Here is a 44779-nt window from a genome sequence, read left to right on the forward strand (position 1 = left end):
ATCTTCCAATATGTCGTGAGAAGGACTGTAAGCACTGGTATCGGACATATCATCCAACTGTACAATATTATCTTTAACAAGATCAGCAGTCACACTGTTGTCGCTCTCATATGTTGTAAAAAGAGACATTTCTGTAGATCTTTTAAGACAAATCTCATAGAAAACAGTTCCTCGTCGTGATTGATTGTCTTCAACAATATATTTCCACATTAACCTTTTAAATTGTAACTCGTCCAAGTGTTCCTCACTTAATAGTTCTGGTATAATTCGTACAGCTTTATCAAGATAATAAGGAGTTCTCAAAAGATGCTTAATCTTAGAATTTTCCATCAATGGCAGTAAGTCAGGAATTTTTTCAACGATTAATTCAACCTCAGCATCATTAAATTCACCTACTTGAAAATAAGCAATATTTTCTGGCAGCTCATAATAGTAATCGATTTTAAACTTCTGTAATAAGTAGTCTCTTATTGTTAAAACTATAGTTATATTTTTATTTTTTTCCAGTATCTGAAGTAGTTCATTAAATGCTCCCGAGCTACCTGACTCTATTAGTTTTTCAAAGCTTTCTATCCAAATTAAAAAATACTTATTTGATAAAGGACTTGCCAATATTTGTTCGATACTAACTTTACATCCGGCTTTTATCAAAGCTTCACTAATTGTTTCACAATACAGGTTTTCAGCGGTAAAAGTTAAAACACTACGATCTCCAGACATTTTCAAATCACTTACAGCTGATTTTGTCAAAGCCGATTTTCCAACTCCCGGGTTTCCATGAACCACTACAAGATTCTTTTCTTTAAGCAATTGCAGGAGGTCTATATTATCACGAGGAACATTAAAATCTCCGATTTTTTCTCTAGTTCTAGAATTAGTGGTTTGTTCATTTTTTTCCATTTCTTCATAACTTAAGAGAACATCTTTATCTGTCTCCGGTTTGATAGAATTGATCAGACTGAACTTAGGATATGGAATCAGCTTATTGTATGCTAAAACTTTGGTCGCCAAAAAAAATCCACCGTCCTCGTATGTATGAATAATACCTGTAAAATAAGTTTTTCCATACAAGATAGAATAAGCGCCACTTCCAGACAATCCTTCAACATTTTCCAAGGCCTGTTGATAATATGTATCGAGAGAATTTTCAGACTTTAGTGTAAATTTATATCGATTGCTCTTGATATCTTCGATAAATTTCATAGGAAAAGATCGATCTGCCTCTTGATCATTAAAATTAGCATACCCTCTAATTTGATAATCTTCCACCATTTCATCAGTATCAATTACCTGACAAAAAAATTGTTTACCTGTAAGTGGAAGAATATTCTTTTTAGAAAGAATCAACAATGCCATATCCTCATCATCATCTGACACAATAACAATATCTGTTTCGGTCAAATTGTATGAATGAAATTCTGATGTTTCCTGATTAAAAATCTCTTCAAGTTTAATATCCGTATTTACATATTCTTTATCGAACTTTTTACCTTCTAAACAATGTTTTGCAGTCAAGACATACACGTCATCAACATCAGGACTCGGGTAGAAAATTACTGCTGTAGCAATTTCGTGGTTACATCTGATTTTGATTGTAGAAAGCTGTGGTATATTTTCATTCATATTTTATGAGTTAAGGGCAGGTACGAAAGTTCTAAGCTGTCAGGTCCTATTTGTGAATAATCACATTCAAATGTATATCTTTCAAAAGCGTCGTCATCGACCTCAAAGATATTTCTCAATTCTTGAGTATCACAAGCAAAATGAATTTTGATAATTTCAGAATTTCTTCTCTCGTTCGTAATGATTCTAACTATAGTCTCTTTATCCGGATGTCTGTTATGGATACCGTTTCCAGTTATCACATAACAATTGGTCTGAACTATTTCCAGCAATTTAGGGCAGGTATTGGCTTTACTGCCATGATGTGATAATTGCATAAACTTCACGGGCAGTGGCCGATCTTTATTATACCCCAATGCATCTAAACTGTCAATTATATCAGAGGGATGACTGTCGGCTAATAAGAGTACTTTTACCTTATCAAACTCGGCAAGAACAGCAATAGAGCTTCCATTAACAGGATCTGTATCCGGTTTAAATTCATTCCCTGTAAGTTCTTCAATTATTTTTTTATGGTCGGATTGATTTTCTTTTCTACCAATTTTACCATTACTTTCTTCTTCTTTCCACAATTCTGTTGCAGCAGCTTCCTTTTCAGGTGTAGGTGAAAGAATGGTCATTTTAAAACCAAAACATTCAATTGGTAATGTTTCAGTATTTATTGGCACTGTGGTAAGAAGATTATTTGCAGTTAAAAAATCCCTAAGTAAAATCCCGTCACCGACTGAGATTTTCCCATTAGATTCCTTTATCATCTCAGGAGAATGATTAAATAAAAAATTCTTTACAGCGTCTTGTTTATTTTCAATTTTTTTGTCCACGACAAAACCTTTTACGGCACCGATATGGTCGCGATCTATATGGCTGATAATCCAATTTTCAATTTGTTCGCCAGAAGACAAAATTTCTTTTATTAATGGGGCAAAAGAATTTTTGTACTCTTTACCATATCCTCCATCAATAAGTATATTATGCCATTGGGAATCTGTTCCTAAAAATCTGATAAAAATAGCATCACCGCCGCCGATATCGAAAAAATGAAAACTAATCCGATGTGTTTTTTGAGTCATAAAATAATGGTTATTAATACTTTCTTATTTTTTCTAAAATAGGAAAAGTTAATTGGATAAGTAAGAGTTTATTTAAATAATTAAACGAAAGGTCAAATTAATCCTTTCTTTCATTTTTACTGTTGATTTAGCAATTCGATGTTCCCAGTTTTCCTGTAAATCCCCTTTCATAATGAGTAACGAACCGTGAGGCAATGGCAAACTGTATTTGCTCTGATGATGGTCTTTTTTTCTGAAATCAAAGTTTCTGGTTTGACCTAAACTGATTGATGCAATCACAGGTCGTTTTCCATAGCGGCTTTCTTTATCTCTGTGCCATGCCACGGAATCATTATTATCACGATACAGGTTTAATAAAACACCATTGAACTGATACCCAAATTCTTTTTCTATCCTTTCTTTTAAAGTATAAAGCTCGGGAGTCCAAGGATTAGTTCCTGAAACATTTCCGTCTGAATCGTAAGAGCTATCATTTCCTCCATACCAAGCAGTAAGGCGGGGTGTTACAACTGTTTTATCATACATCTTCTGAGTTCGCTGTTCCCAAGGTGTCGTTTTCAGCAGTATATCTTTCAATTCATCGGCTTCTTTGCTGCTCAGGAAATGTTCCTTGTATTCCAAAAGGTCTTTTGGAAATTTATAAAACTCTTCCGTATCAAATAAACTCAGCTGACTCATTGCAATTTTCTATTAAAATATTTATATTTGATCTGGCCCGTTTATACGGGATTTTTTTCATCATTTGTGTTTTTGCTTCCCTTAGGAGATTTTTTTTTATGAAGTAATGTTAGGAAACTTATTTTTGAGCTTTATTCAAATGAATTCAATTCTTATCTCCTATTTTTTCTTTAATCTGTTTGATATCGGTCTTGATCTCTGTCATAAAGTTTTGAATATTACGTTCTGCAAATTCATCAGCTCCATATTCTATCGTATTGATACTACAGGCAAATTCCCAGATCTCTTTAATTTCAGATAATGGAATTTTATATGGCTCATAAAATTGATTGTCAGCTTTTACCCATATACTGTCTGCTTCATGAAACTGGAATCTTTTGTAACTGATTCCATCATTAGTGGTGATGAAAATATAAGTCCGGTCCGTTTTCAGATCAGAAAGATTTTCTACATATTTTCCAACAATATAAGTTCCGTTCTTATAAGGCGGCATAGAATCTCCGTCCGCTGGAAACGCTCTAAACTTCCCACCTTTTAAAAAAGGTAAGGATATCGTTTCCAAACTTTCTATGTATTCCGGATCTCCATAACCGTTCAGATAACCCATAGAGGCTTTTTGTGGAATAATCTCAATCTGATCGTTTCCATCCTGATCAACCCTGATAGGCAGAACAATCCTATTGTCAGGGAGCTCCATAATCTCATCAATCGAATATTTGCTGACGTTGATGGTCAAAAGTAAATCGATGCTGATATTATAATATCTTGAAATTTTCACTAAAATATCAAGGGGTGGCGCTGCGGCATCATCTTCATACTTACTATATCGGCCTCGGGTAATTAAAAGATCATCGGCAACCTTTTGTTGAGACAGATTGAGCTTACCTCTTAAATACCGCATGTTTTCTGATAAAATTGACATTGCTATAAATTATAGCAACAAATATACAATTTTTTGCTACAAATCGTGATAATTTTGTCAAATGGAACGAGCGATTGCACATATGGATCTGGATACATTCTTTGTTTCCTGTGAACGGCTGAGAGACTCTGTATTGGAGAATCAGCCCGTGATCATAGGTGGCGGAGATCGTGGTGTAGTAGCATCTTGTTCCTATGAAGCCAGGAAATTTGGGGTTCGTTCTGCGATGCCTTTGCGAATGGCTTTACGCTTATGTCCCGAAGCGCAGGTTATCAAAGGTGATATGGAGTATTATTCCAAAATGTCACATTTGGTGACTGAAATCATTCAGGAAAAAGTTCCTGTTATGGAAAAAGCAAGTGTAGACGAGTTCTATCTTGATCTGTCGGGCATGGATAAGTTCTTCGGCTGCTATCAATGGACAACCGAAATTGCGGAAGCGGTAAAGAAAAATACAGGTCTACCTATTAGTTTTGCATTGTCTACCAATAAAACAGTTTCAAAGATTGGAACAGGTGAAGCAAAGCCAGCCGGTAAATTAGAATTAAAACCGCTCGCAATACAGCCTTTTTTAAATCCTTTATCCGTCAGAAAGATTCCTATGGTTGGTGATGTGACCTTTGAACTCCTTTCAAGATTAGGTGTAAGAAAGATTGAAACACTTGCTAAAATGCCAGTGGATGTGCTTCAGGAATTAATTGGAAAAAATGGAACTGAGTTATGGAAAAAAGCCAATGGCATTGATTTAAATCCTGTGATTCAATATTCAGAGCGTAAATCCATATCAACTGAAACAACTTTTTCCGAAGACACCATCGATATTCCGAATATCAGAAGTATTCTTTCCGGAATGGTTGAACAGTTATGCTACCAGTTAAGACAGGAAAAATGGCTGACCTCAACGGTATCAGTAAGAATAAGATATGCCAACTTTGATACAGAGACTAAACAATGTAAGGTGGCTTATACCTCAGCAGACCACACATTGCTGAAATATATTCTGGAACTCTTCAAGAAAGTTTATACCCGAAGAATGAGAATTCGTCTTGTAGGTGTCAAGTTTACAGGACTGGTTCACGGAAGCCATCAGATGAATCTTTTTGAAGATACCGAAGAGCTGATCTCATTATATCAGACCATGGATAAAATGAAAGACCGTTTTGGTGCTAAAAGCCTTGGAAGGGCTTCCGGTTTTTTGACTCAATAAATAAAATTATGTTCCTCAATTGTCATACCTATCATAGCCTTCGTTATGGGACTATTTCTGTTGAAGAATTAGTTGATCTGGCTATGGATTATAAGCTGAAAGTTCTTGCGCTAACTGATATCAATACCGTAACGGGAATCTATCAGTTTTATAAACTGTGTGAAGATAAAGGCATTAAACCTATTGTAGGCGTTGATGTCAGAGTTGAAAATGAGCAGTATTATATATGCTTAGCGAAGAACCCGAAAGGAATAGCTGAAGTCAACAGGCTTTTGACCGATTATAATTGTGAAAATATTGAAATTCCAAAATCTAATCCTCAATTAGAAAACTGCTTTGTGATTTATACTTTACAAAATAAACCTGATATATTATTGGAACACGAGTTTATCGGAATCAGACAAGATGAGTTAAACCTTTTAATCAATTCTGAATTCAAATCCCTCACTCATAAAATGGTTATCCTTCATCCGGTAACGTTTAAGACTGATGACGAATACGAACTTCATAAAATATTACGAGCCATAGATGGTAATATTCTTTTTACAAAACTGGCTGAAAAAGATTATTGTAGAAAAGATGAGTTGTTTATGAGTAAGAAAACTCTTCTCGATCAGTTTAAGCATTACCCAGAAATCGTTGAAAACACGAAATTTATCGTCAGTCAATGCAGTTTTGATTTTGAATTTAAAACCCCGAAGAATAAAAAATATTATACTGACAGCAAGGAAAATGACTTTAAATTGTTATCCCAGCTTGCTTATGAAGGTTTATCTCATAGATATCCTGATAATAACAGACAGGCTATTGAGAGAGCTGAAAAAGAATTAACAGTTATTCATCAACTTAATTTTTGCGGCTACTTTTTGATTACTTGGGATATTATTCAATACAGTAAGCGTATGGGTTTTATGCACGTCGGAAGAGGAAGTGGCGCTAACAGTATTATAGCTTATTGTTTAGGCATTTCCGACATATGTCCTCTAGAGCTAGATTTGTACTTTGAGCGTTTTCTAAACTTAAACCGTAAAAGTCCTCCCGACTTCGACATCGATTGGAGTTGGAAGAATCGTGACACTATTTTGGAATACATTTTTGATAAATATGGAAAAAATCACGTTGCTTTTTGTGGAACTAATGTGGAGTTCAAGAGAAAATCGAGATTCAGAGAACTGGGAAAAGTCTTTGGACTGCCGAAAGATGAACTAGATCAGCTTTCAAAAAAACCGAGAGAACTACACGATCAAAATTCAATTGTTCAAGAGATTTATAAGTATGAACAGTTGTTAGTTGGATTTCCCAATCAAAGAAGTATGCATTCTTGTGGGATTCTTATTTCCGAAGAACCTATTACAAATTATTCAGTTTTAGAATTTCCTCCAAAAGAATTTCCAATTGTTCAGTTTGATATGCATACAGCTGAGGATATTGGTCTGGAAAAGTTTGACATTCTTTCACAAAGAGGATTGGGAACGATTAAAGATACCGTTAATCTAATTAAAGAAAAAAAGGGAATCAATGTAGATATTGAAGATACCAGAATCTCTAAGGATGAAGTCAAGTGCAATGAATTTTTGAGCATTGGAAAGACCATTGGTTGTTTCTACATTGAATCTCCAGCTATGCGTGGACTTTTGAGAAGATTAAAATGTGATAATTACAAAGTATTGGTTGCTGCATCATCAATTATTCGTCCAGGAGTTGCACAGAGTGGAATGATGCGGGAGTACATTTTCCGACACAATCATCCCGGTCAATTTGAATACTTCCACGATGTATTTGAAAAAGAATTAGGCGAAACCTATGGCATTATGGTTTATCAAGAAGATGTCATTAAAATTGCGATGCACTTTGGTGGAGTTTCTGCAGCTAATGGAGATGTTCTTCGAAGAGCTATGAGTGGTAAAGGACGATCACTTTCAGCTTTACAAAAATTAAAAGATGATTTCTTTGAATCCTGCAAAAGGAAAGGACATCCTGAGCAGCTTTCTCAGGAAGTATATCGACAGATTGAATCTTTTGCCGGCTACTCCTTTTGTAAAGCACACTCTGCTTCTTATGCCGTGGAGAGCTATCAGAGTCTGTTTCTGAAAGCCTATTACCCTATCGAATTTATGGTATCTGCTATTAATAATGGCGGTGGTTTTTACCGAACAGAAGTTTATGTACACGAGGCGAAGATGTCAGGTGCTAAAATTCATAACCCCTGCATTAACCTAAGCGAATTTCATACAACATTATATGGAACAGATGTGTACTTAGGTCTAATGCATATTGAAAAACTTGAAGCTTCTATCAAAGTAAATATCCCGGAAGAAAGGAAAGAAAACGGCGATTACGGATCATTAGAAGATTTTATAAAAAGAGTCAACATTGGTATTGAAACTTTACAGATATTAATTTTTGTCGGGGCTTTCAGATTTACCGGAAAGCAGAAACACGAACTTTTAATTGAAGCAAGATTCCTACTTTCAAAGAATCAATATAAAAGCAAGATCATATCATTATTTGAGGAACCTCAAAAAGATTATAAGCTACCGACAATAGATAGAAACCCTTTTGAAGACGCTTTTGATGAAATTGAAATTTTAGGATTTCCAGTTTCCTATTCGATCTTTGATTTACTCAAGACTAAATACAGAGGTCACGTTTTGGTTAAAGATCTCTTGAAGTATCATAAAAAACAGGTTAAAATGCTGGCATATTTAATTTCCAGGAAACACGTTCCTATCAAGATGAGAAATCATCCTGGAAAGAAAGACGATATGTATTTCGGAACATGGATCGATGCTGAAGGTGAGTATTTTGACACGGCACATTTTCCCGACAGTTTAAAACAATTTCCCTTTAAGGAAGGAGGAGTCTACCTTTTATTAGGAACTGTTGAAGTAGATTATCATTTTCCTACTATTACCATTACTAAAATGGCAAAAATGCCTTTGATTGCCGATCCGCGATATTCGATGGATGATGAAAAATCTAAAGAAATGGAAAGAAGTCTACGGGAAGACGTTAGTATGACTCACCGAAATCCCTATCCACAGGAACATGAAATTGGATTACCAAGAAAAAAGATAAACTGATTCTTTAGTATTCTTGTTATTTATTTTCACAAAGTTCCAGACCTTTAGTGATAAAATCTCCGTATGAAATTTTTAATCCAGCCCATTTGGGATCATCCAACCATATTTCATCAACTTTACTGATAGCAGCATTATTATGTGAAACACCTTTAGCAGTTCCATTTAAAGCATATGTCTTTCCATTGCTGGCCTTGCAGTAAATTTCTTTATATCCAGAACAATAAACTTCAACTTCATCAACTGAAAATGGCCATTTTTCTCCATACTCCAGCTTTGAAAATTTTATTGTATTTCGCTGGACTGGGTTAGAACACGATAATATTAATACTAAAAGTAATAAACTGTAAATAGCTTTCATTTTTTAATTTTGTCAAAGATAGATTTGAAAACTAAATTGACATTACGGGAAACCGTATTACTAAGAACATAAATAGTATTTATGACAAATCTTCTTTATTCACAACAATACCAAGCTGGGTTATAAGAAATGTCTTTTGTTCAAAGATTTGGTTCATAATCATCCATACTTTATCCACTAGAGAAAATGTTTTTTGATGGTCCTTATTAATAATAGTTAGTAAACCTGTGTAGGTAATGCTTTTTATCTTTTGATAATTTCCATTAAAAAACAGTCTATGATCTGTAAAATCGTAAGATTTCAAAACCATTTCAAAAGGTTTTTGAGTGTGTAGATTTTTTTTAAAAACCATTACAGAATCATACAATCTTATTTTTGTGCCATCTTTATTTTCAATATAAACCAAATATTGCTGTGTTTCAGGAAGTATAATTTCATTATCGTCATTTGTTTTAACAACTATTCTTGTGACCTCTGGTCTGCTCACATTGATCTTGAAAAATAAATCTAAAATTCCAAATTCAACTTCCTTCTGTTCATTATCATTATTTTCAGATTCTCTCAGCTGCACTATCTTTATATTATGATGTTCTGCAAACATTTGTGCATCCCGAGTAAATCCATTCCTTGACACAATAATTCCTCTTTGTATATCGGTATCATTGATGATAGAAAGAAGCTTCATAACTGTATCTTTAGTTACTTTTTTTTTCCAGTATTTACATTCGATAGCCGTTTTGTAAGTTTGGCAACCATCAAACTCAGCGGTCAGCACATCAATTTGATGCATAACCCCTGAATTACCTTTTATTTTACAATTCTGCCCATAACCCTCCACTGGAATATGATATTCTTTTTTTAAAGTATCATAAATATATTTTGTCAGAGATTCATAAATCTTCCAATCAAGACTGTTTAATTCATCCATCGTATTTCACATCAAATTACAACATATAGGTCTTCATCTTGATCATATATAGCCTTCCCTGATTTTACCAAAGGATTCCAAACTTTATCAATTGCTTCTGGCGTATTCCACTCACAATAATTATCAGATTTTTTCAAATTACTACTGGAAATTATCCTCTTTCCAAAAATTTCTCTACACTTTAGAAGAAGGCTGATCGAAATTCCTTTCCCCAAATAGTACTTACTACTGTCAGGATATAAGTCAACTACTTTTAAATCAGTTTCATTTTCCATCTCTAATAAAATGAGACTAAAAGAATCATCACTTTCCTTTGACTCTTCATACACTTCAAATACATAAGTAAAACCGTTATATGTCTCATTAAACATATAAGTACATCTAGAAGTAAATTGATAAGTCACATTATTTTTAGTACTTATAAAAATAAACTTTCTGGATTCATTAATCTCTAATATCATAGTGTACATTTTATTAAAAAATAAGATTATCAAACTGTTAACTAAACAAAAAAAATTAGAATTTAAGTTCCTCCATTAGTTTTACTGTCAAAATAACTTGACGCTGTTTTGCAAATTTATCAAATGATGAAAAATTTAAATCATTGGGAAAATAGTACTTTTTCTTATTAATTTTATTTGTAGAAACCCAATCTGCAAGTTGCTTTGCACCTTTTGACTTGTTTTCATTACCATCTAACATTTGGAGATTAATAATGGAATTAAAATACTCCGGATCTGTAAAGTATTCTCTATTAGAATCAGTCAATTGGATATTATTTAATTTTAGCTTTTTTTCATTGAAATTTGATATCGGATGACAATGATCAAGATTAAAATCTCCATCCTTATATTTTAAGTTAGGATAAAGTAATGCGAGTATGGGAAAAGCGTATCTATTTTCTTTCTGAGTATATAAAAGATTTTCTACAAACTCTTTATCGACGTTTATACTTTTATTGGTTTTAGAAAGCCTCTTTGCAATAGCGGCAGCAGGGAAAACTGCCGGAGACTTAGCAATTTCTTTTTTCAAAGTATCTCTGATAGCTTTTAATACACCTTCAGCTTGCCCGCCAAATATTTGATGTAGCAAAACAACATGAAGCCATTTTTTAATAATTGCTCTATCATCTTTATATGCAACTTTCTTATGAAAATCTTTTACTTTATCAGTTTTGTATAAATAATATATAATCGGAAGAACAGCATTTAATGATGTCAGTGTTTTTGGAGCATATCCAAAGTCTACAATAAGTTGAAAGACTTCTTTAATTGCTTTCCTAATATTTTCCCATTTACTTTCAAAATCTTTAGCATTCTTAATACTGAAATTGGTTACTCTAAATTTAATATCATCGTTGTACAAAATCAGATAGGTACGCAAAATCAAATCTTTGTTTACGGCAAAGCCGTATTCCTTTACAATTTCATCAACTAATCCATTAATTTCTTTGCGGGCATCTAGAATCATCCAACCTGAAATAGTTGTTGACATTACTAAATCCGAATAACTTAAGTTAATACCGCCTGAATTTATTCGTATAAAAATATCTAATGCTCTGGTAAAATCAGAACCTTTTTCAAGATAGTAGTGAATAAGTTTCTCAAGATGAACAATATCGTGAAGCCGACTCAATATCTCCTGAGCATCCTGATCTTCTATTTCGTGTTTCTTACAATAAGAATTCAGCTGTGCCATTCCGCGAATACCCAAAATATCTCCGACTTTGAACCATTTATTTCCATCTTCATTTTTTGCTTCTGAAGGTTTTAAAAACAAGAATTCATATTTTCTATCATCGTCACTATCGTTTAAGTCCTTGCTAGAATCCTTTTTATATTTAAGATTTAAATAAAGATATCTTGTAGGAATAGAGTGTTCATTATCTTTCCAAGCCAGATTATATTCGTGATAAGCATAAGAACCTTTCAACCCCAGATAAAGTGCAGTAAGGCGCTGCTGCCCGTCTAAAACGACTTCGAAGCTAGGAAGTTTTTTTGTATCAACTTCTTCTGATCTATTGAGGAATCTTTCTCTATATTTTTTTAAGATCCCATAAAATCGTTGGTTTTGTGTGTTATTACCTTCAACTCTCCAAAGCAACATTGAACCAATTGGATATTGTTGCATAAGTGAGTCAAATAACATCTCTATTTTTCCAGATGACCAAACAAAATCTCGTTGAATTGCAGGAAGTAAATATTGATTGTAATCTATTTTATCGATTGCATCTGCAATTGAAAGCGGAGGAAAAAATGACATAATTTATTTTTTAATTTTAATGTTTTTAGCTTTAAGAACTTTATGTTGATCACTTATAAAGGTCGAGATAACAAAGAGAATATCAATTACTACTCTTTTTATCAAACAAATATTTGCCTTCTTGTATTTCGAGATAGTCGATTACAAAATGCACAACTTTTCTGGCATCCTTCAGGACTTCTGGTGCTAGTCCAGGCACTTTAAATTGATTAATCTCTGAATTATAATTAATCATTTCACTATCAAAATTTTCAATCCCTTTTGGTTTACGTAATCTACAGTAAGGATTTATAATACTTAGATTTAAGGTTTCATTCAAGTTCCAGGAATTCTCAATATTTTTATTATAGAAATCTTTGTGCTTGTAATATAAGTTAGTTAAAATCACTAAGTCTACATTATTGTAATCAGCAGGGTCGCAAAAAGAACCATTAGTAAACAGACCTTCGGGGCCGTTAAGATAACCTACCCAGCTCTGCATATCCTCTCTATCACCACAGCATATTAATAAAATATTGATCTCATTTTCTTTTGATAAATCATTAAATTTTTCGTGCGCGTTAATCAGAAAATCTTTAAGATTATTATCCATACTTTTTAACTCAGAATGTTCTTTCAGAGATTTACCTTGCTTTATTAAACCTTCATCTATCGCATTGGAAAGTATTGACATTATGTCTAGCCTATTGTCAAGTCGACCATAAGTTTGATATTTGAAAGATTCTGTATTTTGTACCTTCTCTCTATTAGTAAAAGCCGCACATTTTACTTCAATATTGTATGTGAAATTGTTAGACTGAAATTTAACGTCTACATCTTTTTGATTTTTAGGGTTTACTTTAGCTTCGACCCTGAAACCATTTTTCTCACAAAAATAATTTGCAACTGCCAGCTCACAGGCACTTTGAATATAAGCTTTTTCGTCAAATTTTGCTTTTTTTAGCTGTAACTTATTTCCCCAGAGATCCTTGAAATCTCTATTGGATATAAACTGTTTAATTTTTGAAACAGATTCAATAAATTCATCAAAATAAATATTTCCGGAATTTTTTGCAATTTTAAGGTAATGACCATCCGGTACATTTAATTCATTAAATTCTTCTCTCATGAAGTGGCAATTAGTTTTGGATTTTAAGAAAATAACTTTTAGAATCACTGGGAAAGTGACTCTTAGATTTAGAGTGAATGACTTAGTTTGCTAAAGTCTCGCAAAGAAATATGCAAGATCAAAGATTTCAATTTCTTGTTTTTGATTATTAATATCATCAATATATATTCTCAAATCACCAACTCTTGTTAAAACACCTTCCATTTCTTTCTTATCGTCATACCAAGAAGTTGAATAAACTACATATAATTCTTTACCAACAACAGTTTCAAAATCAGCTTTTTTTACACTAAAGGGATCAAGAATATATTTATTAAAAATAAATAGAAAGTCAAATTCAAAGTACATATTATCGTAGAACCAATCTTTTACTGAGAGTCTAAGTTTATTACCATGCAAAGAATGATCTATAATATGTTCGTACCCAAAACGATATTCTTTTGGCTTTGGAGCATTAATCCTTAAAAGAACGACTGACTTTTCTTGGAAAATGATTCTGAATGGGCTTTTCTCTACTTGCTTTATAGAATCATGTTTCTTGATAACTGAGCAAAAACAATTGAAATCCTGATCAATTTTTAAATTATTTCTTCTCAAGAATTCAATAATGGAATGTTGCATAACGTAAATTATTAGTTTTTTATAAATTTACAAAAAAAGCCTGAATAGATATTCAGACTTTAGAATGTTTTAAACAGAGTTATGTTTTAGGTGTAGAAGGCTTACTACTTCCTCCACTTGAAGTTTTAGCAGGATTGTTTCCCCTATTTCCTCCAGAAGGATTTCCTGTTTTACTTGGCCAGTTTTTGTTTGAATTACTCATTATTTTAATTTGTTTTAGTGCCTACTACTTTTAACGTCGATGTTGGGCTAGTTTTGACATGATCATGTAATCGAAATACGTGCCAAATGTTAAAAAAAGTTAAAATAAGAAATTATTTTAGGAGCTATCCATTATAATCAAAATCAGCCAATGGATGTTTTACTCTTTCAGCGGTCGGAATTAGAGAATTGAATCTTATTATAACTTTAATTACCTGCTCAATTAGAAGAAGTTGTTCTTTACCAGTAATATTATTAGGTTGGTTTTGAATCAATTCTAATTTAACTTTTGACTTATTTATTACGGAAGTGTTATCTTCAATTTCTAAACTATGATTCGGCTTAGTGTGAATTCCAAAATTGTGCATTGTATTTCGCAAATAGAAAAAATAGATAATCACATCTCTTTCATAAGCTGTAATACCTGCAAAAAAGGAAATCATACTTAATAACTTTTCAAAAGTCTCCTTTATAGAAGTTTTATTAATTGTATTAGCCCTTGCCTCAAAGTGCTTTGCTATAGCTCTAAAGTTGGTTTCAATGGAAATAAACAGAGCATTATAAAAGGCATCTTTAATGAATCCATTAAAATTATGATCTAGATCAACCAGATCATTTTCTACAAATCCTTCCCAAATATTTTCTTGAAGATATTTAATATCACTTAAGTGTGTCGATAATTTAAGAGCAATCAGGTAATTTTGAATGCTTGATGCAATAGCATCCATTGTTATGTTTCTAACATCTTCCAGATCACCGTGATTATTATTAGAAGATGCAAAATTTAGTAATTTCGATACTAGTTCAATCTTTTCGTCAAATTCCATAGATAGTTTTTTAATTTTTATATTTTATTTATTTCAATCCGCTTTACTTCAAATACGAAAGTTATCTGAGTTTTTTGTCTACTAAAGCAAGATATTTCATTCCTGATTGGTCAAAGACATTTTCCGTTTTTTCAATTTTCATCGCGGAATATACAGCATTTGCAAATCCTGGTAATCCCCAAAGCATAGATTTTAAATCTCCGGTGGCTACAATTCCTTGCGTGGCACCAATAATCCCACATACTGATCCGAAAATAATATTTCCTATTTGACTCTCTCCCATTTTTGCGGTTAGCTCACCTTTTCTAATCACCAATTCTCTGATCTTTTCGTTAAATAAATCTGTCCCCTCTATTACTGTGGGATCAAGCACAAGTAATTCAACTCTGCTTGTAAAAGCATCTAACAGATCACCATGCTTCTCCTTGAAGCGCAACATTTTATCTAACTTTATATTTTGTGGAAATGGGATCAAACTTTCTAAAATCGTCTGCCTTTTTTTTTGGTTTTTTAGATTTTTAATACTGTAAAACCTTGACCTTAAATTATCAGTCATAGGAATTCTGTTCGTCTTAGCTCCAATTATGGTAGCTACGAACTTCATTAATTGATCTGCCGTTTTTGTTTCCACTGCATACCAATTTCCCTCTGCTCTACTGGCAAGCCCTAAATTTTCAAGACTATAGAAGACATTATCATCAAACTTATCAGCGTGTATTCTGGCAGAAGAAAACTTCTGAGAATGCACTAAATTCCTTTGACTATTATAGAATCGATTTTGTGCTTTTTCAAGTGAATTTTTATTCTTCTCAATCTCGGTAACGAAAGGTTTTGTTACTTCCCAAGGTTCATCAAATATCTCAATAGGATTTATAGGAACTATCAGAGACATTCTAACAAGCTCCATCATAAACGGGTCATAATTCCGTTCTGGTTGCCAAAGATATTCCTGAGGTACAATCGCAGCAATATCCTTGTAATAAAGAAGAGTTCTTATAGTCCAGTCATTATCCGGTACATTGATATAAGGGTAATATAAAATATCACTCATAGTAATTAGTTTTTAGTTTTTAGTTTTTACAATAATTTGGTTATTCTTTATCTAAGTCATTTCTTTTTTTAACCTGTTCGTCATGATGGTCATTAATTATGGCAAATAAATCTTTCATATTCCAAAGGTTTGTAAACATAAAAGTGGAATTATTAAATCCAGAATTAAAGCGGTTATAGATTCCCTCCGCAATATCAGAAAGTTGCTTTATTTCAGCGAGGCTTTCAACTTCTATCTCACCAAGTTTATCAGGATCGAAGTGAGCATAATAAGAGTCTCGTCTTGCTTTAATTTTCTCAACCAAAAACTCCGCCTGATTAATCTCTTCTCTGGAAATAGCAATAGCATTTTTAATATCTGCTTTATGTTTAAACAGATAGTCATATTCACCTTCACTACCATTTTCAGAAAGCTTACGATTTTTAGTCAGCATCTCTTTGAGTTCTTCGTCAAAATCGCTGTTTTCTAACTTATTCATCAATTTTTTCAGGCTGCGTTTTTCATCCTGAACAAACAGTTTAGACAATGTTAGTGTTGCAAAGGAATAAGCTAGTGCTACATAATGCCCTAAAAAATAACTAAAAGGAGCAATTTTTTCTCTGCTTTCATTATTTTGCTCAATAATCTCGTCAATATTTGAAGTGCAGATAACTAGATCACGAATCATAATTTGGAAATACTGCATAAAGCTATTCAGCTCATCTTTTGTAAAAATATTTTTCATTAAACTAATATAAAAAATTGTTTTTAGTTGTTTCTCCAAACATTTACATCCGTGTAGACAAGCTTTTTCAGCTCATTAAATCGAGTATCATCCAGATCTTTTCCGCAAATGACTTCATGCAAGACCCCCGCGTAATCTTTAATTTCTTGGTTAACAATTTTTGCAACTGTTTCCAGTTGATCTTCTGTAAGATTTATATTTTTATTTTATTATTATCTAGGTTGATAATCTTTAAGGTTTAGTTATAGATTTGTTACAGTATTAAAGAATTTTTTTACAATTTTAGTCCAGCTGCAATACCTAATCCAAAGAATCTTTTTCCTTGATATGCCCAAGCATCTGCATTACTTCCTGTCATAAAATCATATCCATAACTAAAAATAATTCCTATATCATTTCTTGCAATCGTTAAACCTGCTGAAGGAGAAAGAACAAGATTACTTGGATTATAAGTAGTAACAACTTTTTTCTTCAGCGGTTCTTTTCCCAAGCTTGCTGATGAGAATCCGAATGAAGCTCCGGGAGTTACCGACCAGCTGGTACTTGACCTGTGTGAAAAAGTTGTCCAACCCCATGAATATCCAACAGAAAAACCCAAATTAATATTCCCAGTTACGACATTAGCAGAGTACTGATTATTATTATAGTCGACAACTGAAGGTCTAACTTTTACACCTATAGCGTTAATTCCGACAATAACGGTCTGGTAATGCAGAGTAATGCTTCTTGTAGGATCGCCCACTTTATCTCTACTCAATTTCACAAGTTTAAGTTTATTAGGAGTAGCTGCATTAATAATTCTTTCCTGACCGTAACAGGGATCTACTGCGCCTTTAGCATCAGAGCCTCCTTTATCATGCTCTATTTGCCAAGGGTCAATAAATAATTCTCCATCCTTATTGGTTACTAAACATTTAAAAGATTTATTTAAGGCAGGACAAAAACTGTAATTAGTCGTAGTACCGTCAGTAATCACATACCCTTGATCATTTAAATCTTTCAATTTTTCTTTAGAAATGTGATAACGAAATTTGAGTCTGTAGCTGCTAGTTTGTGAATGTAAAAAAGTGATCATGCTGAAAAGCATAAACAATCCCAGAATAATTGTTTTCATGTTTTATTAGTTTTTTGGTTATGAGGTAAATATACAAATATAAGTTCTCAAAATAGAGAAATTTTCATATCCAAATTACGAACTAACTTAATGTTATTAAAATTAAAATATTTCTACTTTTAAACTAATAAATTACAAATACAAAACAATTTTAAAACGAAATAAACATGAACAGACAAAGATTAATCCGAAAATTAAGAATTATTAATCATAAGTTGAATAAAAAATACATTCCAGTAGAGGATAAGCCGTTTGTGAAAATTGCCGAATTAACAGCTATATTGCCTGCACTTGGATTATTTTATTTGTGGCATTATTTTGATTTATTAGGAATTAGCTACTATCGATATTTCAATCTGTCGGACGCAATTGCTGTACTATATGAAAACCTAATGTTAATGATTTTAATTGGAGTGTTATTCTCACCAGGAATCGTCTGTTTGTTGCTGACTGACTTAAAGTCAAGAAGCAAAGGTTTATCAATAATTACATTAATTGTAATTATCGTATTATTAATTTGTGGTTTCGGTGTACTAATCAATATGTACAAATTTGCTACGCCAGTAAATATTGTTTTTATAACAATTATCACTATTTCCAGCTATGTTTACTTTTTTGAAAGTCGAAATCTTGGATTTTGGATGCATTTAGCATTCGCATTTATCTATATGTACGCAACCGCTGCACAGGAAGCAAAGTATATATTAAAAGAAAAACCAAAATTTACAATATACTTAAAGCAACACTCGGAGCAACCAATTCTTACGGAGGAAAGTAGTACAAGGTTCTATCTTTATAAGACTTCTAATTACTATTTTATAAAAGATGAAAAAGAAAATAAAATATTTGGATATTCAATATCAACTCAGGAAGAAACAGTTGTTGTACCACTAACCAGATAGTATTAATGTAATTGTCAGTCCTTCGGATTTTTTTGATCCACTTAAGACTTTGCTCCATGAAGTATTCTTAATATATTTGTGGTAAACAAAAAATAAAAAAAGTATAAGAATAAATAAATCTTAAATACATATAAAAACATTGCGTTAAGCAGTTATTTTCTAAACTCAAATACTGGTACTATAAGAATTCTAAGAAAATGTAACTGCAAGATTCGCCCTTCTGGGGCGTGTTTTGCTGCATTTCTTAGAGGGATTATACCAGTATCCTGAGTTTAGAGTGTCAGTTAATTCACGCTCTTTTTTTATGCCCAAAAACTACAACCAAAAACTAAAAATATAATGAAAATCCCTGAAGTAATATTGGACGGAATCACCGTAATACTACGGTATCAATTTAAAATGACATCCAGTAATATTGCAATAAAAAAACAAAACACAAATTATGCGAAACAGTACAATTTCTATTATACTGCTGTATTTTAGTACAGGATTATCCGCTCAGATTCCAAATCTGCCGACAGGACCAAGTGCATCGACTTCCCCAATTCAAAATTATTCTGAAATATCTTTCAGAAACAATTCTACGTCAAAAAATACGGTATCCATTCCCTCAGTTAATAATTCTTCAAGAAAGTCAGAAATTGAAAGAAGAAACTGGGAAATGCAGCAAAACGATTTTAAAATCGTAGAGAAAGAAAATCGAGAGAAAGAGCAAAAACAGTTTGAACAAAAAGTAAATAATCTAGAAATTTCCGGTTATAATCTGCCATCACTATCAGCTAATTCAGGAACTAACTTCTATTATGATGCCTTGTCTCAACTTAATAATTTAGATCAAAGCAATTATTCATTAGCTGAAGCGAATTTCATTGTTGAAAATGCTTATTCTGAAAGGAAGCTACACTATTCTAATTTCAAAGCCAACATTTCAAAAATAGCTTCTCAGGTTTTGCAAAAAATGAAATCCGGAAAGGTGACCCCAGTCGATAATACTCTGAAAAACATTGCTTTGTTTAAGCATTTCTCAAAGAATTACAAATATGATTTTGATGATTTTATGGGAAAGAAAGAATGGAACAAAATGTTTGTTTCCAAATTACTAAAAACAGGAAAAGGACAATGTCACTCAATGCCTCTACTTTATTTGATGGTAGCAGAATCAATCGGGGCAGATGCTTCATTGGCTATGGCTCCCAATCATACGTATATCCGTTTCAAAGACGATGATAATCAATGGCAGAATATAGAATTGACTAATGGAATCCTTAGTACAAATGCTATGATTTTAGAATCCGGTTACATTGGCTCCGAAGCCTTACTGAATGATGTCTATATGAATAGTTTAAGTAAAAAACAGCTTATGTCATTGTTATATGCAGACTTAGCCAATGGCTATATTCATAAGTACGGAATGGATGAATTTGTCGGAAAAGCATTGGATAAATCTCTTGAACTTTATCCCAATAATATGTATGCTAATTTACTTAAATCAATGTATCAGCAGGCGCGATTTGAATATGTAGCAGCAGAATTAGGAATTCAAAATGTAGAAAATCCTGCAGAACTTGAAAATATAAAATATTTCCCGAAAGGTCTGGAACTTTTAAAAGAAACAAAGATGCAGTTCAACAATATCGACCAGCTCGGATTCAAATTTATGCCAGATGGAGCTTATTCAGAATGGTTGAGCAATATGAACCGTGAAGCCAACAAACAAAGGAGCGAAGAGCTTGCCGAGAAAATTCGTCTTACCAATTTAGAAAAACAGAGAAAAAAGAAGGAAGAAGAACAAAAGAAATTGGAGGAAGAGCGTAGAAAAGCAAAAGAGAAAAAAAGAGAGGAGGAAAAAAATAAACCTAAACCTCTTCTAACATAAAAACATCAAGATGAAAAATCAATATTTTAGAAAATCAATGCAATTTGCTTTGCTTGTAATAGTCTCAATGGTTATTACTGTCAAAGCTCAGCGTAATCAATTTTACGAGGAGGCCTATGCACACATTGACAATATGCTAAGTGGCAAGGAAAAGTATAGTTTTAAGAAAGCTGTCTTAAGTGTTGAGCAGTCTTATTACCAGGGAAAGATTGACACGATAGCGATTAATAATGAACTCAAATTCCTGAAATCATTTGCAGAGCAAATAGTTAAAAGCAGAGAACTGACCTATCAGGGAAATGATAAAGATAAAGTCAGCAAATATGCGGCTCTTTACTCGATCATCTGCCAACCGATACCAGTGATTGTGAAAGACTCTACCATTCAATACAAACCTTTCTCTTACGATTTTACCGACGTCTTTGGTCACGATGATTTACCCAATCTCTTTGTTTCCAAATTACTTGCAACAAAAAAAGGAAATTGCAACTCGATGCCCTATTTGTACAAAATCCTTGCTGAAGAATTGGGAGTTGATGCCAATCTGGCTTTAGCCCCTAATCACGTCTACATCAAGCATAATGTAAAGTCTTTAGGATGGTTTAATACCGAATTGACGAGTGGAATTTTCCCTGAAGATGGTTGGTTAATGGCATCTGGATATATCCATCTGGACGCCATCAGAAACGGTATGTTTATGAAAGCTTTGGATAACAAAGAAAGTTTAGCATTATGCCTATTTGATCTAGCACAAGCTTACAACAGAAGCTTTCCTTCCAACGATGGCGAATTTCTCCTAAAAGTCCTCAATAAAGCTCTCGAAGTTTATCCAAATTTCGCAAAAGCACGCATTCTAAAAGCTGAAACGTATAAAGCCAGATTTCAAAAATTAATGGATAGACAAGATCTAAAGAGTGGGTCTTCAAATAATATCAAACTGGCTTTAGAAAATCCGAAAGCAAAAGAAATATATGATCTGATGGTTCAGGAATACAGTACGCTTTACAAGCTTGGTTACAGACCAATGCCTGAAGGAATGTATTTGGATTGGCTTGTATCTCTGAAAACAGAAAGAAATAAATATGAAAATAAAAAATTAAAAAACAACTTCAAATAACCACGAAAATGAAAAAACTATTTTATGTATTCTTTTTGATAATCGCAGTTTTTCTCAATGCTCAAGTAGAAAAGAATGTTTCAAACAATCCTGAAAAGATTTACGTAAATCCCGTAAAACTTACCAAAGAAGAAAGATTGCGTCCTTATATGGACGAAGTTCTAAAAACGAGGGATACTTTAACACCAGCCGAAGCAGAGCGGAGAAGACAAAACATTGAAGCAGGAAATCCTTTTAAGAAATATGGCTTCTATCCTAAAATTGCTACATTAAGCAAAGGTAAATATTTAGAAGCTCACGACTTAGACAGTATTGTAAGCATTGGATCAGTCCGTTACAATGCAAGAACCAATGAAATTGTTGAATTATTAGATATCAACATAGAAAATGCTGACTCACAACCATATCTTGATACTGCAGGTCGCTGGTTTTCTCCTGATCCACTAAGCGAAGAATACAGACGTTGGTCACCATATAACTACGCAATGAACAATCCATTGCGATTTATTGATCCGGATGGAAGGTCTACCGAAGATGCAGTTGAAGAATCAGAACAATGTTGTCTTTTTGGTATAAGTGGATTAGTGAGATTTATGCCAATCTTTGAAGGTGGCTCAAATGTGAGGCCTAATCCTGTTGTTGAAACAATGACAAAAACTAGTGAAGCAACTACAAAATCTCAGGAACATTTTAACAGAGGTAGGCAGATGGAACCAGAGCAAATAAACAGAATGAATGAAGAAGGACAAAATGTTACAAAGAATACTAAAAATTTTGAAGCAACAGATTCGAAAACAGGTAAAACAGGAGGAACGAGACCTGATGGATTCACCAAAGAAGGAAATCCTGTGGAAATAAAAAATGTAAAAAATCAATCTCTTACAAGACAATTAAGATTTCAGGACAATTTAGTTGATGGAAAAAGGCTAATTTTGAGGATAAACAAGGATGCAAATTTATCAAATCCTTTAAAAGATTCAGGGATTGAAATTCAACCTTATAACCTAACAGGACCAGCTCCTGCAAAAACAGATAACATTAGAGTAAATAACAACCCAGCTCCAAAAATTAAACCTGTCCCAGTAAAAAAAGATCCTTGTGCAGGAATACCAGGTTGTATTTAATTAAAATATTATGGAAGACAAATATATTACAGGCATAAAACAAGTTGTCAAAACTGCTCAAGCATTTTTAAATGAATTTAAAGAGTTTGCTCCATTTGGTTTAATATTTAAAAATAATGAATGGATTGATCTTGGCGCATATGACGAAAACCTTACATCGGATCAAATGAAAAATTTTTTAATTAGTACTATTATAGAAGATTTTAATGAGGGTAACACTGAGTTTGGAGCAGTTTGCGTAGATGCTAAAATTAAAGAAATCGGCGATGTTATTATTATTTACAATACATCAAATGGTAAGGATTGGTTTGAATTAGTTTATAAGTATTATCTCGAAGGAAAGTCGGTTAAAATTATCGAAGAAAATATCGAGTATTAATCCCAATGACATTATTGAAAATGTCTTATAATATTTTTGACTAAAAGATTGGAAATAAGCAGAACAGAAATAGAAGAGAAATTTTTACAACATTCAGTTCAACACGGAGTACTTTATGTAAACGGAGATTATAAAAAAGCAAATAAACTTCACAAAGAATTACATAACCTTTACAACCATGCAAAGGAGCAACGTGAAGAAGAGCTTTTTAGTGAAATGTTGGATAATCCTGACGAATATGTAAAATTGTGGGCGGCCATTTTTACTTTAAAATCAAAACCTGATATAGCTGAGAACATCCTAAAAAAATTATCTACAAATTCGAAAGTAAAAATGACAGCCTCTGCGACTCTTCATTTGTGGAAAGAAGGAAAATTAGAACTATTATTATGAGATTATGAAGAAAATAGTAGACATTGAAACTGCATTAAAAATGTTTGAGGAGGCTTCAATTATTCAAGTAGAATCTACAGAAAATGGTAATTTTAAAGTAGGAAATAAAAATTACGAGAAGGTAATGAATGCAGCTTCATTTCTTAAAAACCAAAATTCAATAGAAAGTTTATTTCAGTTTTTAAACCATCAGCATAAAGGTCCGCGATTATGGTCTGCCTGTTATATCTTACATCTTGATGAAAAGAAAGCGGTCAAAGTTTTAAAAGAAATAATAAAGCAATCGGGAATAATTGGTTCAACAGCTGAAATTACTTTAGACGAGTGGAAAAAAGGAAATCTAACATTTATATAAAATAATTATAGAATCTCAAAAAGAATGGATACTCAAGATTATTTACAAGACCAATTGAAAATTTGTGAAAAGAATTCTCAAATTTCTGATGTAGTAGAGTTAAATACCGTAATTGCATTGGGTCGAAATTTTAATCCCAACATTCAAATAAATGGACTTAGACATCCCCGAACAAAAGGTTTAACTGGTTGGTATATTTGGTCAGGTGAGTTTTCTTATGCAGATGATTTTTTTCAGCCTTCTCACGCCTATCATTTGTTGGAAGATGCTTCTTTTATAATTCAATATCTCGGGCTTCCGGCTGGTAATCGTTTTTTAATAGATAGTAACGGCTACGAGGATATTTGGTATGATGAAAGTTTGTTGGATGTATAATCTTATAACTTTTAATTAATTTCAATCATCAACAATAAAATAACTATGAAAACAAAACTTCTTTTCTTGCTACTAATACAAATTATATTTGTTAGCTGTCAAAAAAAGGTTACTGATTTTAAGCTCGTAAGCTATGATATAAAATCAAACAACGAACTGTCCATTAGTGCTTATACCACTTTGGACAAAGATGGAGTTCTAAATGTTTATCTTGATAGAGAAAGAGATAAAGTATATTATCAATATAAATTAAGCCAGAGTGAACTTGATGAAATCAATAGCTTATCAGATAAAAATTTGGATAAATATGTAATAAAAAAAGCGCTGGATGCAAATCAAGGTTATGCAGGCAGTAGAAATTACTTAAGTTTTAAGGTAAATGGAAAGGAAGACAAAATATGTTTTATTTTACCTTTTATGGATTCTGATTTTAAGAAGGTAATAGATTCGCTGGAAGACAAAATTTATTTGCAGGACGAATCTCAAAGAACTGAAGCATCTCCTATAGATTTCAAAAAAGTAGAAAAAGAAATCATTACACAGAACCAAATTGATAATTATCTTCCAAGCAAGTCATTACCACCTCCTCCGATGCGATAAATTTCATATATTTACAAAAAGCATAAATATGAAAGCAATAAAAATCTACAGTATTGTAGCAACATTGGTAATAGTTGGACTTTCAGTCTGGGTTTACTCAACTAAAAAAGAATTAAAAGAAACAGAAGAAGTTCTTGATCAATGCTCTGATCGGTATTATCAGGAAATTAATAAGTAAAAGAAATCCTAACAAATTAGTTAGGATTTTTTTATTCGTCAATCTTATATTTATTAATATCGAAATCAAAGTCAAAAAGTTCTTTTGGGGTAATACCAAAAGCTGATGACATTTTCAACATCGTTTCTATAGTTGGATTGCCCTTTCCATTTTCAAATTTATTGTAATTGCTTGAATCGAAATTTGAATTCTGCGCAACCTCATCCATTGAGTTATATTTTGTAGCTCGAATCTTTTTCAAATTTTCTGAAAACTCAAGCATAAATAATCTTAAGACTTCTTTGCTATCCATAAATAATGTATTTATGGGCAATTTTGGATTTTTGATTTGAAAATTCGTGGTAATATATTACCATACAATAAATAAAATTACTATATTTGTAAAATAAGTTACAGAATATGTAATTTTGCGATACTTCAAAGAATAATAGAAGCTATTGCTTAGAATCTCAATTCGAAAACTGGTAATTTTAGTATACGAGACGATAAGCAGGAAGCTCACGACCTAGGCGTGGGCTCTCTTATCTGTATACAAGGTATACCAGTACCCCGAATTGGATAATGTAGAGTTCCACGCCGTCTTTTTCCAATGCTGTTCGCTTTTCTACTTCTAAGCACCTTCCAAAAATAGTATCAGATTATATGATACAATGAGGTGTACAACTCATTGCGGCTTTTAAAGCTTTCTCGGGACACAATTTCATTCATATTAAATGGCTTTTAGGTGCCTTGCGGTTAACTAACGACTATCCCCTATCCAAAAGGCACTAAGAAAGTTTTGTTTTCAAATACCTGAATCCAGAAGTAATAATAACTAAAAAATGAAATAAAAAATAATCCTTATAAATAAGAAAGCCCTTCCCTATTCAGTTTGCAGACTTCAGGAAAGAGCTAGGTTTATCAAGGAGTTTAATCAAAAAACCCATACAAAACTATGAAAAAATCCTATTCTAAAATAGGAAGCATTGGTATTGTCTTTTTGTTAACTGCATTATGCAGTAATGCAAAAGCACAAACCAAGACAGTGACCGGAACAGTTACTGTCGGCGAGAATCAGACACCACTTTCTGGAGTCAATGTATCTCAGGAAGGCAGTGATCAAGTTACACAGACCAATTCGAAAGGATTTTACATCTTACAAATAAACGGTGAAAATCCCATCATAATTTTCCGACATCCTGAGTATGCAGAAAAAAGAATTACCGTAAATGGTAAAGCTGTTATTAATCTTTCATTAGATCAGAAAGTACAGGGCATTGAAGAAGTTGTTGTCAATGCCGGATATTATAATGTAAAAGAGAAAGAAAGTACCGGTAGTATTGCAAAAGTTTCAGCGAAGGATATAGAAAATCAGCCTGTGACTAATGTTCTATCTAGTGTTCAGGGACGACTTGCGGGTGTTACTATCACTCAAAATTCAGGAGTTCCCGGAGGTGGTTATGATATTCAAATAAGAGGTAGAAACAGTTTAAGAAACAAGGACAACAGCACAATTGATGGAAATCAGCCACTTTATGTGATCGATGGTGTTCCGATGGGTGGAGAAATGACATCACTCTATTCGACTGTTATTCTACCCGGAAGAAGTCTTAATCCTCTCAACAGCATCAATCCAAACGACATTGAAAAAATTGAAATTTTAAAAGATGCTGATGCAACAGCAATATATGGCTCCCGTGGTGCTAATGGTGTTGTTTTGGTAACTACTAAAAGAGGAAAGTCAAAACGACTGAATTTAAATTTTAATACATCCTATGGATTAAGTACAGTGATTTCTAATCTCAATTTGATTAATACATCAGAATATTTATCTATGAGAAAAAAAGCATTTGAAAATGATGGAATCAGTACTTATCCTGCAACGGCTTATGATATCAATGGAACTTGGAATCAAGATAGATATACAAACTGGCCGGATAAATTAGTTGGGAACACAGCAGCTTTGTCAAACACACAATTATCATTAAATGGCGGTGGAGAAACAACCAATTTTTTATTGAGCCTTTCAAATAATGAGCAGACCACTGTTTTTGGGGAAGACTTTAAATACAAAAGCAAAAACATTTCCAGCCATATCTCGCATCGATCTGCAGACAATAAATTTCAGATGAATATTGCCAATAGTTTTTCAATTCAGAAAAACAATGTCATTAGAACAGATATTACGAGGCAGGCGTACAATTTAGTTCCAAATGCACCTGAGCTTTACAATTCTGAAGGTGGATTAAACTGGCAGAATAATACATTTGCCAATCCTGTGGCAGCCTACAATAGCACCTATACAAATGAAAACAAGCAATTTCTTAATAGTATTACAACACAGTATGAGGTTTATAAAAACTTATTGCTAAAGCTTAATGGTGGATTTAACTACCAGACATTTGAAGAACTTTCGTTACAGCCCAATACAATTTATAATCCGGCTTATGCTGCGGGTCAGTCAAGCGCAACTTCGACAGCATCTAAGAATAATCAGGACAGATTTTCTTTCATCATTGAACCACAAATTAACTGGAATTACCAATCTGAACATCATAAAATCGATGCTTTGGCGGGAGGAACATTTCAAAGAGAGACAAACGAACAAGGGTCAATTGTAGGTGTAGGCTTTGAAAGTAATGCTTTTATAACAAATATCGGTGCTGCAAGAACAAAAACAGTTTCAGACCAAATCACAAATGAATACAGATACGCCGCATTTTTTGGGAGGCTTAATTATCAATATTTAAATAAATATATAATTAATCTGACTGGCAGACGTGATGGAAGCAGTCGCTTTGGTCCAAATAAAAAGTTTGCCAATTTTGCAGCAGTTGGAGGAGCTTGGTTATTTAAAAAAGAAAAATTTGCCGAAAATCTAGAATGGTTAAGTTTTGGAAAGCTTCGCGGAAGTTATGGTACTGCAGGTAGTGACAACATTGGAGACTATCAATATTTAGATACTTATACTGTCTCATCATCATATATCTATAATTCAGTTACAGGATTGATTCCGTCAAGACTCTATAATGGTAACTATAGTTGGGAAAAAACTAAAAAGCTAGAAGTTGCTTTAGAACTTGGGCTCTTCAAAGACCATATTAATATTACGACAGCTTGGTATAGAAATCTTTCTTCAAATCAATTGGTGGGCTACCAGCTGCCTTCAATCACTGGCTTTACAAGTGTATTGGCAAATCTTGATGCTACGGTCGAAAACAAAGGATGGGAATTTGAGTTGGCAGCTCAGCCACTAAAAACAGGGTCTCTTAAATGGGATACTAATTTCAACATTAGTTTTCCAACAAACAAATTAGTTTCATTTCCGGGACTGGAAGGTTCAACGTATGCCAATCAATTTATCATTGGGCAATCTACTTCAATTATCAAATTGTATCAACTTGAAGGTATCGATCCTAAAACAGGAAAATACAGTTTTACTGATTTCAATGGAGATGGAAAGATATCTTCACCTGAAGATAACAAAGTTGCTCAGGACATAAGTGTAAAGTTCTTCGGTGGGTGGTCGAACAGTTTCAGATATAAAAATTGGGACGTTTCATTTTTGTTTCAGTTCGTTAAGCAAAAAAACAGAAATTACAACAGTATTATAACTGTTCCTGGCAGTATGAATAATCAGCCAGTCGAAGTTTTAGATGTCTGGTCAACGGACAACCCTACTGGTACATATATGCCATATACTTCCGGAGTAAACACGCTCCACACATTTTTTCAAAACAGTACAGCATCAGTGTCGGACGCATCATTTATCAGATTAAAAAATGTACAATTGGGATATCAGATTCCATTAAAAAACAGCGTCTTCAGAAATGTCAAAATATACATTCAAGGACAAAATCTTCTCACGGTAACCAAATATTTTGGTGTTGATCCTGAGTTTTTAGCACTGGGCTATCTGCCACCTCTGAAAACATACTCTTTTGGGTTACAGTTCAATCTTTAAAAAATTTGAAATGAAAACAATTACAAACATTACTATATTATTATTCTCACTATTACTACTCAATCTGATTTCTTGTGAAGAGATGCTGGAAGTTGATGTACCGGAAAATCAAATTGATAAAAACAATGTTTTTCAGGACACTCAAACAGCAAATTCCGCATTATCGGCATTATATTCGAGTTTACGAGATAATTCTCTACTGGCAGGTGATAAGATGGGATTATTTTTGAGCAATTATACAGATGATCTCACTTGTTATGCAACTACCGCAACAAATGGAATCTATGAAATTTCACAAAATCAACTCATTTCCAGCAATGCTGCAGTTTATTCACTGTGGTCAAATACATATCAACAAATCTATTTCTCCAATTCTATCTTAGAAGGTCTTGAAAAATCATCAGGAATTTCAAACACAGACAAAAGAAGAATGAAAGGTGAAGCATTACTGATACGCTGTATTTTATATTTCTATTTACAGCAAATATATGGAGATATTCCTTATTTAACTACAACTGATTACACTGCTAACAACACCTCATCAAAATTGAGTTCTGATGATGTTCTTGTTCGACTTGAAAACGATTTGAACGAATGTTATATATTATTAGCAGACGAATACAGTAACTCCGAAAGAATTTTTGTCAATCGTAAAGTTGCAGAACTGATGATGGCAAAGGTATATTTTGCAGAGCAGAGACCAGCCGATGCGGAAGCTAAATTAAAATCAATAGCTCAAAGTTCTCTTTATACTTTCGAAACTGACATTGCTAAAGTCTTTCAAAAGTCAGGAAAACATATTTTGTGGCAATTAAAACCTAAAAATTCAGGAGATGCAACAAAAGAGGCAAGTTTATATTATTTCACAGGTGCAGCACCTTCGAGCTACGCACTATCGACATCTCTTATGTCCTCCTTTGCATCATCGGATTTCAGAAAATCGAACTGGATGGCAGTAATTACTGTGGGCGCAAACACTTGGTATAGAGCCGATAAATATAAAAATCGCTCAAATAATACCACAGAGTACTCCATTGTTTTCAGGCTTGAAGAAGTTTACCTACTATTATCCGAAAGCTTGGCAAAACAAAACAAACTCAATGAAGCACTGCTATATTTAAATGCTACAAGACAACGTGCTGGACTTTCGGCGGTAACTTCAGGCATTTCACAGTCTGATTTAATTACTGAAATCGCAAGTGAGAACCGTAGAGAATTCTTTACAGAGATGGGGCATCGTTTCTTTGATCTCAAAAGGAATAACAATTTAAATTCTCTTATTTCCTCAAAACCTAATTGGCAGACTAATCATCAACTGTGGCCAATTCCTCAAAAAGATCTTGAACTAAATTCAAATTTAAATCCCCAAAATCCAGGTTACTAATGAGATCATTTAAAAATATAATAATTTTACTGTTACTTGTAGGGATTTCTTTTTGTCAAGGTCAAACGTTGAGAGGCACATTAGAAAAAAAAATGGCTCAGCAATATCGAATAAAAATTCTTGCGATGTCTCCAAAGGGAAACTGGGTTATAGCAGGAAAACATTATGATATTAACAAAGATACTATTGAAATTTTTTCAACAAAGAATAAAATTCAAAAACCTCATCTGTTAACGAAAACCTTAGATATTCCAATTTTTTTACAAGAAGAAGCTGTGGTAGCATTGGCAAAAGATAAAGCTGTCTTAGTTAGTCTGAATGATAGAAGACAGAAGGTTTTTGACAATATTAAAAGAGTTTTTGCGTCTTCAGACACAGGAACTTTTGCATTACTAAACACTGCCGATAAATTGTCTGTCTATAATAACAAAGGGGCATCATACTACGAAATAGATAGTGTAGTCAATATTACGAAAGATAATGTAAGTAAAATTTTTGTCGTAAGAAAGGGTGAAAATAAATACGAAATCTACGACACTTCTTCCCAAAATAAAAAAAAGATCTACGAGAGCCCTGTGCTTATCAAGAGAATTGAAATAAGTGATTCAAAGAAAACACTTTATATAATTGAACAAAACAGTACTGATAAAACGGAAAGTTTAGTTTTATTAGATATCAAATCTGGCAATATCTCAAAACCAATTTTACAAGATATAGATACTGGAGATTACATTGTAGTTAGTGAAATGAATGAAGAAGGAAAGTATTTTGTAAATGGCCAAACGAAGATACCAAAAAACAAAAATGTCGAAATATGGTATGGAAATGATGGTGATTTAAGCAAGCATGACACTGGTTTTGATCCAATTGACAAATATTGGATAATTACAAACAATAATCATGTAAGCGCAATTGATAATAAAGATTCGAAAAAGATTTTTTTATCTGGCAGTGATAAATATCTTTTCGCTTTTAAAAGAGGAAAACTTCAAAATTATACAGTAGATAATCAAAATATTGATTTACAGATTTTAGATACTCAGAATAATACAGCCAAACCCTTTGATATTGTAAAAAGTGCATATTTCACTCTATCCAAAGATGGAGAATTTAGTATTTACAGAGACTTGCAGGATAAATGGGTGTTATGTAATCTTTCTACGATGAAAAAAGGATATATTCAAGATCACAGTCTGCAAAATCCTGTTTTTAGTAAAGACGCGTCATTAATTTACTTTGATTCTCAAAAAGGTATTTTCGTTTATAATATTCAGAAGGATAGACTGATCAAAATTAGCGAAAATCTAAGTAAAAAAGTTAAAATTTTGAATAAAGAGAGTCTACCATTAATTGGGAGCTATTTCAAGATTTACAGATCGTACCTAAAGAATGATAATTCAGTTTTAATAAAAGTCAGAGATGACGAAGAAAACAAAACGTCATATTATACCATTGTAAATAAAGATTTAAAATCAATAATAAAATCCTCAGAAAATTATATTAGAGATTTCTACTACAACAGAAACGCAAATTTTTTTGCTTATACATTAGAAAATTACAACAAACCGATGTCTTTATATTACGTTGATGATCATAAAAAAGAACCAATAATTCTTTTAACCAATGAAAATCGAGATGCTGCAGTAAAGAATCTTAAAATTGAAATAATAAATTATATTAATTCGGATTATCAGAAGTTGAAGGGTATTTTATATTACCCAACTAACTTTGAGCCTAAAAAAAAATATCCTATGATTGTAAGAATTTATCAAATTCAGAATGATTCGGCAAATCAATATGATATTATAGGCTATAATAATCCTGCTTCTTTTGATTTGAGAACTTTACTTGACCAAGGCTATTTCGTTTATTTACCCGATATTGTATTTGGTCCAAAAGGAACAGGTCTTTCAGCATTAGACTGCGTCAATAAAGCATTGGATACAATTCAGAACAGACCGTATATTGATCAGTCGAAAATCGGATTAACAGGGCATTCCCATGGGGGATATGAGACAAACTTTATTGCTACACATTCAAACCGTTTTGCAGCGTATTTATCTGGTGCTGGTAATAGTGATATTGTACGTTCCTATTTTTCTTACAATTATAATTTCCACAGCCCATTTTACTGGCAATATGAAAATGGACAATATGAATTGAAATTTCCTTTCAGTGAAAACAAAAAATTGTACTTTGACAACAACCCCATTTATAATGTTGAGAAAGTGAATGCGCCCATTCTTTTATGGGCTGGTAAAAAAGACGAAAACATAAAATGGGATCAGGTCATGGAATTTTATATTGGGTTAAAAAGGAATAATAAAGATGTTATAGCTCTGTTTTATCCAAATCAGGGGCATAATCCAAGTTTTAATTCAGAGGATAGAAAAGATCTTTATTATCGAACATTAGAATGGTGGGATTATTTTTTAAAAGATAAAACAAACATAGATTGGATTAACAAACAAATGAAAAAGGATGCTTTATAGCATCCCTTTTTTACTGCAGTCTGAAAAGTTCCTCTCCGCACATTGTCGGGTTGTCCGAAATTTTCTCGTGCAAAGACGAACTGCTGTCGCCCGACCAAACACATGGGGCTGTGCCCACTGTGTTACACTGTTGTTGTGCGTTTAGACATTCGCCAGTAACGGCATCAATTCTGTAAGCGTCAACAATTGCTTTTGCTGAATTGCTTTTTGCAGCACTAGTTGCAAATGCTGCGCCTGTGCCAAGTAATACTGTGACTACAGGAATCATTAATTTTTTCATATTAAAGAAATTTGAATTATTGCCTACTCTATTTTAGGTTTTCGGCATTCCCCTTTTCATATAAATTAAGAATCAGTCTAGTAAACTTGTATCTTTTCAATTCTTTGTCAATTAAAACAAAAAGATACATGTCGGTTGCATACATCTGTGTTAGCGCTTTATCATCCTTTTTAGGAATATAAAAGCTTCCTACATATTCCTGTCGGTCAATCCTGTAGATATCAATGATTGAATTTTTCTTCCATGCTTTCTTAGACTCATACTTGCCAATAAGCTTTGATTCCACAAAAAGGAGGTTTTGATTAGTTGTAGGATTTTGATTGTTTTTTAAACTTGGAACATTCATTTTATGTCGACCGTCTGGAATTTTAACCACATTAAATCTAGCTCGGCTTATGGTGTCAATTGTTTTTAAGCGAGATTTCAATTCAAGATCCTCATCCATGATCATATATTCATTTCTGTAATTATATATGTATATAAGATTTTTAAAATTTTGGTTGAGCAACAATTTTCCGTCACTGTCAAATACTCCGTCAATTTGTTTTTGAAGAATATCTGGATTCAATACAACTTTTGGATTTCGATTTAAATCAAGGCTACCCAAAGTGTATTGCTGTGTACTTTTACTCTGCGTTCTTAGTGCAAATCTAGCCGAATCTAAAACGGATAATTGAGTAAAGTATGCGTTCTGATAACTTATTGTTTCTGCATATTGGTCACCAATTTTACCTCTGTAAATTATTGGGACACTTCCATCGTAAAGAAAATAATCGTTTTTAAAGGTCTGAAGCCATAGATTTTTAAAGGAATAGTCTTTCTCATCCAGCTCTATCCTTTGTTGGCTTAAATTTGATAAATCATAATTAATTTCAGAAAATAATAATGGAGCTGTTATATTTCCAAGATATATTTTTTTACTATCTGAGCCTGCAATATAGTATGAATCCAGCTTTAAATCTATTGATTTATCTTCTAGTACTGGATGTATTAGAAATCTTCTAACAAAATTATTCTCTTTTTTTATAATGTATTCTGAAGAATAAAATAGATAAACAACAAGAGAAGTACTCGCGACAAAGACTACAAAAATTTTCACAAAATAGATGATGAATTTTTGTCTATTAATAACCTCAACTAGAATTACGGAAATAAAAGAAAGTAAAATACATCCAAGATTAAATAATAGATGTTCTGTCCAATCCATTTTCTCAAGTATCCCGCCGCAAGAACAGGGAACAAAGTCGCTAAAATTTAGGATAAGATAAATATAGATTGTAAAGGCTATCATAATTCCCATAGAGCTATAAAGCCCAATTAATCGAAATTTGGGAACTATAAGAGTAACTACAATAAGAAGCTCAACGATTATTGTTGCATAAGAAATAAATCCAGCATAAGCACTTAAAAGTGGTGATTGTGCGATCTGAACCTGGAAATTTCCAAAATCCATTATTTTGCTTGCGCTAGCGTAGCAGAATAAAAGAATAAAAAAACAGGCCGTTATTAGCGGCACTTGAAGGAAGACTGATTTTTTCATGGCTAAAAAATTTATTAAAAAACTTTAAAATCAAAATCTGCCCTTTCATTATTATCTTCTTCGTCAATTTTTGAAAGATTTCCCTATACCCGATCTAACGTCGTTGGCTGGATATTATATTTTTGAGGTATAGGGAATCTTTATATCATTTCATTTAGTGTTTCCAATCTTGACCATCCTTTACAGGGGGATCTTTTTCTAATTCAATTTTCATTCTAGTTGAATCAGATGTTTTATTACTTTCCTTTGCAACTCTAGATAGTGCAAAATCATTATCTACTTGCTCATCAACTTGTCTGCAACTTTGCGCACATAAACCCACAATAAGAATTAAAAATGGGATAACTTTTTTCATAATAGTAAAATTTATTAAGGATTATCCCGGCCGGTTTTTCTCAGAATTCTTGGAGTCAAAGGTATTGTCGAAAAGACCGTCCAAACAAGCATATGTGGGTGTGCTTTACAAAGCACGACGTCGTGTTTTATAAAGCACGACAACAAAAAACAATGAAACCGCTTCATTATCAATTGTTTTTAATAATAATTAAATATCTTAATAGAATATTGGGAAAAGCCCTGTTTTATGGAGATTTTACATAAATTTGGCGGTTCTTAATTGAAGCCTACTAACCATGCTTAAAGGATTTTCATTCATTTTGATATTATTCCCCTTTTTTCTGCTGTTAAATGCGCAGAAGATGAGCGAATATGAGATTATCCGAAAAAATTATGAGAATCTTCCTAAAAATGATAAAAGAGCAATTCCTTATGTAAAGACTTATATTCAAAAATCGAAAAATGAAAATGATTTTGAACATTTAACCCAAGGATATCGGGATGCCGTTTTCTTTACTAAAAATGAAAAGCAAAAATTAGTATATTCCGATAGTATGATCTATGCCGCTTTAAAATCACGAGATAAAGATTTGATAGGTTTAGCTTATTTGGGAAAAGGGATTATCTATTACTTTAACTATAAAAAATTTGATCCGGCTTTAGATGAATATTTAAAAGCTTATAACTATTTAAAAAATACTAAAGACGAGTATTTGAAATATAAGGTCGTCTATCATATGGGAGTCGTCAAAAGCTACCTAGGCTATTATTCAGAATCTAAAGAAAATTTCGAAGAATGCATTAAATTTTTTAATAATGAATCAGTTAAACAACTTCATCCAAATGAAGTTTTCAATAATAAAAGGGGATATTTTAACTCTCTTCACCAGTTAATAATCTGTCAGAGAAATCTAAAAAATTTTGCTGCTGCTGATAGTTTAATAAATGTTGGGCTAAAAGAAATTGAGGGGATTGATGAATTTTCTTTGGAAAAGAGTTATTTTTTAAAGTGCAAAGGCATTTCAGCATATAACCGTCAAAATTATAAGCATGCAATCGATATCTTAAATAAATCTTTACCAAAAATATTGAAGGTAGATGATTTTGCGACTGCATCATTAATTTACTCTTACTTAGGAAAGAGCTACTATCATTCTGATAAGGAAAAAGCACTCCATTATTTTGAGATGGTAGATTCAATTTTCGTTCATAAAAATTTTGTTTTACCGGAGACACGTGATAGCTACGAAATTTTAATAAACCATTTTAATAACCTGAACAACACAAAGAAAGAGCTGTACTACACTAAACAGCTCTTATCAGTTGACAGCTTATTAGGAAAAGAGTTTTACTATTTGACCTCAAGAATTCACAAAGAATACGACACGAAGCGATTGTTAGATAACAAAGAAGCTTTAGAGAAGAGAAATCTTCTCACTTCCTTAATGGTAATATTTTTTATATGTCTTTCGCTGCTTTTTATCACACTATACATTTTTAAATATAGGAAGAATAAGAAGATCATGCTGAATTACAGGATACTGCAGATAAAGCTTGACAATCGTCAGCTTGAAAAAATGCTACATCAACATAGTCCCGATACCATTTACGAGGATGAGAAGACATCGATAATTAGTAAGGAGATTTACCAAGATTTACTATTAAAAATAAAATCATTTGAGGATAGACAAGAATATACTCAAATAGGATTAACATTAAATCAGTTGGCGGCTCAATTCAATACTAATACAACATATTTATCAACTTTTATCAACGAATCAAAAGGCGTTAATTTTAAAAATTACCTAAACAATCTTAGAATTGATTACATTACCAATCTAATGAATACTGATAAAAATTACTTGAAATACACAATTGAAGCATTAGCTGAAAAATGCGGTATAGCATCCCGTCAGAATTTTTCAGATCTTTTTTATGAAATTAATGGGATGCGTCCAACAGATTTTATCAAAAAAAAGAAAGAAGAGCAAAAAAATAATAACGGTAAATAGAAATCGAAAATACTAATCTATAATTTTCAAGTGAATTTTACATAATTTTGATGATCTAATCAGGAGAAGAATCTTCTCGTTTGCAAATTGAAATGTGCGAATCCTAATTAGGATTGCCTTAACTATTTTAAAAAATTGCCAAATGAAAGATTTAAAAACCTCAGGCAGATCAAAGACTGCACGAATTACTTTAAGGCTACATGACGAAGTAAAAGAAAAATGGCTGAATCACTGTAATAAATACAACCTTCATCTTTCCGATTATATCATTAGCGGCGTCGAAGGAAAGCTACTTGATAATGACAGGAAAGAAATCATGAATTTCATCGAAAATCAGGTTAATTTATTCTCTAAAATTGAGAATAATATCAATCAGATTGCAAAACATATCAACACCAACAAGCACTTACCCACTACCCTTTTATCTGATTATAATTCAAAGCTTGAAATTCTCAACAGTCTGAAAATTGAGCAAAACAGAATAATCAAAAAAATCTATATTGAACTTGCAAAATGATTGTTAAAATATTAAACAAATCATCCAGTGAGTTCAATGGTGTGATTTATAATGACAAGAAAATTGAAAAAGGAAAGGGAGAACTTTTATCAATTAAAAATTTCCCGGCTCATCTTAATCACTCTTCGGGAGCTCCAGACATAAAAAACTATCTGAAAGCAGTTTCCAAAAATAATTCAAGAATAAAAAATCCGCAGTTTCACGCTACAATATCCGCAAAAGGACGCGAATATTCTAAGGAACAATTGGCGCTTACAGCAGATAAATTCATGGATAAAATGGGCTATGGTGAACAACCGTACATTGTTGTTTTTCATAATGATACTGCCAACAACCACATTCATATTGTAAGTACAAGGGTTAATAAAGACAGCTCAAAGCGTATTGAGAGAGATTTCGAAAAATATAAAAGTCAAACTGCTTTACAGGAAACAATTAAAGAGTTGTACGGTACTGACGTACATCAAAATTTAGAAAAATTGATTGATTATAATTATAGTACGTTACATCAGTTTAAGACACTGCTGGAACTTAATGGATACGGCTATTATGAAAAAAATGATAAGTTAAATATTACAAAAAACGGCGCTTTTATCAAAGTTTTAAATGTCAATGATTTAAATTTTTCAAAAAAAAGTTTTGACGAGAAAAGAAAAAAACAGATATTTGCTCTATTCAAAAAATACAAAGAGGTATTTTCCAACTCGGTTTTCAGAGTATCGGATAAAAACCATGCCTCCTACCAATCAGAGCTTCAATACCATCTGAAGAAAAAATTTGGGATTGATGTTGTTCTTTCATTCAAAGATGATAAACAGCCTTTCGGCTATTCCATCATCGACCACAAAACCAATACGATTTACAAAGGCAGTGATATAATGAAAATGAGTGACCTATTCATTATCAGCTCCCAAGTATTAGACAAAAAGATCTTTGACATTCTGGCCAATTCAAATTTGACAATCGAAACGAAGAACGTTTTTAAAAAGCATTTGGAACAAGAGTACAAATGCGAAATCCAGGATTATATGCTTTTTTTGAAACAATCGAAAAAGACAAATTATAATATCTGGAAAGACACACGAAATTCAACAATAGATCACATCCTAAACTTAAGGAAAGTAAGTAATAATTCGCAGGATAAAATAAAGATCGTCAGTTTCTCAAATGAGGCATTCGTCATTAATAAGATTGACAATGTTGTCTTTACCGTAAAAGAATTGGTCGGAGATTACTATTACAACCTTTATTTATCTCAATTACTAAATCCTCAAAATCCAGGACACCAGTCTATTGTCAATGGCGTGCAAGCTGCAGAAGCATCAAGTTTAGAAGAAATGTTAAAACGCACTTCCCTATTTGATATTTCAGCAGCTTCTCCGCCATCAAGCGAAGAACTAGAAAATAGAAGAAGAAAAAAGAAAAAAAAGAGATGATTATTACGTTTGCAAATCAGAAGGGCGGAGTTGGCAAGACCACTTTAGCCATTGCATTTGCCAACTATCTTTCTATGTTTACCGATAAAAAGGTAAATGTCATCGACTTTGATTTTCAGCGTTCATTTTACAGGCAATGGTCAGAAGACAAAGAATTAAAAGCAGATTATCTTTATGAAGTAGAGAAAATTTCGGAAGAAAATATTCATCTCACGCAGAATGAAAAAGTTTTAATGCAGTTAAAGGAAAGTCAGGAGGTTATTCTTTTTGATACCGCCGGAAATATTCAGAATAATTACACGCAGGTATTACAATACAGTGATGCCATAATAATTCCTTATGGATACTCCAGTGTTACAATGATGTCTACAGTACTGTTTCTCAATCTTCTTAAGCTTATCAAAGTCAAGGCAAAAATATATTTCATCAGAAATAATATGCGCAAAGACGACAGCTACGAATTGAAACCTGTAATGGATGCTGAATTCAATACGATAGGGAAAGTAATTGGCGGATCAGTTCTAACCAGAAAATGTATGCTTAGCATCAACACAAAAGGACTGACATATGAACAAAAGTTAGCTGTCAAAGAAACATTCGATGAATTAATTTATCATCTATGGGAATTTTAGACCGCTATACGACCGATGAAGATAAAGAGGAATTAGCAAAGAATCTCAATATTCTGAGTGACGAGGCAGTCTTATCGAAAAAGGGCATTAAACACAAAACAGCAGATGCAGCAAAAAACACTCGGACAAAGAAAAAACCAACCAATCTAACCGAACTTGATGATAAAACCTTATGCATAATTAATGAATTTGTTGACTCTTACAAGAGTAATGACAAAACCAGCAGAATGATAAGGATACAGGATCATCATTACAGAAAGTTGGTGGGCCTTCGTGCTGACGGGATATCTGTAAGCGAATTTGTAAGTTTTGCGGTGCATCTCGCTCTAAAATCTGACGATTATGAAAATTTCTTAAACATTTTAAAAAAGTGAAAATTTATGGGAAAAGTCCTAATGATTACTGGTTTACTATACATTCTATATTATACCGGCATTGCAGTTTATGACTTATTTATAAAAAAACAGATCGTAAATAGAAATGAAAATGATGGCGAATTGATCAGCCTTGAGAACTTTATTGAAGAAACTCCAGGAGAAATAATAAATATTTATGAAGATGACGTAGAGAATTTAAACTTACCAAGTTCCTATGATTATGAAGAGACAGAATTATCCTCCGAAGAAAACGGCGAACCTTTTAACCATCGACGTTTTGAGGAAGAGCGGGAAATTGAAAACTTCTATGGCGACAATCAACAGGGCAAAGATGAAAAAGAAGTGCGTCAATCATTTCTTTCAAATTTAAGTTCAGTGATCGGAAGCAAAAATTCGGAGGCAATACCTCATCAGAAGGAAATAATTCCGTCAGTTATTTCGGATGAGATGTTTCGAAATTTCTTTGAAAAAGCATCAAGACATATCGTTGTCGGCTCTGAAAGCGGTCAGAGTTTTTACAAATCAAGTTTAGTTTTTTAATTACATTCAGTCAATGATACGGAAAACGCCGTATCTGTTTCGATTCCAAAGCACTTTATGGAGCTTTGGAATCTTTTTTTACCAGACGGTTTCAAATGAAACAATTCAATTATTGTTCAATTAAAATTTTAAAAATCAAATGAAAAATAATATTACAAGCATTAATAAACACCATAAAATTAAAAAAGCGCTGTTCTCCGCAATCTTGGTATTATGCACAAATTTACTTTTTGCTCAGACAGGAGGCGCCGGAGCTATATCTTCGGCAACATCGGATATCGAAGAGTACGTTGAGCCAGTCTCAAACTTAGTTCAAATGATAGGTGCGATCGTAGGCATTGTCGGAGGTGTCCGAATTTACAACAAATGGAACAATGGTGACCAAGACGTCAATAAAGAACTGATTGGCTGGGGAGGTGCCTGTATCTTCCTGCTTCTCGTTCCCACAGTAATTCAGGCATTTTTTGGAATATAAGAAATGGAAGAAAAGAGTTTCTTTCTATACAAGGGGCTAAAGAAGCCCCTTGTGTTTAAAGGTCTGAAAGGAAAGTATATCTATTATGCCGGTGGTTCATTTGCCGGCACAATGGTTTTAGGCATCATTCTAAGCAAAGTTATAGGATTCTTTATAGGGATAGTTCTTGCTTTAGGTATTGGTGCAGGATTGATTTGGAATGTCTTCAGATTACAGAAAACCAAAGGTCTTTTTAACAAAACGCTTAACAAAAATGAGATTTTTATGATTCCTGTAAAAATAAAACTGAAGCAGAAGTACAAACGTTAGGAAATACACACAATGAAAAAGAAAAGCTTTAGTCTGCCATTTATTGGCTACGACTACGGTTCAGAATTTAATGTTAATTATGATGTTCTTATCGGTGAATTTGGAAACCCGATCATTGCCATCCAAATTAAAAATATTGTCACACAGTATTCGGCAGACCGTGCCTTGTATCTGAAGTATCATTCAATACTACTTAATATTATCAGTATTATTGGAGAAGGATATATCGTTCAGAAGCTGGACATTTTCGATAAAAAGATCTACCAGGCGGAAGCACATGAAGAATATTTACAGCAAAAATATTCAGAACATTTTGCGGGAAGAATTTACAAAACAATCGATAGCATTCTGGTATTTACCCACAGGATCGATCAAAGCAAAAAGAAAAACCAGTACAAATATTCAGATAAAAAGTATAAGGAATTGCGAGACAAAGCAGAAAAAATCTTTATGCTTCTGAAGGAAAATGATTTTGAGCCCCATTTTTTCTTTGAAAAGAATTTTGAGTATTACATCTCCTCTATTCTTTCCATGAACTTTGGCAGATCAACAAAAGCTTTTGACAATATAAGGTCACTTGACAGTAATCTCCAGATTGGTAATTCCTATGTGAAGACCATTTCTTTAGTAGATGTTGAAAATATTGAACTGCCCAATGAAATTTACCCTTACACAACGTTGGGTGGAAACGGAGCTATCAAAGATACCGCAGTTGACAATTTTTCTTTTATTAATGACCTGGAACTGTACAATACCATTATTTACAACCAAATTATTGTCATTCCTGATCAGACGGAAAGAGTTAAATTTTTAGCCAATAAAAAAAATCGTCACGAAGGATTTCAGAATGAACCTTTGAATAGGATCTGCGCCGAAGAAATAGGTATTTTGCTGGATAATATTGCTAAGGACGGTCAGCTTATTGTTGACGCACATTACAGTCTTGTCACCAGCTGCCCAACTATTGAGGATTTGGAAAAAATCCAGTCGATGATTGAGAACCAGCTCTTTCAAAAAGGAGTAATTTCCAGTAAAAATTCTTTCAATCAATTGGAGTTGTTTCGAGCATCACTACCGGGGAATGCCAATGAACTAAAAGAATACGATTTGTTTACCACAACGAGTGAAGCCTCGCTGTGCTTTTTTTTTTAAAGAGAGCTACCCCGTAGATGAACCATCCAGTTTTTACCTGAGATTTACGGACAGACAGGGAGTTCCGTTAAAGGTCGACACCGCTGATCTGCCAATGCAGATCGGCAGAATCAATAATCGAAACAAATTTGTTCTTGGACCGTCAGGAAGCGGAAAATCTTTTTTGATGAATAATATCATTGAACAATATTTAGCCTACAATTATGATGTTGTAATTGTGGACACCGGAGACAGTTACAGCGGGACGGCAAAATATAAGAATGGGAAGTATATTCAGTACACCGAAGAGAAGCCAATCACAATGAACCCCTTTGTAGTCAGCCAATCGGAATTTAATATTGAGAAAATTGAGTTTCTAGGAAATCTTATTTTTCTGATATGGCAGGGTGCAGATTCATCGATGACCACCACACAAAAATCCATTATTGATAATCTGCTCTTAGCGTATTACCATCAGTTTTTCAAAGGTGGTACCAATTGGTATCAGCAAAAGACCTCGCGTGAGCTGATTCTATACCTAAGTAAATACAACATCTACGAAGATGATCTTTATAATGAATTTGAGAGCCAATACAGTGAAAATGAAAATTACTATCAAATTTTAGGAATACCAATGGATGCTGAAAGCTCGGACATTAAAAAGGCGTTTCGAAAATTGGCGGTACAGTATCATCCTGATAAAAATCTTGATAAAGCTGATTTTGATGATTCCATATTCGACAAAATACACGAGGCTTACGAAACATTGGTCAATACCGAAAAAAGAAAGACTTACGATGAAAGCCAACTGATCCTTTCAAATACTAAAATAATTGAAAGACCCAAAATCAACAGTGCGGAGTGGGAAAATGCCTTCAGAAAATCACTCATCAAAAAACTGGTAGAGCTTGAAGAAATGCTAGACGTGGAAGAACTTTCTTTCAACACTTTTTATGAGTATTCTGAAAAATTTCTTCCTATTTATCTTTCCAATAAAAAGTTCAAAATTTCTGAAGCTGAATTCAACCTGAGAACATTCCTTTATGTATTGGCTGATTTTTACAAAGGAGGTAGGTATGGAACGACTTTAAATGAAGATGCAGACAACTCATTATTTTATGAGCCCTTTATCGTCTTTGAGATTGATAATGTTAAAGATAATCCTAAGCTGTTTCCTATTGTAACCCTCATTATTATGGATACGTTTATCCAGAAAATGCGTCTGAGAAAAGATAGGCGAAAAGCACTCATTATTGAAGAAGCCTGGAAGGCAATTGCGAGTAAACTAATGGGAAGTTATATTTTATACCTGTATAAAACAGTCAGAAAATTCTGGGGTGAAGCCGTTGTTGTTACACAGGAGCTGGATGATATTATCGGGAATGCTGTCGTAAAAGACAGTATTATTAATAATTCGGATACCTTCATACTTCTCGATCAGACAAAATTCATCGATAATTTTGATAAGATTGCAAAATTGCTCTCACTTAATGAGGTTGAGCAGAGTAAGATTTTCACCATTAATAATCTAAATAATAAAAGCGGTAGAAGCCGGTTCAAAGAATTTTATCTTAAACGGGGCAGCAAAGGTGAAGTATATGGTAATGAAGTTTCACTACAGCAATATTTGACTTATACTACTGAAAAACCTGAAAAATCTGCACTCGAATACTATGTTAATGAATATCGAAACTATCAGGATGCATTGGAGCAGTTTGTTCTAGATATTGATCATCTGAAAGACGGTCTACCAAACTTGGTATCATTGGTAAATATTTACCAAAAACCTATTGACAACGGGTTAATCGAATACTATCATTCATTCAAAAAGCAAAACCCTAGTAAAGATTTCTTCAAAAGTATCAAACGGCTACTTATAGATCAAGATATAACGCTAAAGGAATTTATTAAAAGCAAAAATCAGACTTATGAAAAAATATAGCATCATACTCATGGTCTTTATCATGAGTTTTTATAAAACACAAACTCCCTATATAGATGTACTGACAGCTCCTGCTATGATTTTATATGCCAATCAAATTAAAAGCGAGCAGGAGAAAACAGTCGACGAGATGAATAAACTGCAGCAGGCGCAGGCGGTTGTCTCAACTCAGATGGTTCTGGCCAACGATCTGCAGAATAAATTGTACAAAGGATTAAAAGAGGTAAATGGTACTTTGAAAAACGGCATTCAAGTTCAGAATATTTACAACAACCTTAGCAAAATAATCACGAATGTTGATGGGATATATAACGAAGTGCAGGATGCACCGGAGTACAGCATATTTGCGACAAAATC

The 44779-nt window shown here is 32.9% G+C and carries 42 protein-coding genes and 2 pseudogenes; 25 read left to right on the forward strand and 19 right to left on the reverse strand.

The features are described 5' to 3' along the window. The 4 genes from WFK35_RS01320 to WFK35_RS01335 form a co-directional block, all read right to left on the reverse strand. Nucleotides 1-1623, reverse strand: a 1623-nt coding sequence (locus WFK35_RS01320) for a hypothetical protein (RefSeq protein ID WP_336731021.1), incomplete at its 3' end; no start/stop codon positions are given. Further along, the gene (locus WFK35_RS01325) at nucleotides 1620-2693 is read right to left on the reverse strand and encodes a ComEC/Rec2 family competence protein (RefSeq protein WP_002977362.1); all 1074 of its coding nucleotides are present in this window, start codon (nucleotides 2691-2693) and stop codon (nucleotides 1620-1622) included. The genes WFK35_RS01325 and WFK35_RS01320, both read right to left, overlap by 4 nt. Before the next feature lie 72 nt (nucleotides 2694-2765). After that, nucleotides 2766-3371: an alpha-ketoglutarate-dependent dioxygenase AlkB family protein gene (locus WFK35_RS01330; RefSeq protein WP_002977361.1), complete on the reverse strand. Its 606-nt coding sequence runs from the start codon at nucleotides 3369-3371 to the stop codon at nucleotides 2766-2768. Between the two features lie 145 nt (nucleotides 3372-3516). Continuing rightward, the gene (locus tag WFK35_RS01335; protein WP_027383734.1) at nucleotides 3517-4293 is read right to left on the reverse strand and encodes an XRE family transcriptional regulator; all 777 of its coding nucleotides are present in this window, start codon (nucleotides 4291-4293) and stop codon (nucleotides 3517-3519) included. A 61-nt stretch (nucleotides 4294-4354) separates the two neighbouring features. On the opposite strand from WFK35_RS01335, the gene dinB reads away from it, so the two are divergent. Next, nucleotides 4355-5500, forward strand: coding sequence for a DNA polymerase IV (gene dinB / locus WFK35_RS01340; protein ID WP_027383735.1), 1146 nt, complete (start codon nucleotides 4355-4357; stop codon nucleotides 5498-5500). Nucleotides 5501-5508: 8 nt separating this feature from the next. Beyond that, nucleotides 5509-8583 (forward strand): DNA polymerase III subunit alpha, encoded by a 3075-nt coding sequence (locus WFK35_RS01345; protein ID WP_002977358.1) that lies wholly within the window; start codon nucleotides 5509-5511, stop codon nucleotides 8581-8583. Between the two features lie 16 nt (nucleotides 8584-8599). On the opposite strand, the gene WFK35_RS01350 is transcribed toward WFK35_RS01345, so the two are convergent. The 11 genes from WFK35_RS01350 to WFK35_RS01400 form a co-directional block, all read right to left on the reverse strand. Beyond that, nucleotides 8600-8941 carry a DUF2511 domain-containing protein gene (locus WFK35_RS01350; RefSeq protein ID WP_002977357.1) on the reverse strand — a complete coding sequence of 114 codons (342 nt, stop codon included), beginning with the start codon at nucleotides 8939-8941 and terminating at the stop codon, nucleotides 8600-8602. A 79-nt stretch (nucleotides 8942-9020) separates the two neighbouring features. Then, complete coding sequence (locus WFK35_RS01355) at nucleotides 9021-9869, reverse strand: restriction endonuclease (protein WP_002977356.1); 849 nt, start codon at nucleotides 9867-9869, stop codon at nucleotides 9021-9023. A gap of 11 nt (nucleotides 9870-9880) precedes the next feature. Then, a complete protein-coding gene (locus tag WFK35_RS01360) occupies nucleotides 9881-10330 on the reverse strand; it encodes a hypothetical protein (RefSeq protein WP_002977355.1) in 450 nt (149 codons plus the stop codon). 55 nt (nucleotides 10331-10385) lie between these two features. Next, nucleotides 10386-12131, reverse strand: coding sequence for a DUF262 domain-containing protein (locus tag WFK35_RS01365; protein WP_002977354.1), 1746 nt, complete (start codon nucleotides 12129-12131; stop codon nucleotides 10386-10388). 82 nt (nucleotides 12132-12213) lie between these two features. Beyond that, nucleotides 12214-13239: a hypothetical protein gene (locus tag WFK35_RS01370; protein WP_002977353.1), complete on the reverse strand. Its 1026-nt coding sequence runs from the start codon at nucleotides 13237-13239 to the stop codon at nucleotides 12214-12216. Between the two features lie 90 nt (nucleotides 13240-13329). Then, nucleotides 13330-13860 carry a hypothetical protein gene (locus tag WFK35_RS01375; protein ID WP_002977352.1) on the reverse strand — a complete coding sequence of 177 codons (531 nt, stop codon included), beginning with the start codon at nucleotides 13858-13860 and terminating at the stop codon, nucleotides 13330-13332. 79 nt (nucleotides 13861-13939) lie between these two features. Continuing rightward, entirely contained in the window at nucleotides 13940-14062 is a 123-nt protein-coding gene (locus tag WFK35_RS01380) for a hypothetical protein (RefSeq protein WP_336731022.1), read from the reverse strand. A gap of 124 nt (nucleotides 14063-14186) precedes the next feature. Then, nucleotides 14187-14888: a hypothetical protein gene (locus WFK35_RS01385; protein ID WP_002977350.1), complete on the reverse strand. Its 702-nt coding sequence runs from the start codon at nucleotides 14886-14888 to the stop codon at nucleotides 14187-14189. Nucleotides 14889-14949: 61 nt separating this feature from the next. After that, a complete protein-coding gene (locus tag WFK35_RS01390) occupies nucleotides 14950-15939 on the reverse strand; it encodes a hypothetical protein (RefSeq protein ID WP_002977349.1) in 990 nt (329 codons plus the stop codon). A 40-nt stretch (nucleotides 15940-15979) separates the two neighbouring features. Further along, nucleotides 15980-16663 carry an AbiU2 domain-containing protein gene (locus WFK35_RS01395; RefSeq protein WP_002977348.1) on the reverse strand — a complete coding sequence of 228 codons (684 nt, stop codon included), beginning with the start codon at nucleotides 16661-16663 and terminating at the stop codon, nucleotides 15980-15982. A 274-nt stretch (nucleotides 16664-16937) separates the two neighbouring features. Further along, complete coding sequence (locus WFK35_RS01400; RefSeq protein WP_002977347.1) at nucleotides 16938-17777, reverse strand: hypothetical protein; 840 nt, start codon at nucleotides 17775-17777, stop codon at nucleotides 16938-16940. Between the two features lie 167 nt (nucleotides 17778-17944). Between WFK35_RS01400 and WFK35_RS01405 the strand changes: the two genes are divergently transcribed. From WFK35_RS01405 to WFK35_RS01450, 10 genes are all read left to right on the forward strand, one after another. Continuing rightward, nucleotides 17945-18679: a hypothetical protein gene (locus WFK35_RS01405; RefSeq protein WP_002977346.1), complete on the forward strand. Its 735-nt coding sequence runs from the start codon at nucleotides 17945-17947 to the stop codon at nucleotides 18677-18679. A 442-nt stretch (nucleotides 18680-19121) separates the two neighbouring features. Further along, entirely contained in the window at nucleotides 19122-20555 is a 1434-nt protein-coding gene (locus tag WFK35_RS01410; RefSeq protein WP_027383737.1) for a transglutaminase family protein, read from the forward strand. Nucleotides 20556-20622: 67 nt separating this feature from the next. After that, on the forward strand, nucleotides 20623-21672 hold the full coding sequence (locus WFK35_RS01415) for a hypothetical protein (RefSeq protein WP_336731023.1): 1050 nt from the start codon (nucleotides 20623-20625) through the stop codon (nucleotides 21670-21672). Nucleotides 21673-21680: 8 nt separating this feature from the next. Continuing rightward, nucleotides 21681-22796 (forward strand): RHS repeat-associated core domain-containing protein, encoded by a 1116-nt coding sequence (locus WFK35_RS01420; RefSeq protein ID WP_002977342.1) that lies wholly within the window; start codon nucleotides 21681-21683, stop codon nucleotides 22794-22796. A 10-nt stretch (nucleotides 22797-22806) separates the two neighbouring features. Continuing rightward, entirely contained in the window at nucleotides 22807-23175 is a 369-nt protein-coding gene (locus tag WFK35_RS01425; RefSeq protein WP_002977341.1) for a hypothetical protein, read from the forward strand. 36 nt (nucleotides 23176-23211) lie between these two features. After that, on the forward strand, nucleotides 23212-23568 hold the full coding sequence (locus WFK35_RS01430) for a hypothetical protein (protein ID WP_002977340.1): 357 nt from the start codon (nucleotides 23212-23214) through the stop codon (nucleotides 23566-23568). A 4-nt stretch (nucleotides 23569-23572) separates the two neighbouring features. Continuing rightward, on the forward strand, nucleotides 23573-23923 hold the full coding sequence (locus WFK35_RS01435; RefSeq protein ID WP_002977339.1) for a hypothetical protein: 351 nt from the start codon (nucleotides 23573-23575) through the stop codon (nucleotides 23921-23923). Nucleotides 23924-23947: 24 nt separating this feature from the next. Beyond that, nucleotides 23948-24298, forward strand: coding sequence for an immunity protein Imm33 domain-containing protein (locus WFK35_RS01440; protein ID WP_002977338.1), 351 nt, complete (start codon nucleotides 23948-23950; stop codon nucleotides 24296-24298). Nucleotides 24299-24343: 45 nt separating this feature from the next. Then, complete coding sequence (locus tag WFK35_RS01445) at nucleotides 24344-24898, forward strand: hypothetical protein (protein ID WP_002977337.1); 555 nt, start codon at nucleotides 24344-24346, stop codon at nucleotides 24896-24898. 28 nt (nucleotides 24899-24926) lie between these two features. Continuing rightward, nucleotides 24927-25076 (forward strand): hypothetical protein, encoded by a 150-nt coding sequence (locus WFK35_RS01450; RefSeq protein WP_002977336.1) that lies wholly within the window; start codon nucleotides 24927-24929, stop codon nucleotides 25074-25076. Nucleotides 25077-25107: 31 nt separating this feature from the next. Here WFK35_RS01450 and WFK35_RS01455 read toward each other — a convergent pair whose 3' ends face one another. Then, complete coding sequence (locus tag WFK35_RS01455) at nucleotides 25108-25368, reverse strand: helix-turn-helix domain-containing protein (RefSeq protein WP_002977335.1); 261 nt, start codon at nucleotides 25366-25368, stop codon at nucleotides 25108-25110. 642 nt (nucleotides 25369-26010) lie between these two features. Here WFK35_RS01455 and WFK35_RS01460 point away from each other — a divergent pair. From WFK35_RS01460 to WFK35_RS01470, 3 genes are read left to right on the forward strand one after another with little or no spacing between them, the layout of a single operon-like run. Next, a complete protein-coding gene (locus WFK35_RS01460; protein WP_336731025.1) occupies nucleotides 26011-29019 on the forward strand; it encodes a SusC/RagA family TonB-linked outer membrane protein in 3009 nt (1002 codons plus the stop codon). A 10-nt stretch (nucleotides 29020-29029) separates the two neighbouring features. After that, on the forward strand, nucleotides 29030-30403 hold the full coding sequence (locus WFK35_RS01465; RefSeq protein ID WP_027383741.1) for a RagB/SusD family nutrient uptake outer membrane protein: 1374 nt from the start codon (nucleotides 29030-29032) through the stop codon (nucleotides 30401-30403). Further along, nucleotides 30403-32895 (forward strand): alpha/beta hydrolase family protein, encoded by a 2493-nt coding sequence (locus tag WFK35_RS01470; protein ID WP_002977332.1) that lies wholly within the window; start codon nucleotides 30403-30405, stop codon nucleotides 32893-32895. Before WFK35_RS01465 ends, WFK35_RS01470 begins: the two co-directional genes overlap by 1 nt. Before the next feature lie 10 nt (nucleotides 32896-32905). Here WFK35_RS01470 and WFK35_RS01475 read toward each other — a convergent pair whose 3' ends face one another. The 3 genes from WFK35_RS01475 to WFK35_RS01485 all read right to left on the reverse strand — a co-directional run bounded on the left by WFK35_RS01475 (nucleotide 32906) and on the right by WFK35_RS01485 (nucleotide 35070). Next, nucleotides 32906-33175 (reverse strand): DUF6520 family protein, encoded by a 270-nt coding sequence (locus tag WFK35_RS01475; RefSeq protein WP_002977331.1) that lies wholly within the window; start codon nucleotides 33173-33175, stop codon nucleotides 32906-32908. Nucleotides 33176-33203: 28 nt separating this feature from the next. Continuing rightward, complete coding sequence (locus WFK35_RS01480) at nucleotides 33204-34715, reverse strand: MauE/DoxX family redox-associated membrane protein (RefSeq protein WP_002977330.1); 1512 nt, start codon at nucleotides 34713-34715, stop codon at nucleotides 33204-33206. 154 nt (nucleotides 34716-34869) lie between these two features. Then, nucleotides 34870-35070 carry a hypothetical protein gene (locus tag WFK35_RS01485; protein ID WP_002977329.1) on the reverse strand — a complete coding sequence of 67 codons (201 nt, stop codon included), beginning with the start codon at nucleotides 35068-35070 and terminating at the stop codon, nucleotides 34870-34872. Nucleotides 35071-35413: 343 nt separating this feature from the next. Between WFK35_RS01485 and WFK35_RS01490 the strand changes: the two genes are divergently transcribed. The 10 genes and pseudogenes from WFK35_RS01490 to WFK35_RS01535 form a co-directional block, all read left to right on the forward strand. Further along, nucleotides 35414-37063, forward strand: coding sequence for a helix-turn-helix domain-containing protein (locus WFK35_RS01490; RefSeq protein WP_164720332.1), 1650 nt, complete (start codon nucleotides 35414-35416; stop codon nucleotides 37061-37063). Nucleotides 37064-37205: 142 nt separating this feature from the next. Continuing rightward, nucleotides 37206-37580 (forward strand): hypothetical protein, encoded by a 375-nt coding sequence (locus WFK35_RS01495; protein WP_002977327.1) that lies wholly within the window; start codon nucleotides 37206-37208, stop codon nucleotides 37578-37580. Next, complete coding sequence (locus WFK35_RS01500) at nucleotides 37577-39016, forward strand: relaxase/mobilization nuclease domain-containing protein (protein WP_002977326.1); 1440 nt, start codon at nucleotides 37577-37579, stop codon at nucleotides 39014-39016. Before WFK35_RS01495 ends, WFK35_RS01500 begins: the two co-directional genes overlap by 4 nt. Next, the gene (locus WFK35_RS01505) at nucleotides 39013-39648 is read left to right on the forward strand and encodes a ParA family protein (RefSeq protein WP_002977325.1); all 636 of its coding nucleotides are present in this window, start codon (nucleotides 39013-39015) and stop codon (nucleotides 39646-39648) included. The genes WFK35_RS01500 and WFK35_RS01505 overlap by 4 nt, the downstream gene beginning before the upstream one ends. Next, complete coding sequence (locus WFK35_RS01510) at nucleotides 39636-40022, forward strand: hypothetical protein (RefSeq protein WP_002977324.1); 387 nt, start codon at nucleotides 39636-39638, stop codon at nucleotides 40020-40022. Before WFK35_RS01505 ends, WFK35_RS01510 begins: the two co-directional genes overlap by 13 nt. Nucleotides 40023-40028: 6 nt before the next feature. Continuing rightward, the gene (locus tag WFK35_RS01515; protein ID WP_002977323.1) at nucleotides 40029-40565 is read left to right on the forward strand and encodes a hypothetical protein; all 537 of its coding nucleotides are present in this window, start codon (nucleotides 40029-40031) and stop codon (nucleotides 40563-40565) included. 139 nt (nucleotides 40566-40704) lie between these two features. Further along, the gene (locus tag WFK35_RS01520; RefSeq protein ID WP_002977322.1) at nucleotides 40705-41040 is read left to right on the forward strand and encodes a DUF4134 domain-containing protein; all 336 of its coding nucleotides are present in this window, start codon (nucleotides 40705-40707) and stop codon (nucleotides 41038-41040) included. Nucleotides 41041-41043: 3 nt separating this feature from the next. Next, complete coding sequence (locus tag WFK35_RS01525; protein WP_002977321.1) at nucleotides 41044-41349, forward strand: DUF4133 domain-containing protein; 306 nt, start codon at nucleotides 41044-41046, stop codon at nucleotides 41347-41349. A 12-nt stretch (nucleotides 41350-41361) separates the two neighbouring features. Then, nucleotides 41362-44422: pseudogene (locus WFK35_RS01530) on the forward strand (TraG family conjugative transposon ATPase). Further along, a pseudogene (locus WFK35_RS01535) lies at nucleotides 44409-44779 on the forward strand (hypothetical protein); the annotation flags it as partial. The pseudogenes WFK35_RS01530 and WFK35_RS01535, both read left to right, overlap by 14 nt.

The organism is Chryseobacterium sp. VD8, from assembly GCF_037149975.1.
GTDB classification, from domain to species: Bacteria; Bacteroidota; Bacteroidia; order Flavobacteriales; family Weeksellaceae; genus Chryseobacterium; species Chryseobacterium indicum.

Excerpts from the sequence above, each read along its gene's own strand:
- WFK35_RS01325 (WP_002977362.1), bottom strand. The coding sequence starts at position 2,693 with ATGACTCAAAAAACACATCGGATTAGTTTTCATTTTTTCGATATCGGC.
- WFK35_RS01330 (WP_002977361.1), bottom strand. The coding sequence starts at position 3,371 with ATGAGTCAGCTGAGTTTATTTGATACGGAAGAGTTTTATAAATTTCCA.
- WFK35_RS01335 (WP_027383734.1), bottom strand. The coding sequence starts at position 4,293 with ATGTCAATTTTATCAGAAAACATGCGGTATTTAAGAGGTAAGCTCAAT.
- dinB (WP_027383735.1), top strand. The coding sequence starts at position 4,355 with ATGGAACGAGCGATTGCACATATGGATCTGGATACATTCTTTGTTTCC.
- WFK35_RS01345 (WP_002977358.1), top strand. The coding sequence starts at position 5,509 with ATGTTCCTCAATTGTCATACCTATCATAGCCTTCGTTATGGGACTATT.
- WFK35_RS01350 (WP_002977357.1), bottom strand. The coding sequence starts at position 8,941 with ATGAAAGCTATTTACAGTTTATTACTTTTAGTATTAATATTATCGTGT.
- WFK35_RS01355 (WP_002977356.1), bottom strand. The coding sequence starts at position 9,869 with ATGGATGAATTAAACAGTCTTGATTGGAAGATTTATGAATCTCTGACA.
- WFK35_RS01360 (WP_002977355.1), bottom strand. The coding sequence starts at position 10,330 with ATGATATTAGAGATTAATGAATCCAGAAAGTTTATTTTTATAAGTACT.
- WFK35_RS01365 (WP_002977354.1), bottom strand. The coding sequence starts at position 12,131 with ATGTCATTTTTTCCTCCGCTTTCAATTGCAGATGCAATCGATAAAATA.
- WFK35_RS01370 (WP_002977353.1), bottom strand. The coding sequence starts at position 13,239 with ATGAGAGAAGAATTTAATGAATTAAATGTACCGGATGGTCATTACCTT.
- WFK35_RS01375 (WP_002977352.1), bottom strand. The coding sequence starts at position 13,860 with ATGCAACATTCCATTATTGAATTCTTGAGAAGAAATAATTTAAAAATT.
- WFK35_RS01380 (WP_336731022.1), bottom strand. The coding sequence starts at position 14,062 with ATGAGTAATTCAAACAAAAACTGGCCAAGTAAAACAGGAAATCCTTCT.
- WFK35_RS01385 (WP_002977350.1), bottom strand. The coding sequence starts at position 14,888 with ATGGAATTTGACGAAAAGATTGAACTAGTATCGAAATTACTAAATTTT.
- WFK35_RS01390 (WP_002977349.1), bottom strand. The coding sequence starts at position 15,939 with ATGAGTGATATTTTATATTACCCTTATATCAATGTACCGGATAATGAC.
- WFK35_RS01395 (WP_002977348.1), bottom strand. The coding sequence starts at position 16,663 with ATGAAAAATATTTTTACAAAAGATGAGCTGAATAGCTTTATGCAGTAT.
- WFK35_RS01400 (WP_002977347.1), bottom strand. The coding sequence starts at position 17,777 with ATGAAAACAATTATTCTGGGATTGTTTATGCTTTTCAGCATGATCACT.
- WFK35_RS01405 (WP_002977346.1), top strand. The coding sequence starts at position 17,945 with ATGAACAGACAAAGATTAATCCGAAAATTAAGAATTATTAATCATAAG.
- WFK35_RS01410 (WP_027383737.1), top strand. The coding sequence starts at position 19,122 with ATGCGAAACAGTACAATTTCTATTATACTGCTGTATTTTAGTACAGGA.
- WFK35_RS01415 (WP_336731023.1), top strand. The coding sequence starts at position 20,623 with ATGGTTATTACTGTCAAAGCTCAGCGTAATCAATTTTACGAGGAGGCC.
- WFK35_RS01420 (WP_002977342.1), top strand. The coding sequence starts at position 21,681 with ATGAAAAAACTATTTTATGTATTCTTTTTGATAATCGCAGTTTTTCTC.
- WFK35_RS01425 (WP_002977341.1), top strand. The coding sequence starts at position 22,807 with ATGGAAGACAAATATATTACAGGCATAAAACAAGTTGTCAAAACTGCT.
- WFK35_RS01435 (WP_002977339.1), top strand. The coding sequence starts at position 23,573 with ATGAAGAAAATAGTAGACATTGAAACTGCATTAAAAATGTTTGAGGAG.
- WFK35_RS01440 (WP_002977338.1), top strand. The coding sequence starts at position 23,948 with ATGGATACTCAAGATTATTTACAAGACCAATTGAAAATTTGTGAAAAG.
- WFK35_RS01445 (WP_002977337.1), top strand. The coding sequence starts at position 24,344 with ATGAAAACAAAACTTCTTTTCTTGCTACTAATACAAATTATATTTGTT.
- WFK35_RS01450 (WP_002977336.1), top strand. The coding sequence starts at position 24,927 with ATGAAAGCAATAAAAATCTACAGTATTGTAGCAACATTGGTAATAGTT.
- WFK35_RS01455 (WP_002977335.1), bottom strand. The coding sequence starts at position 25,368 with ATGGATAGCAAAGAAGTCTTAAGATTATTTATGCTTGAGTTTTCAGAA.
- WFK35_RS01460 (WP_336731025.1), top strand. The coding sequence starts at position 26,011 with ATGAAAAAATCCTATTCTAAAATAGGAAGCATTGGTATTGTCTTTTTG.
- WFK35_RS01465 (WP_027383741.1), top strand. The coding sequence starts at position 29,030 with ATGAAAACAATTACAAACATTACTATATTATTATTCTCACTATTACTA.
- WFK35_RS01470 (WP_002977332.1), top strand. The coding sequence starts at position 30,403 with ATGAGATCATTTAAAAATATAATAATTTTACTGTTACTTGTAGGGATT.
- WFK35_RS01475 (WP_002977331.1), bottom strand. The coding sequence starts at position 33,175 with ATGAAAAAATTAATGATTCCTGTAGTCACAGTATTACTTGGCACAGGC.
- WFK35_RS01480 (WP_002977330.1), bottom strand. The coding sequence starts at position 34,715 with ATGAAAAAATCAGTCTTCCTTCAAGTGCCGCTAATAACGGCCTGTTTT.
- WFK35_RS01485 (WP_002977329.1), bottom strand. The coding sequence starts at position 35,070 with ATGAAAAAAGTTATCCCATTTTTAATTCTTATTGTGGGTTTATGTGCG.
- WFK35_RS01490 (WP_164720332.1), top strand. The coding sequence starts at position 35,414 with ATGAGCGAATATGAGATTATCCGAAAAAATTATGAGAATCTTCCTAAA.
- WFK35_RS01495 (WP_002977327.1), top strand. The coding sequence starts at position 37,206 with ATGAAAGATTTAAAAACCTCAGGCAGATCAAAGACTGCACGAATTACT.
- WFK35_RS01500 (WP_002977326.1), top strand. The coding sequence starts at position 37,577 with ATGATTGTTAAAATATTAAACAAATCATCCAGTGAGTTCAATGGTGTG.
- WFK35_RS01505 (WP_002977325.1), top strand. The coding sequence starts at position 39,013 with ATGATTATTACGTTTGCAAATCAGAAGGGCGGAGTTGGCAAGACCACT.
- WFK35_RS01510 (WP_002977324.1), top strand. The coding sequence starts at position 39,636 with ATGGGAATTTTAGACCGCTATACGACCGATGAAGATAAAGAGGAATTA.
- WFK35_RS01515 (WP_002977323.1), top strand. The coding sequence starts at position 40,029 with ATGGGAAAAGTCCTAATGATTACTGGTTTACTATACATTCTATATTAT.
- WFK35_RS01520 (WP_002977322.1), top strand. The coding sequence starts at position 40,705 with ATGAAAAATAATATTACAAGCATTAATAAACACCATAAAATTAAAAAA.
- WFK35_RS01525 (WP_002977321.1), top strand. The coding sequence starts at position 41,044 with ATGGAAGAAAAGAGTTTCTTTCTATACAAGGGGCTAAAGAAGCCCCTT.